Here is a 57,671-nt window from a genome sequence, read left to right on the forward strand (position 1 = left end):
CCCAACGCCATCATGGCTCTGATGATCGGCGCCATGACCATCCACGGCATCACGCCGGGGCCGCAGATCATGGCCAAGCAGCCGGAGCTGTTCTGGGGCATGATCGCCAGCATGCTGATCGGCAACGTGATCCTGGTGGTCCTGAACCTGCCGATGATCGGGTTGTGGGTGCGGCTGTTGCGGGTGCCCTACGGCTACCTGTTCCCGGCCATCCTGGTCTTCTGCTGCATCGGCACCTACACGCTGAACAACAGCGCCTTCAACGTCTTGCTGATGGCCCTGTTCGGCGTCCTGGGCTATGCGCTGCGCAAGCTGGATTGCGAGCCGGCGCCGCTGATGCTGGGTTTCGTGCTGGGCCCCCTGCTGGAGGAGAATTTGGGACGCGCCCTGCTGCTGTCGGGGGGCGATCCCACCGTCTTCGCCACCCGCCCGATCAGCGGCAGCCTGCTCGCCGTCGCCGGCCTCCTTCTGGTTCTGATGGTGATGCCAACGGTGCGGCGGCGGCGCGACGAAGCCTTCAAGGACGAGTGATTTCCCGGTTATTCTCTTTTTCGTCTGTATCAAGCCCAACTCGGAAAACCGGGGCGGGTGGCCTTCATGCCGTGAAAGGTCTTTGCGTGATGACCATCGTCAAAGAGTTTCCCCGCCCCGCTCCCGATCTGGTCGCGTCCTTCCGCGGCCAGTCTCCGGCCACGCTTCACGAGGCGATGGGCAAGAAGGGCGCGATGTCCTTTCCGATCAAGCCGCTGTATCAGGGCATGACGCTGTTCGGCCCCGCAGTGACCGTTGCCGGGGGCCCCACCGACAACCTGATGATCCACGCCGCCATGGCGCTGACCCGACCGGGCGACGTGCTGGTGGTCGATTTCAAGGGCATGACCGAGGCCGGTCCCTGGGGCGACGTCCTGACCGAGGCGGCGCTCCGGCGCGGCCTGGCCGGGCTGGTGATCGACGGCTGCGTGCGTGACGCCGCGGCCATCCGCGCCATGGGCTTTCCGGTCTTCTGCCGGGGCACCAGCATGAAGGGGACCACCAAGACCCAGCCGGCCGGTGACGTGAACACCCCGATCGTCTGCGGTGGCGTGATGGTCGCGCCGGGCGACATCGTGATCGGCGACGACGACGGGGTGGTCGTGGTGCCCCAGGCCGAGGCCCTCGCCACGCTCACCAAGGCGGCGGAGCGTGAACGGATGGAGGAGGGGCTGCGCGAACAGCTCCGCGCCGGGCGGACGACGGTCGAGGCTCTGAAGCTGGAACCCTATCTGGAGGCCGGCGGAATCACGCTGTGACGCGGGCCGTCATGGGCGGGTGGACGGAAAACCCGCCCGCCCCTTGCCTGGAGTGGTATTACCGCTGTCCAGGAAAGAACATCATCAGGCAAAAAAAATGCCGCGGCCGGACACAAGGTCGGCGCGGCAGACCAATGCTCTTGGAGCATCATGATTTTTTTGGTTTCCTCCCCAGACCTCAAGGCCTTTGTTTTGTGAGAGGCAATTTCCACAGTCCGCGCAGGGAAGTCAATCGCATTGAGCGAGGTATAACTTTAAGCCTAACTTTCTCCTTTGGCTCGTCGGAATGGCCGATGGGGTGCCGTGAAGAAAAATCGAAGCGGAGCCCGAACAGAGGGCTTGCTTTCCGCCGGGCGGGTGCGGTATCTCCCTGCCTCCTTCGTGGGAGCGGCGCGGGCGTAGCTCAGGGGTAGAGCACAACCTTGCCAAGGTTGGGGTCGAGGGTTCGAATCCCTTCGCCCGCTCCAACATCGCGAAGACTTCTTCCAAGACGAAGACTTCTCCCAAGACATTGTCGGACGCGAAGCGGTGAGGCCGTTCCCCGGTGGGACCGCCGCGCCAATCCCGCGCGCGCGGCGTCCGCGTATTCCTTGCCGGAATGTTAACCCACTGCTAGGGGTCTCGGGCTAAGGTCGGTCGAACGGCCCGATCTGGGCAAACCTGCTTAGACAAACCATGAAGCGCGGGCGCCCCTGACCATGCAGCAGCTTGACCGTCCGAACGATTCACCGCCCGAGACGCCGCACGCCGGCTTCGGCATGCTGAAGGGCCAATCGATCCTGGTGACGGGGGGAAGCGGCTCCTTCGGGCGGCGATTCGTGGAGACGGTGCTGCGCCACGCCAGCCCGCGGCGGGTCGTCGTCTTCTCCCGGGACGAGTTCAAGCAGTACGAGATGCAGCAGCAGCTCGGCCCCGAATGGGCGTCCACCCTGCGCTTCTTCATCGGTGACGTGCGCGACCGCGAGCGGCTGGAACTGGCCATGCGCGAGGTGGACGTATGCGTCCACGCCGCCGCACTGAAGCATGTGCCGGCGGCTGAATACAACCCCATGGAATGCATCCACACAAACGTCTACGGGGCGGAGAACGTGGTGCGGGCGGCGCTGAACACCGGCGTGAAGCGGGTGATCGCCCTGTCCACCGACAAGGCGGCCAACCCCGTCAACCTCTACGGCGCCAGCAAGCTGGCCTCCGACAAGATCTTCATCGCCGCCAACAACCTGGCGGGCTCGCTCGGCACGCGCTTCTCGGTGGTGCGCTACGGCAACGTCGTGGGATCCCGCGGGTCGGTGATCCCGCTGTTCCGCCGGATGATCGCGGAAGGGGCGGAGTCCCTGCCGGTCACCGACGAGCGCATGACCCGCTTCTGGATCACGCTGCAGCACGGGGTGGACTTCGTCGTCTCCTGCATCGCGATGATGCAGGGCGGCGAGATCTTCGTGCCCAAGATCCCCAGCATGCGCATCGCCGATCTGGCCCGCGCGATGGCCCCCCACCTGCCGCACAAGCTGGTCGGCATCCGTCCCGGCGAGAAGCTGCACGAGGTGATGATCACCGAGGACGATTCCCGCCAGACCTTCGAGCTGCCGGACCGCTTCGTCATCGAGCCGGCCTTCGCCTTCTGGACCCACGAACCCTACCAGCGGCTGGGCGCCCGTCCGGTCACCGACGGCTTCCGCTACGCCAGCGACACCAACGGCGACTGGCTGGACGGCGCGCGCCTGATGCGGCTGATCGCGGAAGCCCCGTGATGGGTGGCCCGGCTTCCCGGACGCCGCTCTCCGTCCTGCCCTACGGACGCCAGGACATCGACCAGGCCGACATCGACGCGGTGACCGCGGTCCTGCGCGGCGACTGGCTGACCCAAGGGCCGGCGGTGGAGGCCTTCGAGGGGGCTCTGCGCGAGCGCACCGGGGCGGCCCACGCGGTGTCCTGCGCCAACGGGACCGCCGCCCTGCATCTGGCCGCCCTCGCGCTGGGACTCGGCCCCGGCGACGCGGTGGTGGTGCCCGCCGTCACCTTCCTCGCCACCGCCAACGCCGCCCGCTACGTCGGGGCGGAGGTCGCCTTCGCCGACGTCGATCCCGCCACCGGTCTGATGGGGCCGGGGCAGGCGGAGGCGGCGATGGAGCGCGCCGCCCGCGCCGGCTGGCGGGTGCGCGCCCTGGCGCCCGTGCATTTTGCCGGACAGACCGCGGACATGGCCGGGCTCGGCGTGCTCGCCGACCGCCATGGACTGGCCGTCATCGAGGACGCCTGCCACGCCATCGGCAGCGTGGACGTGATGCCGGATGGGCGCGCCCTGCCGGTCGGCTCCAACGCCTTCGGCACGCTCACCGCCTTCTCCTTCCATCCCGTGAAGACCATCGCGGCGGGCGAAGGCGGGGCGGTGACCACCAACGACCTGCGTCTCGCCGCCCGCCTGCGCCGCATGCGCAACCACGGCATGGAGCGGGACCCGGCGGCCTTCGAGGACCGCGAGGCCGCGTTCGACGAAAGCGGTTCGGCCAACCCCTGGTATTACGAGATGGCGGAGCCGGGCTTCAATTACCGCCTGACCGACATCCACTCGGCGCTCGCCCTCAGCCAGCTCGGGCGGCTGGACGCCTTCGTGGAGCGTCGCCGCCGCCTCATGGAGCTGTACGCGGAGCGGCTGGCCCCCCTCGCCCCGCTGGTGCGGCCGGCGGACCACGTTCCCTGGTGCCGCCCCGCCTGGCACCTCTGCGCCGTCCGCATCGACTTCGCCGCCGCCGGGCGGACACGGGCGCGGGTGATGGCCGATCTGCGGGCGCGGGGAATCGGCAGCCAGGTCCACTACATCCCGGTCCACCGCCAGCCCTACTGGCGCGAGCGCTGCGGGGACCTCGCCCTGCCCGGCGCCGACGCCCATTACGCCCAGACCTTGTCCCTGCCGCTGTTTCCGGCCATGGCGGACGCCGACGTGGACCGGGTCGCGACCGTCCTGGCCGAAACGCTGGGCCTGCCCGCCAGAACCTGAGAAGCCAGCACCGCCACCCGCCGGCGTCACCGCTGGACAGTTTTCTCCCTTCCAAAAATGCGCTATGCCAAGCGTCATCTTGAACGCTTCGGAGCATGGTCATGGCCGAGGGTACTGTGGACTATTACGCGATGGTCGAAGAGGCCTGGCAGTTGAGCGACGCCGCGCGCGACTATGTGAAGAACGCCGGTCGCGACGTGGACAACGCGGAGCTGTGGGAGAAGGTGTTCGCCCCCTCGTCCCTGATCGACCTGGAGCGCACCCGCGCCGAAGGCGGACAGCCGCTGCAGAAGATCTTCTTCAAAAATCCCTACGGCCTTCAATACCGGGCCGACCACAAGGATTGGATCCCCTTCCGTCACGGTGCCCTGGACCCCGCTTATCTCCAAGCGATCTGAAGACACCGGGAATTTCCAGACGGTCTTGCGGAGGCCGGACGCGCCGGCACGACCCATTCTCCGGCACGCCCGGCACCGGTGGCCTGCATCGTTCGACAGAGGCTTACCCCCCACGCGGCAGCCTGCCGCAGGTGGTGTCCGCATCGCGGCTATCCTGATAAGAAGGCAACCATCGAAGGCGGTCACCGTTCTGCTTCATCCCGAAAGCGGAGCCGGATAACGGACGGTCTCAAGGGTGTTGACAACAAGGGCTCCCCATGCGCATCGCGATGATCGGTACGGGCTATGTCGGGCTGGTGTCCGGCGCCTGTTTTTCGGAATTCGGCGTCCACGTCACCTGCGTCGACAAGGACGCCGGGAAGATCGAACGGCTGAAGCGCGGCGAGATTCCGATTTATGAACCCGGCCTTGACGAGCTGGTCGCGCGCAATGTCGCCGCCGGCCGGCTGTCCTTCACGCTGGACCTGAAGGAGGCGATGGCCGGGGCGGATGCCGTCTTCATCGCCGTGGGCACGCCGTCGCGCCGCGGTGACGGACACGCCGACCTGTCCTTCGTCTATGCCGCCGCCGAGGAGATCGCCGCCAACCTCGACCACTACACGGTGGTGGTGAACAAGTCGACCGTGCCGGTCGGGACGGGGCGCGAGGTGGAGGCGATCATCCGCCGCACCAACCCGAGCGCTGATTTCGATGTGGCGAGCAACCCGGAATTCCTGCGCGAAGGCTCAGCCATCGGCGACTTCATGCGCCCCGACCGCGTCGTCATCGGAACCGGATCGGAACGCGCCGCCGACGTCATGCGCCGGCTCTACCGCCCGCTGTACCTGATCGAGACGCCGATCGTCCTGACGTCCCTGGAAACGGCGGAACTGACGAAATACGCCGCCAACACCTTCCTGGCCGCCAAGATCACCTTCATCAACGAGATCGCCGACCTGTGCGAGAAGGTGGGCGCCAACGTCCATGACGTGGCCCGTGGCATCGGGCTGGACGGCCGCATCGGCAAGAAGTTCCTGCACCCCGGACCGGGCTATGGCGGCTCCTGCTTCCCCAAGGACACCTTGGCCCTGGTGCGCACCGCCCAGCAGGTGGGCAGCCCCCTGCGCATCATCGAGACGGTGGTGGACATCAACGACAAGCGCAAGAAGGCGATGGCCGACCGCATCGTCGCCGCCTGCGGCGGATCGGTGGCGGGCAAGACCATCGGAGTGCTCGGCGTCACCTTCAAGCCGAACACCGACGACATGCGCGACGCCCCGTCGCTGGACATCGTCCCGGCGCTGCAGGCCGCCGGAGCCACGGTGCGCGCCTTCGACCCCGCGGGCATGCACGAGGCCGGAAGGCTGCTGCCCGGCGTGACCTGGACGGACGACGCCTATGCGGCGCTGCAGGGGGCCGACTGCCTGGCCATCCTGACGGAATGGAACGAGTTCCGGGCGCTTGATCTGAAGCGGGTCAAGGCGTTGCTGTCCCAGCCCGTCGTGGTCGACCTGCGCAACATCTACAATCCTGACGACATGGCTCGGGCAGGGTTCGTCTACATGTCCATCGGCCGCCCTTCGGTGCCGGTGGATGCGGTTTAAGACAGTCGCGGTCCAAGGAGGTCCGTTGAGATCATGAGCGAGGCCCATATCTTCCATCCGACCGTGCTGCGCGAATACGATATCCGCGGCATCGTCGGCACGACGCTGAATCCCGCCGACGCCCGTGCGGTTGGGCGCGCCTTCGGAACCGTGGTGGCCCGCAACGGCGGAAAGACCGTGTGCGTCGGCTACGATGGCCGCCTCTCCTCGCCGGAGCTGGAAGCCGCCATGGTGGAGGGGCTCGTCGCCTGCGGCCTGCACGTGCTGCGCATCGGGCTCGGCCCCACGCCGATGCTGTATTTCGCCACCCGCGACCGCGAGGCGGCGGCCGGCATCATGATAACCGGCTCCCACAACCCGCCGGAGTACAACGGCATCAAGATGATGCTGGGCAAGGGGCCGGTCTACGGCCAGCAGATCCAGGACATCGGGGCCATCGCCGCGAAGGCCGACTACGTGTCCGGCGAGGGCTCCTCGGAGCAGGTCGACGTCAAGGACGCCTATGTGGACCGCATGATGCGGGACTATGACGGCACCCGCGACCTGACCATTGCCTGGGACGCCGGCAACGGCGCCTCCGGCGAGATCCTGCGCCGCCTGACCGCGAAGCTGCCGGGCAAGCACATCCTGCTGTTCGACGAGATCGACGGCAATTTCCCCAACCATCATCCGGACCCGACGGTCGAGAAGAACCTCGTCGATCTGAAGAAGGCGGTGGCGGAGAACGGCTGCGACATCGGCATCGGCTTCGACGGCGACGGTGACCGCATCGGCGCCATCGACCATCTCGGCCGCGTGGTGTGGGGCGACCAGCTGGTCGCGATCTACGCCGCCGACGTGCTGAAGAGCCACCCCGGCGCCACGATCATCGCCGACGTGAAGGCCAGCCAGACGCTGTTCGACGAGATTGCGAAGCTGGGCGGCAACCCGTTGATGTGGAAGACAGGCCACTCGCTTCTGAAGGCGAAGATGGCCGAAACCGGCTCTCCGCTGGCCGGCGAGATGTCGGGCCACATCTTCTTTGCCGACAAGTGGTACGGCTTCGACGACGCGCTCTATTGCGCGGTGCGCCTGATCGGCCTGGTCAGCAAGCTGAACCAGCCGCTGTCGGCGTTGCGCGACCGTCTGCCGGATGTGGTGAACACCCCGGAAACCCGCTTCCAGGTGAGCGAGGAACGCAAGTTCCAGGTCGTCCAGGAGGTCAAGGCCCGGCTGACGGCGGAGGGCGCCGACGTCAACGACATCGATGGCGTGCGCGTCAAGACAGCGGACGGTTGGTGGCTGCTGCGCGCCTCCAACACCCAGGACGTGCTGGTCGCCCGAGCGGAGTCGGGCACGCCCGAAGGGCTGGAGCGGCTGAAGGGGATGGTCGTCGCCCAACTGGAGGCGTCCGGCCTGACGGCTCCCTCGTTCGAGGACGGCGGCTCCAGCCACTGAGCCCGCCTTCGGACGGTAGGCGGAGTCCGGTTCCGGGCCTTGCGGACGGCGTCTTCACGCGCCGTCCGCAAGAACCTTCAGCCCCGCCCGGAATTCTGTTCGTTCAGCAGATCCAGCAGGTACTTGCCGTAGCCGCTCTTGGCGAGCGGGAGGGCGATCCGCTGCAGCTGCTCGCTGCCGATGAAGCCCTTGCGCCAGGCGATCTCCTCGGGCGCTGCGATCTTCAGGCCCTGGCGGGCTTCGATGGTCTGCACGAACTCGCCGGCCTGCAACAGCGATTGGTGCGTGCCGGTGTCGAACCAGGCATAGCCACGGCCCAGCCGCTCGACGAACAGGTCGCCCCTGCGCAGGTAGACGTTGTTCACGTCGGTGATTTCCAGCTCCCCGCGGGCCGATGGCCGGATCGTGGCGGCGATGTCGAGGACGCTGTTGTCGTAGAAATAGAGGCCGGTCACCGCGTAGTTGGATTTCGGCTCCGCGGGCTTCTCTTCGATCGCCACGGGCCGTCCGGTGGCGTCGAAGTTCACCACCCCGTAACGTTTGGGGTCACGGACGTGATAGCCGAACACGGTGGCGCCTTCCGAGCGGTTTGCCGCCCGCAGCAAGGCCGTTTCGAGATCGTGCCCGAAGAAGATGTTGTCCCCGAGGATCAGGCAGACACGGTCGCTGCCGACGAAGGAGCGTCCGATGAGGAACGCCTGGGCAAGCCCCTCCGGCTTCTGCTGCACGGCGTAGGACAGGGAAATGCCCCACTGGGACCCATCCCCCAAGAGCCGGTGGAACTGCGACTGGTCTTCCGGCGTCGTGATGACCATGATGTCGCGAATTCCGGCCAACATCAGCGTTGACAAGGGATAATAGATCATCGGCTTGTCAAAAACCGGCAGAAGCTGCTTGCTGGTCACCTGCGTCAATGGATAAAGCCGCGTACCGGCTCCCCCGGCCAGGATGATGCCCTTCATACGCTTGCTCCTGCATTCTTGCTTGTTGTGCACCATTGGATGGCGGAATTCAGGGAATTTCGTTTCCGTTCGAGGTTGGAAGAACCACGATCATGGGACACCGGAAGATGGTTGCCTTCCCCCTTATGCCCGGTAACCGGTGTGTTGCAAGGGATTTGTGCCTCATCCCCGCCGGAGGGCGGGAACGGGGGGAGGACAAAGAAAAGGCCGCAGCCAGTCCGGCGCGGCCTTCAAGTCTAGGGAGGAAACGCCCAAAGGGCATCCGGGAGTCAATTTATGTTGCGGTGCAGCATAAGTCAAGCTCCCGTATCGTCGCGCGGCAAGATTCCAGATGCTTCGCCCTTGCCCCCGCTTCCGTCCGGAAGGTCTAGTCCGCCTTGAAAACGGGAAAAAGAAAAGGCCATGGCTTGATCACCATGGCCCAGTTCTGGGAGGGAGGAAACCAAGAGAACTTGGTGAGAGAATTTATGGGCCGATATCCTTAACATTGAATGAAAGACATTATCCTCCCAATGGAATACCTAATTTTCGTGACCAATGATTTCCAATACTTAAGCTCAAGCTTGAATCGATGGTCGATGCGTGTGCAAGGCACCGTGCGGTGTGGGCAGTGGCGGGAGCCTATGCGCCGGAAAGGCTTGGAGTGTTGTCGCGTGCCGGGGTTTGGAGTCTTGTCGCAGCGTTGGAGGGCCAGGAAAGCCGCCGGTTCTTGGAAAAATCCATCTCTTCGAAAAGACAGGGGATACGGCCCTAACAGGCCGAAGGCGTTTGATGGGGTGCATCAAACGCCTTCGGGTCAGCGGGCGATCTGCTGGATCTTTCGTTCCGGTATCGGCGGAGGCGAGGGATGGAGCAGCAGGCCCTGCTCCTCCACATCGACCCTGGCGTCGGGATACACGGCGAGCGCCAGTTGAAGCGCCTCAATGAAGCGTTTCCGGAAATCCCGCAGCCGGCTGTAGCCGGCGCCGAACTGTTCGAACACCGCCAGCCATGTGATCGGTGTCGGCCGGTTCAGGATATGCAGGCGGTAGGCCAGCCAGATGTAGATGTCGATGCTGGTGCTGTTGTTCTGGATGTGCCGCAGGGCGGGCTCCCAGATCGGCACCGGATGCGCTTTCAGTTCGCGGAAGAAGGCTTCCGAGAGCAGCACCCGGTCTTCCCACAGCATGCCCTGTTGCGAGTCCGGCGAGGCGGAAAAATGGATGCCGCCCTTCACGATGGAATCCTTTTCGAATCCCAGGCTGTTGGCGTCCTCCCAGGCGAAGGTCAGGTTGCAGGCGGCGATGCGCGATGCCTGCTCGCGGATGTCGCGGTAGGTCTGTCCTCCAACCGACAGCCCCATCCGGTCCAGCCACTCATGCATGCTGCGCCCGAGTTCGACTTCCCGGCTGTCGGTTTGCAGGGCACGGGTCTGCAGATAGAGCAGGATCATGCGGGCGCGGCTGCCATACGGCACACCGTAAAGTTTGAAACCACCACCACGAATGGGCAATCGCCCTGGCTCGATCAGCAAACGGATCTTATGTCCTCGCCGTTCCCATGGCTGCTCGTCCGGCAGGCGCCGGTGAGGCAGAGCGGTCAAGGCAAAGCCGGAATAGGTGATTCCAAGCTCCTGCCGTTCCTCTTCCAGGACCGCTGTAGCGATGTCGATCAGCGAGATCTGGTTGGGGTCGGTCTGGAGTGCTTTGGCTTGCTCGCGACCCACTTGGGTTATCAGCTTATGCAACTGGCCCATTGCGCGCCTGACTCGTGGATCGTTTCGGGTTCATTTGCTGAAATTCCCTATATCACGCAGGTTCTCACCCGGCAACTTGGAGTCTTGTCGCGCAATCTACTTGTAGGGTTAATTGAGTTATCTATTTGTTTGTGCGACAAGACTCCAGTAGAGAATCGCGATTCGCGCGACAAGAGTCCAGAATTTGCGCGACAACACTCCAGGGGATGATTCGCTCGTCCTGTGGAACCCTCTGCGAACGCGACAAGACTCCAGTTTTCCTTTCCCGAGTCGTTGCCGAGTCGTTGCCGAATCGGCATCCCCCTCGAATTCTCTGGAGTCGCATGGCTGCGCGTGGCAGTCGGGCACCCGTTCCCTGTGTCCGGGCCGGGGGTGGGGCGCGACAAGACTCCAATCCGGGGGGCGCCGGAGGGACGGGCATCGGCGGGCGATTCACGTTGACGGGCATCACCCCAGCGAAAATAATGCGCGCCTTGCGGGACATGCCAAGGCTCCTTAGCCGCCGTGCCATGATCTTTGCGCGGTTTCCGTACGCCCATGTTGACGGGATCGCGGGGATGGGTTTGGGTAGGATTGTGTGTGCGGTGCGGCAGAGGAAAGAGGAGGCTGGCGATCCGTTGAGGCTGGTGTTGAGGACAGGCTGCGCCTGATGGACGTCATGTGGGGTTCTGGCGCGCCGCGTTTTCCACGGGTGCTTCCGAAGCGGCGCATCGCCCGCGAGGCCTCTCCCTTCACTCGTTTCAGCCCGGCCCGGTCGAGACGCCGGTGCCCAGGACTTTCCCCTTTCATCGTTTGAGGAGTTGCTGCCTATGCGGCAGGATTTCTGGCTGACCTGGGAGCTGACGAAGCGCGAGGTCGCCCAACGCTATCGCGGCACTCTGTTGGGGGTTCTGTGGCCGGTTCTTTACGCCGTTCTGTTCCTTGCCATCTTCTCCTTCGTCTTCACCATCGTCCTGCGGGTCCGCTGGGGGCAGGAGGGCGCCGGCGTGGCGACCAGTTCCGTGATGATCTTCTGCGGAATGGTGCCCTATCTCTTCATCGCGGAAATCATGGGGCGCAGCCCGGCAACCATTCTGGGCGCGGCGAACCTCGTGAAGCGCGTGCGTTTTCCCGTCCATCTTCTGCCGGTGGTGACGGTGAACGCCGGGTTGCTGATCGCCGCGATCAACCTCGTGCTGCTGCTGGCCTTCGCCTTCGTGGCCGGCGAGGCGAATGCCGGCGCGCTCGTGTTCATGCCCCTGATCCTGATTCCGCTCTATGTCTTCGCGCTCGGGGTCGGCTGGCTCTTTTCGGCGGTGGCGGTGTTTTTCCGTGATCTCGGTCAGATTGCGCCCGTCCTGGTCCAGATGATGATGTTCCTGGCGCCGGTGTTCTATCCGTCCACCATCATTCCGCAGGATTTCCTGCCGATCTTCGACCTGAATCCGCTGACCTATTTTGTCGAAGCGCTTCGCGACGCCCTCGTGGGCCGTTTCGACGCGCTGCTCTGGCTGCGCATGATTGCGACGTACGGCATCTTCGCCGGCTTGGGCTGGTTCGTCTTCCACCGGCTCCGTTCCGCATTTGGAGATCTGCTGTGAGCACGCTTCCCTTGTTCGCTCCCGGCGGGTCGCTCGCTTCGGCCCTGGCTGACCGTTTCGGCCGCCTTCTCATCGTCGACATCGGTGCGGCGGAATATTCCGGCGGCCGGCACCCTCCCTATGCCCCCCTTCTGGAGGCGCCGCAGGCGGTCGTCCTCGGCTTCGAGCCGCACGCCGAGGCGCGCGCGGCAACCGAGGCCGATCAGCGGCGGATCATGCTGCCGCACGCGGTCGCCGATGGCCGGGAGCACCGTTTCCATCTGTGCGCAGCCCCCATGACCTCGTCCCTCCTCGAGCCGAACATGGCTTGGTTGGAGCGTTTCGAGGATCTGGCCAGCCTGTGCCGCGTCGTGGGAACCGAGCCGGTGTCGACGGTGCGTCTCGACGATGTGCCGGAGGCCGGCGCAGCGGACTTCATCAAGATCGACGTCCAGAGCGCCACCCTTTTGGTGCTTGGCGGGGCCGAGCGGGTGCTGTCGAACGCCCTTCTCATCCACACCGAAGTGGAGTTCGGTCCAATCTACCAGGACGCGCCCCGGTTCGGGGATGTCGACCGCTTCCTGTCGGCGCGCGGTTTCGAATTCCATCATTTCCTCGATTTCGGGACGCGCCGGGTCCTGTCGGGCGATTATGCCTTCGGTCGGACGGCGAGCCGGCAGTTGTGGGCCGATGCGGTCTTCGTTCCGTCCTTCGCGCGGCTCGATGCCCTCGACGCCGTGGCGCTTCTGAAGCTCGCCGCCATGGCGCACGATTGCTACGGCATCGAGGATCTGGCGCACGCCTGTCTGACTCGCGCCGACCGGTTGACGGGAAGCGATCTGGCCGCAGCGTATCGGACCGCCGTGCTCGCCGGAGACACCCTGTCATGAGCGGCCAAGGCCATCACGGGGACGGACCGCTTCTCAGCGTGGACAACGTCTCGAAGGACTACGAGCTGCACCGGTCGCCCGGGGCCCGCTTCCTGCGGCAACTCCTCGGCCCGCTGTCGCCGGTCCGGCCGCGGCTGTTTCCGGCGGTGCGGGACGTTTCTTTCGAACTCCATCCCGGGGAAGCCGTTGCCGTGCTCGGCCGCAACGGGGCGGGCAAGAGCACCCTCCTGCAGCTGATCACCGGCTTGCTGAAACCGTCGACTGGCCGGATCGTCCTGCCGCCGCGCGTCATCGGCCTGCTGGAACTGGGCAGCGGCTTCAACCCCGACTTCACCGGACGGGAGAACATCTGGATCAACGCGGCCATCCTTGGGCTGGGACGCGAGGAGATCCGGGAGAGGTTCGACGAGATCATCGCCTTCGCGGAGATCGGCGATTACATCGACCAGCCGGTGCGCACCTATTCCAGCGGCATGTTCCTGCGCCTCGCGTTCGGCGTGGCGACCGCCGCGTCGCCGGATCTGTTGCTCGTCGACGAGGTCCTGGCGGTCGGCGACATCTTCTTCCGGCAGAAATGCTACGAGCGCCTGAACCAGATGCGCAAGGGCGGCACCGGGATCGTGCTCGTCACCCATTCCCTGTCCGACGCGGCCGAGTTCTGCGACCGCGGTCTCGTCCTGTCCGAAGGCCGAACCGCTTTCTACGGCGGCGCCATCGACGCCGTGGAGTATTACATGCACCATGAGCGCGGCGCGCGCACCGGCAGCCGGGGGGCGCCGCGCGAGGAACTGCCCGCTTCCGACCCGCCGCCCGCCGCGGACGCCGGCGACGGACGCGCGGGTTGGATCGACGATCCGATGACCGTCGACCTGTCGGGTCTGCCCCAGCTCGGCGATCCGGGGGTGGCGGTCGTGGAGCGCTTCCTCGTGACCGACCTCGACGACCATCCGTCCCGGATCTTCCATCAAGGCGACTGGGTGCGTCTCCGCATGTCCTGCGTCGCGAAGTCCCCCGTCAAGCGCGCGGTGATGGGGGTCGCCGTCCGCAACGAGAAGAACATCCTGGTTCATGGCAAGAACGGCATCAATGTCCAGGAGGCGAGCTTCGTGGACGTCGCGCCGGGAACCCGGCTTGAAATGACGTATGATCTCAAGCTGGACCTGGACCTGGGCGAATATTCCTTCGACCTCGCTTTCGCCGAGGTGGATGACGGGGTTTACGCGCGGCGGGATGCGCTGTCCCCCGACGACATCGCGGCCGGGGTGCGGGTCCTCTGCTCCTTCACCAAGGCCGGCGCCATATCGCTCTTCATGCAGCGCCGTGGCGCCTGTGCGAGTTTCTCGCACTACGGGGTCGCGGATTTGCCCAACCGCATGACGACCCACGTCCATGCGCCATTCCAGCAACACAGGGTGGGAGCCGACCCGTGCTGACCTATGCCCAGAATTTCGAAGACGTCATGCTGGAACGCCTGTTCAAGGAGGTGGACCGCGGCTTTTACGTCGATGTCGGGGCGTGGGACCCGGTCAGCCATTCGGTCACCCGGCATTTCTATGACCGGGGCTGGAGCGGTGTGAACGTCGAGCCGATCGCTGGACGCTGCCGGCTCTTCAACGCCGAGCGCCCGCGGGATGTGAACCTCAACAAGGCGATCGGACCAGAACCGGGAAGCATGACCTTCTTCGAGTGCGAGGAGGAAAGCTACCTTTCCACCCTCTCGCCGGAGGTCGCCGCCGGTATGCGCGAGCGCGGCCTGACGGTCCACGAATACAGCGTGGAGGTCATCACCCTCGCCGACATTTTCGAGAAGCACTGCCCGGGCACGGTCGATTTCCTCAAGATCGACGTCGAGGGGTTCGAAGGCGAGCTTCTGAAGAGCTTCGACCTGAGGCGGTACCGTCCGCGCGCGCTCGTGATCGAGTCGACAATTCCCGCAACCACCCCCACCACCCTGAGCCGTCTGGACGAGATCGGAACATGGTCGGGATGGGAGCCCGCGGTCCTGTCGATGGGTTACCAGTTTGCCTATTTCGACGGGCTCAACCGCTTCTACGTCCGGGATGAGGACGAGGGGCTGATCGGACGGCTGGGCATCCCACCGGGGGTGTTCGATGTGATCGAATACCCGCTGGTCCAGGAACTCCAAGCCGACCGCGCGGAACGGCTCCGCATGATCGAGGAGCTGTCGGACACGCTCCGCACGGTCGAGGCCGACCGGGCGGCGCGTCTTGGGGTCATTGAGGAACTGTCGCAGGCGCTCCGCGCGGCCGAGGCCGACCGGGCGGCGCGTCTGGAGACCATCGAGGCGCTGTCGGACACGCTTCGCACGGTCGAGGCCGACCGGGCGGCGCGTCTGGAGGCCATCGAGGCGCTGTCGGACACGCTCCGCACGGTCGAGGCCGATCGGGCGGCTCGTCTGGAGGCCATCGAGGCGCTGTCGGACACGCTCCGCGCGGTCGAGGCCGACCGGGCGGCGCGTCTGGAGGTCATCGATATGCTCTCCGGGAAGGTCGCCGCCCTTGAAGAGGAAAAGGAACGGCGCTTCAGGCTTCTAAAGAAGGTCGCCGGTCTGGTAATCCAGAAGAAGAAATAGTCAGAAGAGAAATTCATTTTCTCGTTGAAGAGGCTTGATATGGTTGTTTCTGAGAATATGAAAACGTCCGACACGCGCATCAAGGTCGGCTTCGACCTGCGGTACATCACCCGTGGGGCATCGGGTGGGATCACGCCGCTGATCGCCGAAACCGTCAAGGCGCTGCATGACATCGCACCCGATTTCGTTTTTCATATTTTCGGAACGATGTTCAACCGCGATGTCATCGACATCGTCGGGGACAACGTGGTCCACCATACTCTGCCTTTGTATGGATATTATCCATCGCTTCAGAAAATCATGGATGATGAAGCGATCGATGTTCTGTTCCGTTCCTTTCCCAACGATGACGACCTGACGTTTCCGCTGTCCCGGCAGATCGTTCTCATCCCGGATCTCCAGCACGAGTTCTATCCGGAGTTCTTCACCCCCGTCGAGCTGGACAACCGGAAAAGGAATTTCCTGCGTCTGGCGAGCGGCTGCGGCCTGGTCGCGACGATTTCCCAGCACGCCGAGATGACGATCCGCGAGCGGCTGGTCTGCAACGGCGCCTTCGTCATGTCGCCCTCGTCGCAGATCCTCGATGCGCAGGGCGAAAGCGTCAGCGCCGAGTTCGCCGCCATGGTCGAGCGGATGAAGCCCTACTTCTACTTCCCGGCCAACATCTGGAAACACAAGAACCACCCCACCCTGCTCGCCGCCTTCGACCTCTTCCGCAAGGCGTCGCCCGGCCACGCGGACCATAAGCTCCTGCTGACGGGACACCAGCGGGGGTGGGACGAGCTGGCCCGGAACCAGCCGACGGCGGGGGTGCACCACATCGGCTTCGTGTCGCGGCCCGAGCTGGTTCATCTCTACCGGAACGCCGAAGCGCTCACCTTCGTCTCGCTGTTCGAGGGCTTCGGCATGCCGGTCCTGGAAGCCTTCGGGGTCGGATGCCCGGTCGTCTGCAGCAACACCACCAGCCTGCCGGAGGTCGCCGACGGCGCGGCTCTGCTGTGCGATCCCAACGACGCCCGCGACGTCGCGGACAAGATGGCCCGGATCGTCTCGGACGCCGGTCTGCGCGCCGCCCTGCTGGAGGGGGGGAAGCGCCGCTTCACGGATTATTCGTGGCGGGTGGCGGCCGAGCATCTCAGGCAGGCGATCCGGGACGTCGCCGACGGTACGGCGGCGAAGGCCCGCCTGACCCTTCCGGCGACGGGTGTGGCGCCGTCGGGATTGGCATCGTCCTTGGCGCCGGCCCCCACGGATGCCCTGATGGCCGCTTCCATGGCTGCACCGGAACCATTGCCGGCCGCGGCGTCCGCCGTGCACGGGCCGCTGGTGTCGATCGTCACCCCGTCCTTCAATCAGGGTGTGTTCCTGAAGCGGACCATCGAGAGCGTCCTCGGCCAGACCTATCCCAACATCGAATACATCGTGATGGACGGCGGCTCGACCGACGAGTCTCTGGACATCCTGCGATCCTACGGCGACCGCGTGCGTTGGATATCGGAGCGGGACAAGGGGCAGACGGACGCGATCAACAAGGGGCTGGCCCTCTGCTCGGGCCGCATCCTCGCCTATCTGAACTCCGACGACACGCTGGAACTGGACGCCATCGAGCGCGTCGTCCAGGCCTTCGGCGAGGACCCCGGAGTCGGCCTGATCTACGGCGACGCCAATTACATCGACGTGAACGACGCCGTGACCGGCCGCTACGCGACCAGCCCCTACTCCTTCGACCGGCTGGTCGAGGATTGCTGCGTCTGCCAGCCGGCGGCCTTCTGGCGGGCCGAGGTGACGGAGACGGTCGGGCCGTTCGACGAGAAGCTGAACTACGTCATGGATTACGAGTACTGGCTCCGCATCGCCAAGGCGGGCTTCGGCATCCGGCACCTTCCGGTCGTTCTGGCGAACTCCCGGCTGTATCCCGAAACCAAGACGATGTCGGCCCGCGGGAAGATCTACGAGGAGGTCTTCCAGGTTTCCAAGCTGCACGCCGGCCGGGTGAGCCGCAGCTATGTCCAGGGCTATTGGGATCACCGGCTGCATGAGAGGCGGGATTTCAAGGCGCGCCTGCTCGGCCGTCTGCCGCTCGTGGAGAAGGCCCTGGTCGAATTCGACGCGCACCGGCTGTCCGGAGACGGGCGCGGCGTGCCGTCGGCCCTGCGGCATGTGGCGGGCAAGACCTTCCGTTCCGTGGACGCGCGGGTCCGGCGCCGGATGAAGCGGTCCAGCGTTCTGGCGCCCCTGGTGTCGGGGGTGTCCGGGGTTTTCGCGGACAATTGGCTGAGCGCCGCCGTCGAGATGTCGCCCTCCGCCGCGCGCAACCGCAAGCTCGTTCTGCAGGGCTATCCCGTCACGGACATGCGGTTGACCATCGAAGCCGCCGGGCAGGTTCTGGAGACGCGGGATCTGGTGGCGGGCCGGGTCGACCGGATCGAGTTCCAGGGAACGGCCGGAACCATCCGGCTGGGCTTCAGCAACTCCGTCGTTGACGGGGCCGGGCGTCCATTGTCCTTTCACGTCCAGTACACGAACTGCTTCTCGGAAGACGAGATATGACGATGGTCAGAACCACGTGCAAACCGGACGTCCGGTCGTGAAGCGCGCGCTCATCACCGGTGCCTCCGGGCAGGACGGCTACTTCCTCTCCCGGCTTCTTCTGGAGAAGGGGTACGAGGTTCATCTGCAGTCGCGAAGCCTCCCGGCGTCCGACGCCGGCGGGGAGCGCGCGGTCTGGCACGCCGTCGATCTCACGGACCGCGCGGCGGTGGAGGCGCTGTGCCTCTCCATCATGCCCGACGAGATCTACAATCTGGCGGCCATCTCCCGGCCGCAGACGAGTTGGGACGCGCCTCTCGAGACGGGCCTGATCAACGCGACCCTGCCCCATTGCATCCTGGAGCTGATCCGCCTGAAGATGAAGGGGTGCAAGTTCTACCAAGCCTCCTCGTCGGAGATGTTCGGCAACGCGATCGCCTCCCCCCAGGACGAGCTCACGCCCTTCAACCCGGAAACGCCCTACGCCATCTCCAAGGTCTACGCCCACCAGATCGTGCACGCCTACCGCCTGCGCTACGACATGTTCGCCTGCGCCGGCATCCTGTTCAATCACGACAGCCCGCGGCGGCCCTTGTCCTTCGTGACCCAGAAGATCGCCCACGCGGCGGCGCTGATCTCGCTGGGCGTGCATGAATCCACGGATCGCGACGAGCGGGGGCAACCGATCCTGATCAACGGCCGCGTGTCCCTGGGCAATCTCGACATCTCGCGCGACTTCGGCTACGCGGGCGACTATGTCCAGGCCATGTGGCGGATCATGCAGCACAGCCATCCCGACGATTACGTGATCGGCACGGGCGTGACCCATTCCATCCGCGACATCTGCGAGATCGCCTTCTTCCACATCGGGAAGAACTGGCAGGACCATGTGACGGTGGACCAGAGCCTGGTGCGGCGGCTGGACACGCGCCGGACCATCGCCAACCCCGGCAAGGCGCGGCTGGTCCTGGGCTGGAGCCCGACGGTGCCGTTCGAGGAGATGATCCGCATGATGGTCGATGCGCGCATCGGGCTTCTGAAGGCCGGAACGGCCGGTGAACAGAGGGACCGCGAGCAGGACGCCGTCCATGGTTGAACCGCCCATGGCTGAAAAGGACACCGCCACCATGAAGCCCGTTGGAACGACGGATCCGGTCGGAATCACCGTCGTCGTGCCCTCCTACAACCAGGGCCGCTTCATCGACGAAACGCTCCGCAGCCTCCTGGACCAGGACTATCCCAACCTGGAGATCCTCGTCATGGACGGCGGGTCGACGGACGACACGGTGGAGCGGCTGCGCGCCTACGGCGACCGGATCCAGTGGGTGAGCGAGAAGGACGACGGCCAGACCGACGCCATCGCCAAAGGCTTCGCCCGCGCGACCAAGCCCTGGATCACCTGGCTGAACTCCGACGACGTGCAGTGTGACCGCGCCCTGTGGCGCGTGGCGGAAACGGTGGCGGCCGACCCGGCGGTCGAGGTCGTGGTCGGCGGCGCCCACTACATGGACGCGGATGGCAGCAACCCGCGCCCCTACCCGACCATCGATGTCGGTCCCGGAGCCGACGTGCGCCGGGAGGTGTTCGAGAAGGGCTACATGGCCCAGCCTTCGATCTTCTTCCGCCGTGATCTGTACGAGCGGGTCGGCGGGCTGGACCGGGCGCTGAACTTCTGCATGGACTACGATCTGTGGGCGCGCTTCGCCGCGTCGGGCGCGCGGTTCGGCAAGGTGGACGCCGACATCTCAGGCAACCGCTGGTACGAAACCACCAAGACCGCCGGCCAGACCCTCGACCTCTATGCCGAGATCCTGGCGACGCAGCACCGCATCTTCGGAGCGGTGTCCCCCTATTTCGTCCAGGCGGTCAGCGACCATCTTTACGGCCGCTTCCACTCGAAGTTCTACGGCGACCGCGGCCACCTGTTCTTCCGCTGGCTCTATTTCAAGGCTCTGTGGACGGTGATCAACGCACGGGCGCCCTGGTACTGCGTGAAAGGCCTGTTCTGCCAGACCATCGCGAAATCGGGTCCGATCGCCGGCGACCGGATGACCTTCAAGGATTGGCGCGACGGCTTCAAGGCCTTCCTCAGGCACGGGCGCGAGGTCCGTCCATGAGCCATCCTGTCGCCTCCCCGACGGTGCGGACCGCGCCGGCGGGGATCGCGCCAATGGGAATAGCGATCGTCACGCCGTCTCTGAACCGCCGCGACTTCCTGCGCCAGACGATGGATTGGACCCTGGCCGCCGATCCGGGCGGGCTGGAGTATGTGGTGGTGGACGGCGGATCGTCGGACGGCAGCCTGGAAATCATCCGGGAGCGCGCTCCGCAGCTTGCCGGCTATGTCAGCGAACCCGACGGCGGCCTGTACGACGCCATCAACAAGGGCTTCGCCCGGACCCGCGGCGAGATCATGGGATGGATCAACGCCGGCGACTTCCTGTTTCCGGATTCCCTCGCCGTGGTCCGCGAGATCTTCGAAACCCACCCGCAGATCGAATGGGTCACCAGCCGGGTCCTCAGCTTCCTCGACGAGAAGGGGCGGCTTGTCGAACAGGGCGTGCACCAGGGCATCGCCCGCGACAGCTTCCTGGCGGGGGAGCATCTGGAAGGCTTTTCAAAGGGGCGCTCCGCCAGTTTCATCCAGCAGGAATCCACCTTCTGGCGACGGTCCCTGTGGGAACGGGCCGGCGGCCGTCTCGACACCTCCCTGTCGCTCGCCGCCGATTTCGAACTGTGGCACCGTTTCTTCCAGCACGCGCTCCTGTGGTCCGTGTCGGCGCCCCTGGGCGCTTTCCGGCGCCATGCCGATCAGTTGAGCGCGGTGCAGCGCGGCGAGTATCTGGCCCAGGCCGAAAGCGTTCTGCGGCGCCACGGCGCCTGTCCGCGCGGTGCCGTGGCGCAAACCCTGTCCGTGGGGCTGCGCCGCAGCCTGCCGCGCCCGCTGCGCTCCAGCGCCACCCGGCTCGGCCTGTTCCAACCCGCCCCGCTCTGCAGCTTCGATGCGGGGTCGCAAAGCTGGCGATTGGAGTGGCTCTGACCCCGCGCGCTAGGGTTGGGCGAAGCCGGCGGCGCAGGGCTGCGGCGGCCGGGCCGGACGATCCTTGGAAAGGATCTGCAGGCGGCTGAGCCCGACCGCAAGGTCGCGCGGGTCGCCGACGCCGTTCCCCAGGCTGGAGGGCGCGCAGGCTCCCGGCGCCTCGATCCACAAGACCCGTGCCCCGTCCGGGTTGGTGAAGTCGATCTCGAAATGGGACGGGAGGTCCGTCAGGTCGAGCCGATGCGTTTCCTGGCCGATGCGCAGGAACACGCCCGCGCGGGTTCCCGGCTCGAAGAAGGTGCAGTCCAGGACGATCCGCCCCGCCGCCGGAAGGGGCTGGTCGAAGACGATGGCCGCGCGCGGGCCGGAGATCCAGGTGCCCCAGCCTTCGGTACCGCTGAATCCCGGCGTCCAGAGCCCGTCCCTCGCGCCGCCTTCGCTGTCGAAGCGCAGGTCCAGCGGATCGGCGGCACACGGCCGGGAGTCGGTGGATATGGGGGAGCGGGGATGGAGGGCGGCGATCCGCTCCGTCAGGTCGATCCCGTAGCGGTCCCGGAACAGGGTGATGAACTGCAGCAGGAATTCATCGAGGTTGATCGACCACCCGTCGTGCAGGCTGCCTTTGCTTGGAACGCTGGAGGCGTGCATGTGGTAGTCGAGATCGAAGGCCGACCCGAACAGGAAGTAATGCGGGGCTTCCAGGAAGCCGAACGGAAGCAGTTCAAGAACGGTGGTTCCCGGACGGCAGAAGCCCAGGTTCGTCAGGCCGGCTCCATGGACCCCCACCACCATCTCCGCGTGGTGGAAGGCGGCGATCTGCTGGTCGTAGGTGAGGCCGCTTCCCTCCAGGATCGTGAAGCCGCACCCGCGCAGGATAGCCACCAGACGCTCTTCGTCGAACAGGCGGCGCAGGCCGGCGTCGAGGCGGCTGACATAGAGCAGGCGCCCCCGGTCAGGGACCGGCGGCGGGAGCGGCAGATCGGCGGATTGCGTCCATTCGGGCGCCGGCGGCGGCGGGACCGGGCTTCCCGCCAGCAAGGCATGAAAGGTGGCGACCGTCCAATCGTCGGCGTAGACGCCCGGGCGGTAGGTGTTGGACAGCAGCAGGACCTGTCCGAAGCGGTGCGGCCGGTTGCCCAACTCGCAGATCCGCGCCGGATCGATGCCCAGCCTTTCCAGCGAGCGGCGCTGCCAGGACTTGAGCGTGGGGACCGCGATGTGGATGCGGTCGAGCGCGCCCAGCCTCTTCAGCAGGACGATGTTGGGCAGCGCGTCCTTGTGCCAGTGATAGTAGTTGTCGCAGCCGTGATGGGCGATGTGCAGGGCGGTGACGTCCAGCCGTTCGACCGGCTCGCCGAGTGCCCTGATCCTGTCCGACGCCACCAGGCCGGCGAAGGGCTCGGAGCGGCGGAAGGGCCAGAGGCTTTCCAGAAGAAGGTCGCCGCGCCCGGTCACCACGCACCCCTCGTCGCCGACGATGGTGGCGTCGGCGACGGCGACGACGTCGACCGGAACCGTCCGGCTTTCGTGTGTGCGCTCGAAGGGAAAGCGGTTCGTGCCGCCGCGGATGTCCAGGGTGTGGGCCGAATGGTCGCGGCATGCGCGCACCGCCTGCCCGCCCTGCCCCGCTTCGCCGGACAGGCGCAGGACGGCGTCCGTCGGGGGACCGGAAAGCAGGGCCAGAAGGTCGGCGGCGGTGGCGTCGCGGGCCGGGTTGCGATCATAAGCGGAATAGGACTGCAGGGAAAACATTCGGTCGATCCGTTCACGTCGTCTGTCGGCCACGTCGTCTGTCGGCGATACCCGCCGTCCGCCGAAACCCGTCCCGGCGGCTTGGCTGCGCGCGGCTCAGAAGGCTGCGGCACCCGTCAGGAACGCCTCCCAGTCGCGCCGGGTCCGGAAGCGCTGGGCGGTGTTCCGGGCGGCTTCATACTCGCCCTGGTACTTCACGAAGCCGCCCAGGGACGGGTCGAACTGCCCCATCGACCAGGTGCTGGTGTCGCTGTTGCCGCGGATGAGGAACATGCCGTAGGGAAAGCGGCGCAGGCGGTGGGCGACGCCCAGGCGCTCCAGCTCCATGCGCAGGCAGCGTTCGGGGTTCCAGTTCCAGTCGCACTCGTGAAGACGGCAGTTGTGTTCCAGGATGGCGCGCATGCGATCGTGCAGCCCCTGCGGATCGCGCAGGATCACCTCCAGGAAGTTCAGCGCCGCCTCCATGTCCTCCGGGCCGATCACCGCGTGCCGGTCCACCACGCCGCCCCAGTCCTCGCCGTCGGGAGTCCAGAAGAAGCGCGGGTCCAGACTCTCCACCGGGGGATGGGGGCAGAGGTAATAGTAATCGGAGCGGGTGATGACGAAGCGGTCGTAGCGCTCCAGAAGCCCTTCGTCGCGCAGGCGCTGGAACAGCATCCAGCGATAGAAATAGCCGATGGCCGACGATCCGGGGAACACGTTCGAGGCCTTGATCCCGCCCAGCCAGATGCCCGGGACCGGAAGAAGAATCCGCCAGTCCGCGGTCGTTCCGATCCGCTGCGCGACGTCGTCGAACAGATCGGCGTAATCGTCGGGTTCGGCCTGCGTCCAGCGGTAGCGGGCGTTGGCGTAAAAGGGATTGGTTTCGTCGTAGCCGGGGCGGATGCCGATGCACACCGCCAGGTCGGCGTCGAGTTCGTGCAGCACATGGCGTTCGAACGTGGGCCAGGTCAGCTCATGGCCGCGCGTCTGGTTGATGATGCAGACCAATGTCTTGCCAGGCATTCGACCGTCTTGCTCCCCGAACCGTCCGGCCGCGGGCCTTCAGGGGAGCCGCAAGGCGTCCGCTTCGATGTCCCTGCTCGGATAGGGAGATTCGATACGCAGAGCAGTGTTCCCTTGTCAACTCTCCGACCGGAAATCAGATGCTCTTGGCGGCCAGCTTCTTCACGGGCTTCTGGGTTTCCACCTTCTGGGCTTCGGCCCTTTGCGGTTCCGGCTTTCCGGTGCCGGCTCTGGACGGAAAGGCCAGCGGCAGGAGGATGGCGGCGAAGGCCGCCGCAGCCACCGTCATCTTCACCACTTCCCAAAGGAAGCCGCCGCGGGACACGCGCGGGGTGGAGACCGCCGAGGCGCCATGCGCCGACGGGCCGAGATCCTGATTGGCGGTTATCGTTTCGGTCGCGGTGAGGGACATGGGCTGAGCCTTGGGTTCGCAATATCCGGAGTGGCCGTGTGGGAAAGGCAAGGTCCATGCCAGGGCGCCGGGGTCGCGATGCGCTCAGGACTTGAGGGAAAATTGGGCAAAATTCGAAGGAAATTGGAATGGAAGCCGGGAAGATTTGTCCCGGTTCCCGGCGGATTTTGCAGCCCTCCCGGCAAAAAATGCCTGTCTTGGGTCGAGCTTCTTGGGTCGAGCTTCTTGGGTCGAGCCCCCTCCCGGATTGGCGTCCGCGGGTCCGGACGCTGCGGTCAGAGGCTGACGAAGGCGATGTAGGGGTTGCCGTCGACCACGCCGGCAGCCACGGTCATCATGCCCACGGCCTTGCCGGTGAAGGTGACGCTGGCGTCGATGGTGCCGTTGCCGTCGAGGTCGCAGCGGAATGTGGCGCCCTTGTAGCCCTCAGCGCCGCCCATCTCTTCCCATGTCAGGATCGAGACCCCCTCCTGGTAGCCCCAGAGAGTGCACCATTCGCCCTGTTCCAGATCGGTGATGGTGGACCAGGTGGTCTGGCCCCCCCGCCCGTCGACGAAGAAGGTGTCCTTGCCCGATCCGCCGATCAGCCAATTGGAGCCCGATCCACCGTCCAGCACGTCGTCGCCGGCCCCGCCCATTGCGGCGTCGTCGCCGCCTCCCAGGTTCATGAAGTCGTTGCCGTCCGACCCGCCCACGACCTCGTTCGCGTCGGAGCCGATGAAGCTCCATTGCAGGGACGCGACCGGCCCTTCGTAGGCGTAGGCCGGAACCATCTGCGCCACCCCGTTCTCAACTCGGCTGAACAGGACGAAGGACCGCTCAGGCGGGTCGTTCGCGACCGGTGCCGCAGGCTGGGGAGCCGGTTCGGGCACTTGCCCCTGGCCCTGCCCCTGCTCCGGCACCGGGAGTGGTGCCGGCACGGACGCCGGCGGTTCGTTGGTCTGGGGAATGGAGGGCGGCAAGGGCGTCATCCCTCCCCCGCCCTGCGGAGGCGTCGTGCCGCCGGAGGCAATGCCCATCAGAATCCAGGCGAGATCCTGGAGGCCGGCGGCGAGCGCCGGGGACGGCGGCAGCAGGCTGTAGTCGTGGTTGTAGGCGTCGGCGAACAGCGGGTCGCCAATGCGGTCGTTCGCCCCATAGGCGCCGATTTGGTGAAGGAAGTTGGCGTCGATCGCGTTCTGCCCCGCCGACAGGACCGTTACGTAGCCGCCGAGCGGCACCGCCCCCGACACCAGGTTGCCAGTGACCGTGTTGTTCGCCGGGATGCCCGCCGCGCCCGCCAGGGGAACCCATTCGATGCGGATGAAGCTTTCGCCGTTGGCGCCCAGCACGCCGATGTTGTTGGTGACGGTGTTGTCGTGGCCGCCATGGATCATGACGGCGGCCCAGGCGGTGTCGCGCAGGAAGTTGCCCCGCACCGTCACGCCGCTGGTCAGATCGTCCAGATAGATGCCGTAGCCCTTGTGGTCGCGCAGCCATTGCCCGGTGCCGGTGGTGGCGATGCCGCCGGTGTGCTCGACCCGGTTGCCTTCGATCCGCGTGCCGGTGTTCAGGTTGGACCGCCCGAGCAGCTCGATGCCGCCGGAATCCGCCGTCTCCAAGCCCGTGTTGCGAACGCGGTTGTAGAGGATGGCGTTGTTCAGGCTGATGGTCGCGCTGTCCCAGTTCTTGACCGAGATGCCGTAGCGCGAGCTGTGGTCGATGTCGTTGTGGGAGATCACCGTGTCGCTGATCCCCGACGCCATGATCCCGCCGGCGTATTTGCGCACCTCGCCGATGTGCTGGATGCGGTTGCCGGTCACCGTGTTGCCGATGGACTGGCCGGTCAGCGCGATGCCGTTGATGCCCAGATGGTCCAGATAATTGCCGCTGACCAGATTGCGGTCCGATCCCTGGGTCAGCCGGATGCCGGTGCCGACGTTCACGAAGCTGTTGCCGGCGATGGTGTTGACGTCGCCGTTCAGGATGTCGAGCGCGTTGCCGTCCGTCGTCGTGTTGGCGAAGGTCAATCCCTGGATCGTCACCCCGTTGGCACCGTTCAGCCGCAGCAGCGTGCCGAGCCGGGCAACCTCCACACCGGTTCCGGTGAAGTCCTCCCCCGCCTTGATGACCAGCCGCCCGTCCGAGGCGCGGTAGGCGAACTCCCCCACTTGGTCGACGTGGGCGGTGTTGCCCAGCAGCTTGAAGGTGGAGCCGTCGCGCATGGTGAAGGGGGCGTCGGCGGTGAAGGTCAGGGTGCGCGTCACCGTGTCGATGCCGGCGACGGTCAGGATCGCGTCCTGGAGCCGCTCGGTGTCGAAGACCTGGACCCGGCTGCCCGGCACCAGATCGGCGGTGGTGACGTCGCCCGCGCGGTAGCGCAGGGCGTTCTTGCTGGCGCCATAGGCGCTCGCGTCGGCGATGAACCAGCCGGTGGTCGGGTCCTGCGGGTCGTAGGCCGCCTTGGAGGCCAGTTGGAAGCGCACGCCGCCGACGGTGACATCCAGCCCCGGCGCCGCGGACAGGGGCGCCGACCACACGCCGTTGCCCTCGTAGGTGAAGCCGGTCACCCGCTCGCCGCCGCTGAGGACCGACTGCTCGCCCGGATAACCCAGGATGCGGACGCCGCTGTCCGGCGCGCCGAGGCTGAGCATGCCCGTCGGATTGTAGGAGCCCTCGCGGACGTAGGTGGTCTTGACGGCGCCGGCGCGCATGGCCGCCTGCGCCCGCTCCAGGCTGGCGAAGGGGCCGTCGGTGCCCTCGGCGTTCGGGGCGGCCAGCCGCCCGGACCAGGCGTCGTTGCCGTTCTTCGCGACGTAGAAGGCGTCGCCCTGCGGGGCCGGCGCGTCCGACGCGCTGCCCTGGAACACCGGGGCGGCGACCGCCAGGGTGACCGTGCCGTCCTGGGCGGGCGTGGGCGCGGCGAGGCTCCGGCCGTTCACCGCCACGGTTCCCAGCGACAGGCCGCCGGCCGGCGTCCCGCTGGCGGGCAGGACCTGCACCGTGTGGGCGATGGACGGGTCCAGGGTGACGCCGAAGGTGAAGCGTTCGGCGGTGCCGGACGTGGCTTCCGCCTCCCCGACCAGCGTGCCGTCCACCAGGACCTTGAAACGCACCGGCCCCGTGGCGGTGGCGCCGCGCGCCGCCTCGACCGTGATGGGGATGGGCCGGGTGATGACCTCCTCCGGCTTGGGCGGGGGACGGACCAGCGGTCCGCCGAACATCTCCTCGCCCAGCCCGAAGGACAGCAGTCCGCCCCAATAGAGCCCGACCTGACCGGGAACCACGTCCTTTCCGTCCACCGCGCCCTTGTCGTAGGTGGCCCGCGCGTCGGTGGATTTGACCTCCTGCCCGTCGACGGTGATGGAGCCGACAAACAGGTTGCGGTCCACCCCGTTCACCACCCCGTCGTTGTCGTACCAGATCGAAATCCGGTGGGCCTGGTCGGGATCGACCGTGGCGGTGAAGCGGTAGGGGGTGCTGGAGGTGGCGGCGACCCACGCCTCGCCGATCATGACGCCGTCGACCAGCAGCCGGAAATGAGGCGCTTGGCCGGCGGACACGCCCCAGGCGTTCACGACGATCGGAATGTCGATGGTCCGTTGCGGGGACGTGGACATGCGGAACCCTGAAGCCTGCGGGCGGGAGTCCGCCCGTCCCGAGGGTTGCGGAATGCTCCCTCGCGCTTCGAAACTGGCATACCACTATCGATAGGATGTGTGACATTGGTCCCAGAATGGCCACAGCCGGGCCATTGATCACAGCTCCGTGTCCGGCCCCGGGCGGCCGCCGCTTCCCTGCTCCCCTGCGGGCGGGGAGCGTGTATAAGACCCTGTGCCTCCCGACCCTTTCTTCAGGAACCCTTCGCCATCATGACCCATTCCCGCCGTATCTCGGTGATCGGACTCGGCTATGTCGGACTGCCGGTGGCTGTCGCGTTCGGGCGTACGGGTGTTCCCGTCGTCGCCTTCGACATCGACGCGCGCCGCATCCGGGCGCTCCGGAACGGGCGCGATCACACGGGCGAGGTCGCGGATGCGGATCTGGCGGCCGCCAACCTCCACCTGACCGACGATCCGGCCGAACTCGCGAAGGCGGACTTCCACATCGTCACTGTGCCGACCCCGATCGACGACGCCAAGCGCCCGGACCTGAGCCCGCTGCTGGCCGCGAGCCGCACCGTCGGGCGGCATCTGAAGCGCGGCGACGTCGTGGTCTACGAGTCCACCGTCTATCCCGGCGCCACGGAGATGGACTGTGTGCCGGTGCTGGAGGCGGAATCCGGCCTGACCTTCGGTTGGGACTTCACCGTCGGCTATTCGCCGGAGCGCATCAACCCCGGCGACAAGGAGCACCGGTTCGAGACGATCGCCAAGGTCGTCTCCGGTTCCGACCCGGAGACGCGGGCGCTCGTCGCCGCCGTCTACGGCAGCGTGGTGCGGGCCGGCGTGCACGAGGCCGCCTCCATCGCCGTGGCGGAGGCCGCCAAGGTGATCGAGAACACCCAGCGCGACGTCAACATCGCCCTGATGAACGAACTGGCCCTCATTTTCCACCGCATGGGCATCGACACCCGCGACGTGCTGGCCGCCGCCGGCACCAAGTGGAACTTCCTGAAGTTCCAACCCGGCCTGGTCGGCGGGCACTGCATCGGGGTCGACCCCTATTACCTGACCCACCGCGCGGAGCAGCTCGGCCACAACCCGGAGGTCATCCTGGCGGGCCGGCGGATCAACGACACCATGGGCCAGTATGTGGCCCAGGAGGCGGTGAAGCGGCTTCTGCGCCGGCGCGGCGGGCAATCCGGACCGCTGCGCGTCACGGTGCTGGGCCTGACCTTCAAGGAGGATGTGCCCGACATCCGCAACACCCGCGTCGTGGACATCGTGGCGGAGCTGGAGAGCTTCGGCGTGGTGGTTGCGATGCACGACCCGCTGGCCTCGGCGGAGGAGGTGGCCCACGAATATGGCCTGACCCTGACCGGGCGGGACGCCCTGCCGCCCGCCGACGCCGTGGTGCTGGCGGTCCCGCACGCCGTCTATGCCGCGGGAGGATGGGGCTTGGTGACCAGCCTGCTGCAGGAGGGGCGAGGCTTGGTCATGGACGTGAAGGGGATGCTGGACCGTGACGCCACGCCGTCCGGCGTGGAGCTGTGGCGCCTGTAGCCGCCGCCGCGCGCAGCCGTCGCCGCGCGCAAGGGGAGCGGATCAGAAGGCCCGCGAGGTGATCCGGGCCAGGAAGCGGGCGGTGCGGCGTGGTGACAGGCCGAAGGCGCGGGCGAAGTGCGCCGCCGCTCCGGAGTAGAGCTGCTCGTGCGCGGCGGCGACCGCCTGCTCGATGGCCAGGCTGGCGCGGAAGCGCCGCAAGCCGGCCGGCCCGGCGATACGCAGGATGCGGTCGGCATGCAAGGTTTCCAGGCGCTCCGTCGCCACGGCGACGGCCGCCGACCGCGCTGGTGTTCCGACATGGACGACCGCCCCCAGCACCGGTGCGCAGTCGAAGGAAAAGCGCTCGGTGTAACGCAGCAGCCAGTCCCAGTCCTCCAGCCGCGGCAGGGTTTCGTCGAGCGGGCCGACCGTCAGGAAGCGCTCGCGGTTCACCATCAGGGTGGAGCCGGGCGAGACGTAGCAGCCGTCCAGGATCGTCTCGAACCAGGACCCGTCCGCTTGCGGCCAGCGTTCGCTGCTCTGGCCCGTCCGCTCGCGGTGCAGGACGAATCCCGTGCACAGCGCGTCGGGAGCGCCGGCACGTTCGAGCGCGGCGATCTGGGAGGACAGCTTGCCGGGAAGCCACTCGTCGTCGGAGTCGAGAAAGGCCAGATAGCGTCCACGGGACGCCTGGACACCGCTGTTGCGGGCCGCGGCGGCGCCGCGGTTGGTGCTGTGCCGAAGCACCCGGATGCGCGGATCGCCATAGGCGGCGACCAGATCGCACCCCTGGTCGGTCGAACCGTCATCCACCAGGATCAGCTCCCAGCAGCCGGCATCCTGGGCGCGCACGCTGTCGACAGCACGACGCAGCGTGTGAGCCCGGTTGAACACCGGTATGACGATGCTGACCAGAGGCTCTTCCATGTCTAATCCCGTTCGCGGCCTGGCAAGCAGATCGGCACGTTTGGCACCTTAGAACAACGGGTTGCAGGACGGGAAGAGGCACAGGGAGAATCTTATCTTACAAAGATAAAATTGTTCATTCGTTAAAGGAACACCCGGCCGTTAAAGGAACACCCGGCCCGTCCTCCCGTGGACACGGCGGCGGGGCGCCGTCCCGGCCTTTTCCCGAACGGTTACCGGCGTTCGCTTCGGGTCCTCAGATGCCATTCAAGACGGCGCAGGAAGTGCAGCGGCCAGCCGGCGTCCGACGCGAAGGCCGCCCCCATCAGTTTTGCCGTCCGGCCGCATGCCTTAAGGCTGGGGTGGAACTGGATCAGCTCCCGCCCCGCTGCCCAGGCGTGCCATTGCCGGTAAAAGGCGCGGGCCTGGGGCGTGGTGGCCTCCTCCAGCCGCCGGCGGGTCATCGTCGTCGCTTCCTGCAGGGCTCTCGGGTCGATCCGGCCGGCAAAGGTGAGCGAACCGGAATGCGAGCCGTAGGCGTAGACCACGGGGTCGATCACCGCCGTCCGCATCCCGGCGAGCAGACATCGGGCCAGGAAATCACGATCCGCCAGGATCGGGAATTCGGCATCGAAAAGGCCGATCCGGTCGAACAGGCTGCGCCGGAAGAAGCGGCTGTTCAGAAGGATCAGCCCGGACATCACGTCGCCGGGACGAAGGCTTTTCATGACGGGGTCGTTGAGCACCAGGGTGGGCGGCTGGGTGAGAGACGAGCCCGCCGGGCGGATCTCGCAACCCCCGCACACGGAGTCGGCCGACGCGTTCCGGATGAAGCCGTCCCGCACGGCGGCCAGGGCACCCGGATGGAGCTGGTCGTCCGTGTTGAGCAGGCCGATCACGTCACCCGACGCCGCGCGGAGCCCCTTGTTGATCGCATCGTAGAGATTCCGGTCCTTCTCCACGATCAGCACGGAGTCCGGGTAGTCCGCGCGGATCATCTCGACCGTGCCGTCCGTCGATCCGCCATCCACGATGATGTGTTCGACACGGCCGACGTCCTGCCGGGCAAGGCTGTCCAAGGCAGCGCGAATGTATTGGCGTCGATTGAGCGATGGAGTGATTACAGAAATGAGCATTAGAACGACTTCTTCTCTGAAAAAGTTCTTTTCACTTTGTGGTGGAAGGGCTGGTTTATGACGAAAGGAAGGGTTTCGGAATGCCCACGTTCCATGAGGTGTTCCAGACATGAACCGAAAGACGCGGCTTGGCAAGGGATCGGTTGCCGTCGCCCGGGCGCCGATGGGCCGTGTTGATCTGGCGGAAGTGCGCGGTTACTCTCCCCGGCGCTTGTTTCCCGCCCCATGCCCTCCCGCCGGTTCGTCCCGCCAAGTCTCAAAGGCAACCTGAACGTGTCAAACGCCGCGATATATTTTCATCCCGATGGGTATGTGACCGCGCGCAAGGATTTGAAAGGACGCCATGTGGCGGGCGAGTCCTTTCTCGGCGGGTTCTTCCGCCATGCCGAAACCGGGGAATTCGTCTGCCACGCCGACAGCCCGGCTTTGGCGAAGCTGTTCGTGGAGATGGCCGGCCGCGCCGCGCCGGGCCGGCCGGTGCGGCTCGTTCCGACACGCGAGCCGCAGGCTTTGGGCGGGGTGGGCTGCCTGTTCGTGCCGGGTCCGGGGATCGGCCAGTTCGCGTGGCGGCGGCGGGGGGCGAACCAGCGCGCCTACAGCCTGTGCGGCGTCACCCACACCACGTCGGAGTCACCGGACAATTTCGGCGATCTGGTGACCGCCCCGATCCAGCCCTGGGATGCGGTCATCTGCACCTCCTGGGCCGCCCGTTCCTCGGTGGAAAGCGTTCTGCTTCCCTACGCGGACTATTTGCGCAGCCGGTTGGGGGCAAAGAGCCTGCCCTTGCCCCATCTGCCGGTCATCCCGCTGGGAATCGACACCGCCGCCTTCCGTTTCGGCGATGCGGAGCGGCAGGCCGAACGCCAGCGGCTCGGCATCGCGGATGAGGATGTGGCCGTGCTGTTCATGGGCCGTCTCAGCTTCCATGCGAAGGCCCATCCCTTTCCCATGTATGTTGCGCTGCAGCGGGCCGCCGAGCGGACGGGACGGCGGATACATCTGATCCAGGCCGGCTGGTTCGGCAACGACGCCATCGCCGGGGCCTTCATGCAGGGCGCGCGGCGCTATTGCCCCGACGTCAACGCCATCTTTCTCGATGGCCGCCTCCCCGAGGTTCGGAACCGGGTCTGGGCCGCCGCCGACCTGTTCACCTCGCTTGTCGACAACATCCAGGAAACCTTCGGGCTGACCCCGGTGGAGGCCATGGCCGCCGGCCTGCCCTGCGTGATCACCGACTGGAACGGCTACCGCGAGACGGTGCGCCACGAGATCGACGGTTTCCGGGTTCCCACCGTGATGGCGCCCCCCGGCAGCGGGATCGATCTCGCCGACCATTACGCCGCGGGAATCGACACCTACGATTATTATGTCGGGCGCGCGTCCCAGATCACCGCCGTGGACATCGATGCCGCCGCCGCCGCCTACGAACGGCTGGTGACCGACGCCGATCTGCGGCGGCGGATGGGCGAGGCGGCGCAGGCCCGCGCGGTGGAGGTGTTCGACTGGCGGAGCATCATCCCCCGTTATCAGGAACTTTGGCGGCAACTGGCCATCCTGCGCGGGGATTTCGAGGAAAGCGTGCCCTGGGACGGTGCGGGCTCCGGGCCCAACCCGCTGCGGCCGGACCCGATGACGATGTTCGCCGCCTATCCGACGGCGGCCCTGTCGGGCGCCATGCGTCTGGTCCGCACCCCGCAGGCATCGATGGCGGCCCTGGCCGAGCGGCTGTCGGACCCGATGAACTCGCCCGCCCATGGCTTGCTGTCCCCTCCCGCCGATCTCAGCCTCGCGCTCGACGCCTTCGCCCCGCCGCAGGGACGCAGCGTCGCCGAAGTGGCGGCCCTGGTTCCGGAGGAGCGGCGGCTCCTGCTGATGCGCAGCCTGTGCCACCTGATGAAGCTCGGGCTGCTGAGACTGCAGGGACCGCTTCAGCCCTGACCGGACCGCCCGGCGCAGAGCGGCCGCTCAGCCGATCCCGGTGAGCGTGCCCGCCTGATGGACCGGGCTCCAGCCGCCGGCCCCTGCCACCAGGGCCGTGGTGATCGTCACGCCGCCGTTGCCGCTCGCCGTCTTCCACAGGGCGATCGTGCCATCGGCGGCGTTGCGCCACAGCACGTCGCCGGTGCCGTTGCCGTCGAAATCGCCCGTCCCTTCGACCAGCCATTGGTTGTCGATGCTGTCGAGCAGCTGCACGCCGCCGACGGCGAAGCCGTCCATCCGCCAGATGCCCACCTGTCCGTTGGTGCGGTTGCGGAACAGGATGTCGGTCCGGTGGTCGGCGTCCATGTCGGCCAGGCCGGACAGCTGCCACTCCGCCCCCACCTGGCCGGACGTCAGGCCGGACTGGGCGACCCGGGCACCGTCCATCCGCCACAGGCCGAGCGCCGCGGTCCGGCTGTCGCGCCACAGGATATCGGCCTTGCCGTCCCCGTCGAAATCGCCCGTGCCGGCGGCATCCCACCCCAGGTCGATCTGGCCGAAAGCGGTGGCGCTGCGGATGCGGCCCTGATCCATCTGCCACATGCCCACCTCGGCGGTTTCGCTGTTGCGCCAGAGCAGATCGGTGCGGTCGTCCCCGTCGAAGTCGCCAGCGGCCAGGGGCACCCAGCGCGCATCGATCCCGGTCGCAACCAGGGCGGCGCTCTTCAGCGCGCTGCCGTTCATCAGCCAGATCCCGACATCGCCGGTGGTGGGGTTGCGGTAGGCGATGTCGGTGCAGCCGTCCCCGTCGAAGTCGCCGGTCGCCTGGACCTGCCAATCCGCGCCGGCCACGGCGGACACCGCGCCGCCGCCGGCCAAGCTGCCGCCGTCCAACTGCCACACCCCCAACTGGTTGGTGGCGGGGTTGCGCAGCAGGATATCGGCGTTGAGGTCGCCGTTGAAATCGTTGTCGAGGGTCGGTCGGCGCATGGCCTGGACGTCGATGGCGCGCGTGCCGCCGGACGCGAAGCGCAGCTGCTCGATGCCGGACAGGGTGTCCAGCCCGTCCGGCCCGCTCACCCGATAACGGCCGGAGGCCAGGCGGAGGACGCGCACCGCGGCGGCTTCGCCGGACAGAACCAGCGTGTCCGTGCCGGCGCCGCCGTCGATGGTGTCGTTCCCGGCCCCGCCGGTGATCTCGTCGTCTCCGGACCCGCCGGACAGGATGTTGGCGGCGTCGTTGCCGATGATGGTGTCGTTCCCGGCGCCGCCGACGGCGTTCTCGATGGTCACGCCCTGGGCGATGGCGAGGTTGTCGCGGCCGTCGTAGCTGTTGTCCGGCGCCGCCACGGCCCAGTCGGGAATGCCCAGACGGCGTTCCGCCTGGGTCAGGCGCAGGCCGATGGAGCTGAAATGGCCGGCCCGCAGGTCGACAATGTTGCCCAGCGTCTGATTGGACAGATCGATGGTGTCGGTTCCGCCGCCGTCCCAGATGGTTTCCAGAAAGGCTTCCCCGGCCTCCCAGCGGTAGGTGTCGTCGCCCGAGCGGGTCGCGGTGTTGGCCCCGTACAGATACTGGATGGCCGCGATGTCGTAGAGCATCGGCGTCCGCGGATAGACGGTTTCGATGCTGACTTGATACTGGGTGCTGTTCCCGGTCACCACGCTGATGCCCATGTTGGACGCCGGCGTGTAGGACATGATGGAGTAGCGGTGGCTTTCCTCCTGCGCCGGCAGCACCGTCGGTCCGCCGAAGCTGTGCTTGAGGCCGAGCGCATGCCCCAGCTCGTGCATCATGGTCAGATAGCCGTACCCGCCCGCCGTCTGGTCGCGGTTCACGTCGCCGGCGGCGAGCCAGATATCGCCGCCCCGCGGTTGAGGCAGGACGGACGTGATGAGCTGGGGGTTTCCGCCGTAGTAGTAGGAGAAGCTGGGATAATAGGCGTAGCCGCCCCGGCCCGGCATCTCGGCGCTGCCGAAGCGGATCAGGCCGGCGCCGTCGGTCGCCTCCGTGAAGGTCAGGCGGGCATAGCCGGCGAACAGCTCCAGGGCCTTCCGGGCGGCGGTGCGCTGCGCCTCCGTGAAGGTTTCGAAGCCGGAAATCTCTCCGTTGTCGTAGTCGCCGGGCACGGCGGAGGTAAAGCTGTAGGTCAGCGACACCGCACGGCCAAGTCCGCCCGGCGTGGCGAGCGGCGTTCCGACCGCTTCCGTGAAGTTCCAACGGTAGACATCGCTGCCGCCGACGATCGCCAGAAGCGCATCCAGAGAGGAACTGCCGCTGGTGACGAGGGCGGCGGCCTGCATCGCCGGGCTTGCACCGGTCGGCTGCCCTGCGGCGTTTTCAACGGCTATGGCCTGGCACAACGGGCAGCCGCAGACCGCAAGCATCGGCATGTTCATTTTCAGTTTCCACAAGGACCGCGTGTTGGCGCATCATACAAGGGAACGGATGGAAATGGAGAGTCCGCGATGGCCGGGCTCTTCCAAAGGCGATTTTTCTTAAGGCTTTTTCGTCCAGGGCGGGAGTTTTCCGCGGATGGCCATAGGCGATCGGGCGGGCGCTCATAGGCAGAACCGAAGGTTTCCATTGAAGGCGGTGGCGGTGGCTGGCAATGTCCCTGCGGTCCAGGGCTGGCCCGGTTCGTTCGGCGGATGCCTCCGTTCGGTTCACGCGGATTCCCGTTTGACGGCCCGTTCAACGGTTTTTGGCCCTGTCGCATGACCATGGGATGAAGCATGTTGATAGGCGTTGTGGGATGACCGCTGTTTTCGATTCCGGAGACCGGAGCGATGTCGCGCGGGCGCGTCAGGATCTGTCGGAAGGTCTGCGGCGCTGGTCTCTGTGGAGCAAGCTCGGTTGGCAGGACATCCGCAAACGTTATCGCCGCTCGGTCCTGGGGCCTTTCTGGTTGACGCTCAGCATGGCCATCCAGGTGGCTTGCCTCGGGCTCATCTACGGGACCCTGTTCAAGATCGATCTTGACGGTTATCTGCCTTTTCTCGCCATCGGCTTGGCGAGCTGGACCTTCATCGCCTCCATCCTCAACGAAGGCTGCGCGAGCTTCATCGAACTGGAAGCCCTGATCAAGAACGTCCGAATCCCGATGTCGGTGCACATCCTGCGGATTCTGTGGCGCAACCTGATCATCTACGCGCACAACGCCGTGATCTTCATCGCGGTGGCCGCCGTTTTCGGGATCTGGCCGGGGGCCACCGGCCTGCTGGCCATCGGGGGGCTGGTGCTTCTTCTGCTGAACGCCAGCTGGATCATGCTTCTGCTCAGCCTGATCTGCACGCGGTTCCGCGACGTGCCGCCCATCATCGCCAGCCTGACCCAACTCCTGTTCTTCGTGACGCCGGTCATGTGGAAGCCGGAACTGCTGGGCCAACGGCAGTTCCTGATGACGCTCAACCCGTTCCACCATCTTCTGGAAATCATCCGGGCGCCCTTGCTGGGGATCGCTCCCGGCTGGGAGAACTGGGCCGCCGCTGTTCTGTTCGCGCTCGCCGGCTGGGCCATCACCTTCACCTGCTTCGCGCGTTTCCGCAAACGCATCGCCTACTGGCTCTGATCCCTCATGGCTCTCATCCGGCTCGACGACGTCTCGGTCGATTTCGTTCTCTATCAGGGCAGCGGGCGCTCCCTGAAGAAGACGCTCCTGCACTCCTCCACCAGCGGCGCGCTGAAGCACGACGCCCAGCACCGGATCACCGTCAAGGCGCTGAGCGGTCTTTCCCTGACGTTGGAGCATGGGGACCGGCTTGGGCTGATCGGCGGCAACGGCGCGGGCAAGACGACCCTCCTGCGGGTGCTCGCCGGGGTCTATGAGCCGACCGGCGGGCGTATTCGTGTGGAGGGGCGCGTCACCCCGTTGTTCGACATCGGGCTGGGCCTCGATCCCGACGCGACGGGCTACGACAACATCCGCATGCGGGCCGCTTATTTCGGCATCGACAGCGACGCGATCGAGCGTCGTATGGAGGACATCGCCGCCTTCACCGAACTGGGCGACTATCTGTCCCTGCCGGTGCGCACCTATTCGGCGGGGATGACGCTGCGCCTGGCCTTCGCCGCGGCGACCGCCGTCGATCCGGAGATCCTGCTGATGGACGAATGGATCGCGGTCAGCGACGTGCAGTTCCTGGAAAAGGCCCAGCGACGGGCGGAGGGCTTCGTCAACCGCTCCAGCATCATGGTCGTGGCCTCCCATGTCGAGGACGTGCTTCGGCGGCTGTGCAACAAGCTGCTCTGGCTCGATCATGGCACGATCGTGAAGGTCGGTCCGGTCGACGAGGTTCTGGCCGCCTATCACGAAAGCCTCGGGAGAACGGGACAAGCCGCCGGCGGAGCCGCCAAGGACGTCCCCGCAGACCCGGTCCAGGCCTGACCGCCATCTTCCGACGGCCGCCGATCCGGGCCCGCAGCGTCGGAGTCAGCCGGCCGGCCGAAGCGCGTCCGCCACCGCGTCGGCGATGGCGAGGCAGGACGTCAGCCCCGGCGATTCGATGCCGAACAGGTTGACGAGGCCGGCGATGCCGTGGGTCTCCGGTCCTTGGATTAGGAAGTCGGCCTGGGGCTGGCCGGGGCCGCTCAGTTTCGGGCGGACGCCGGAGTAGGCCGGCACCAGCGCGCCGTCGGGCAGGCTGGGCCAATAGCGCCGCACCTCGCCGTAGAAGCTGTCGGCCCGCCTGGGATCGACGGCGTAGTCGATGCGGTCGTACCGATCGGCGGGAAGCCATTCCACGTCGGGGCCGAAGCGGGCCTGCCCGGCGAGGTCGAGCGTCAGGTGAACGCCCAACCCCCCTTCCACCGGAACCGGGTAGACCAGCCGGGAAAAGGGCGAAGCGCCTTGCGCGAGCGCGTAGTAATTGCCCTTGGCCAGCACCCGCGGCGGCACGCGGTCGGTGGGAAACCCGTCCAGCCCGCGGGCCACGGCCCAGGCGCCCAGCCCGGCGGCGTTGACCAGGGTGGTGCAGGCGATGCGCATCGGTTCGGTCCCGCCGACGTCCAGGACGAAGCCGTCGCTCGTGCAACGGGCCTGCTCCAGCGGGCTTCGCAGGGCCAGCATGGCTCCCGCCGCCTCCGCGTCGCCCTGAAGGGCCAGCATCAGCCCATGGCTGTCGATGATCCCGGTCGACGGGGACACCAGCGCCCCGACGCAGCGCAGGTTGGGCTCCCAGGCCATGGCCTCGGCGGCGGAGAGGGCGTGGAGATCGTTCACGCCGTTTGCCGCCGCCTGGGCGCGGATGGCCTCCAGCTTCGGCAGTTGGGCTTCGTCGGTGGCGACGATCAGCTTGCCGACGCGCCGATGATCCACCCCGTGCTCCGCGCAATAGGCGTAGAGCGCGTCGCGCCCCGCCACGCACAGCCGCGCCCGGACGCTGCCCGTGGGATAATAGATTCCGGCATGGATGACCTCGGAATTGCGTGAGCTGGTGCCCGTGCCGATCGCTTCCGCGGCTTCCAGAATGACCACCTCACGGCCGGCGCGGGCCAGCCGCCGGGCAATCGCCAACCCGACCACGCCGGCGCCGGCCACCACGCAATCCACCCGCTCCATCATGCCCCTCTGACCAAGGATCGTCGGTCATAGAAAGCGCAAAACAGGGGGGCGGCACAAGCCGCTCCCTTCCGTGGAGCGCGATCGCGCCGCGGATGCCGTGGCGCCCCGTTTCCCGCCGCCTTCCGTCCATCGCTTTTTGCCCGTTGCTTTTTGCGGGGGCCGACGATTAGCGTGCTGGCCGTCGGGACCGCCCGCCGACCGGCCCAGAGGGACAAACCCCCGCGCTGCGATCATTCCCGCCCATCCCTATCGTCCACGGAAGCCGAAACGCTTCCCAAAAAGTTGCTGCGGAACGTGCCATGACCGTCAAGACTGCTGGAACCGTACCCGCCACCACGGCCGAAGCCGATGGGGAGCACCGTTTGTCGCCGCGACAGGAAGGGGTGCGGGCCCTGTTCGACCGGCTGGCCATGGAGCGCGACCGCTGGGTTGAGCGCAACCGCGCCTTCCATGAATCGGATCGCGCCTATCTGCGCTTCCTCATTCCGGAGCGGGCGTCGGTGCTGGAGGTGGGGTGCGGCACGGGGGATACGCTGGCCTTTCTCCAGCCCTTGCGCGGGGTCGGCATCGACCTCAGCCCGGCGATGATCGCGCAGGCCCGTCAGCGCCATCCGGAGCTGGAGTTCCACACCGGCAACGCCGAAGACCCCGAGGTCCTGGCAGGGGTCGCCGGCACCTTCGACGTGATCCTGTTGTCAGACACCGTCGGCTTCCTGGACGACATCGAGGATACGCTGCGCCATCTCCAGCGCTTCGCCACGCCGCGGACGCGCATCATCGTCAGTTATCATTCGCGCCTGTGGGAGCCGGTTCTCGAGCTTGCGGAGCGGCTGGGCCTGAAGATGCCGCAAGGGCAGATGAACTGGTTGTCGAGCGCGGACATCGCCGGCTTGCTGACGCTGGCCGGCTGGCAGCCGGTGAAGCGGGAGTGGCGCCAACTCGTGCCGCGCCGCCTGCTCGGCCTGGGGACGCTGATCAACCGCAGCATCGCCCCGCTGCCCGGCGTCCGCAAGCTGTGCCTGCGCAACTACGTGGTGGCCCGCCCCGCCCCGCAGGCTTCGGCGCCGCCGCCCTCCTGCACCGTGCTGATCCCGTGCCGGAACGAGCGTGGCAACATCGAGAACGCCATCCGCCGCCTGCCGCGCTTCTGCCCGGACCTGGAGGTCATCTATGTCGAGGGCAACAGCAAGGACAACACCTACGAGGAATGCCTGCGCGTCCAGGCCGCCTACCCGGACTGGGACATCAAGGTCATGAAGCAGCCCGGCAAGGGCAAGGGCGATGCGGTGCGCGCCGGCTTCAACGTGGCCCGTGGCGACATCCTGATGATCCTCGACGCGGACCTGACCGTTCCGCCGGAGGCCCTCCCCAAATTCTACCGCGCCATCGCCAGCGGCCGGGGGGAGTTCATCAACGGCACGCGGCTGGTCTATCCGATGGCCGATCAGGCCATGCGCTTCCTCAATTGGATCGCCAACCGCGCCTTCGCCCGCATTTTCTCCTTCCTTCTGAACACCCGCTTCACCGACACGCTGTGCGGAACGAAGGTGCTGTGGAGGCGCGATTACGAACAGATCGTCGCCAACCGCCATTACTTCGGCGACTTCGATCCCTTCGGCGATTTCGACCTGATCTTCGGCGCGTCCAAGCTGAACCTGGAAATCGTCGAGGTGCCGATCCGCTATGCCGACCGCAGCTACGGCGAGACGCAGATCAGCCGCTTCACCCATGGGTGGCTGCTGTTGCGCATGGTTCTGTTCGCCTGGAAGAAGCTGAAGGCGTTCTGATGCACGTCCGGCACCGGTGAGAATTCTCACCGGTGCTTTTTGCGACGGCCAACGGTGCTTTGGCCGGTGAGAATTCTCACCGCGTCCTGTTCAGGATGTCCTCGATCGTGTCGCGCAGTTCCTGAAGAACCTCGCGGTCCAGGTCGCCCAGCCGCTTCGGCTTCTCCTGGAACGCCTGCAGGGCCTCCCGCGTGCGCAGGATGTTCCGGGAGACCCGCAGGCTGAAGGCGCTCAGCACCGCTTCGGGCTCCTCCCGGCGGGGCGGGGCGCTCGTGTTGCGGTCGTCCCCGTCCCCATCCGGGGTGGGCGCGGAGAGGGACGGCTCGGCGACCAGCGCGTTCCACGCCTGCAACTGCCCGGCCGGCTCCTCGATGGCGGCGATCTGGTAGAGCCTGTAGCGGGCCACCTTCTTCGGCGACGCTTCATAGCGCTCCCGCACCTCCGCCGACACCCTCGTCAGGCCGATGGTCCGGGTGATCTCCGCCTTGTCCCGACCCATGATCTGGCCAAGGTCGGCGTGGGAATAGCCGTGCTTCTCGACGAGCGCCACGAAGGCGTCGGCTTCCTCGAAGGGCGTCAGGTCGGCGCGCAGGACGTTTTCCACCACCGCCACCTCGGCGGTGTCGATTCCGTCCGGCACCAGGATGCAGGGCACCGTCTGCTGTCCGAGCGCGCGGACCGCGCGCAGGCGCCGCTCTCCGAAGACGAGTTGGAAACGGCTCGGCCCCAGTTCCCGCACACCGATCGGCTGCTGCAGGCCGTATTTGCGGATGGAGTCCGTCAGGGCGGCTAGGTCCGCCTCGTCAAAGCGGCGCCGCGGCTGGTCGGGGTTCGCCTCGATCCATTGCACATCCGGGTAGACAAGCCGCACCCCCTGCTCCGGTTCGGCGAAGACGGCGAGCGCGCCTCGGCTCATGGCGTTCAGCCGGGCGAGGTTCCCGGTTCCGAGTTTACGCGACATTGGCCACCTCCACGCGCTTGCGCCGCTCCGCGACGATGGCGTCGGCGAGAGCCCGGTAGGAGGATGCTCCCGGCGCGTCCGGAACCGCCTCCAGGGCGGCGCGTCCGGCAAGGGCGGCGTCCCCGTAGATCGTCGCCCGCGGCACCGGCGGGAAGATGCGCAGCGTGCTTCCCAGCGCGGTGTGAAGCTGCTCCAGCGTCAGCTGGTGCTGGTTCAAGCGGGCGTTGTGCATGGTCGGAAGAATCCCCAGAACGGTCAGGTTGGGGTGGCAACGCCGTTTCAGCTTGTTGATGGTCTTCAGCAGATGGTTGACGCCGATGGACGACAGATATTCGGTCTGGCAGGGGATGACGATGATGTCCGACGCCACCAGCCCGTTGGCCGTGCACTGGCCCAGGTTCGGCGGGCAGTCGACGAAGATGAAGTCGTAGGACGACCGCGCGTCCTGCAACCGCTCGCGCAGAGCCATCGGGCCGCTGGGATCGGCGGTCAGCTCCACCTCGACGGAGGCCAACTCGATGCTCGATGGGGCGATCTCAAGCCCGATGTCACCGATCGGGACCACGATGTCCTCGATGGCGACTTCCTCGCGCAGCACATGGGCGAGCGACTTGCGCCGGCCCTCCTCGTACTCGATCAGGTCGAGTCCGAGATGCGCCGTTGCGTTGGCCTGGGGGTCGGCGTCGACGATCAGGACGCGGTAGCCTTCGCGCGCCAGAATGCTGGCCGTGTTCACCGTGCAGGTGGTCTTGCCGACACCGCCCTTCTGGTTGGCCAGGCAAACCACCAGTGCCGGGCCATGACGGCCGTCGACCACAGCCGTTTCCTTCAGCAGGAAGCGGACCACCGCGTCGGGGATCTTCTCGCTGTTGCTTTCCCAACGGGAGATCTTGGACCGGTCGTAGCGCCGCTCCAGCCGCTCGTTCAGCCAAGCCGCGAAATCCGGCTGTGAAAGTTTGCGCTCCTCGCGCAGGAGCCTCATGTCTTCGCCACGCACGTCAACCTCCACAGCGAATGCGCTTGCCGTGTTCAACCGATACGATGGACGCTCGAATCGGTCAAGGTTGATGGTCGGGCCTATTGCATCAACACCCGGCATCAACATCCGGGAGCAATGGAAAAGGCCGGCCCGGGGCGAGGTTTCCCCGGGCCGGCGCTGTTCAGGTGGGGTCAGGTCACAGGGTGATGAAGGCGACGTAGTTCTGGTCGCCCACCGTGCCGGTGGTCACGCTCATCGCGCCCACGGTCTTGCCGGTGAAGGTCATGCTGGCGTCGATGGTGCCGTTGCCGTCGAGGTCGCAATGGACCGTGGCGCCCTTGTAGCCCTCGGCGCCGCCCATCTCCTCCCAGGAGAGTTTCGAAACGCCCTCCTTGTAGCCCCACAGGGTCGACCATTCGCCCTGCTCCAGGTCGGTGACGGTGGACCAGGTGGTCTGGCCGTTCCGGCCGTCGACGAAGAAGGTGTCCTTGCCGGACCCGCCGATCAGCCAGTTGGAGCCCGCGCCGCCATCCAGCACGTCGTCGCCGGCTCCGCCCCACGCCGCGTCGTCGCCGCCCAGCAGGTTCATGAAGTCGTTGCCGTCCGATCCGCCCAGCACCTCGCCGCGGTCGTCGCCCAGGAAGCTCCATTGCAGGTTGGAGACCGGGCCGTCGTAGGCGTAGGCCTTCACGTCCTCGGTCACGCCGTCCACCGTCCGCTGCATGGCGGCGAAGGGACGGTTGTCCACCGGCGGCTCCGTCGTCGGCGGCGTCGTGACCGGCGGTTCGGTGGTGGGCGGGGTCGTGACCGGCGGGGTAGTGACGGGCGGCTCCGTCGTCGGAGGCGTGGTGACCGGCGGCTCGGTGACCGGCGGTTCGGTGGTGGGGGGCGTCACCGGCGCGTCCACCAGGGTGATGGTGCCGCCGCTCATCTGGAACTGGCCGGCGGCGAAGCTGCCGGCGAAGCGCAGTGTGACGTCGGCGCCCGCCGTGGCGTCGGTGCCGATGTGCAGCAGGGTGACGCCGTCCACCGTCTCCGCCTGGATCTGCCCGGCGGTGAGCTGGCTGCCGTTGCCGGCGGTGGCCGTTCCGGTGACGTTCGTGTCGGTGATGGTGAAAGCGTCGCCCACCATCGCCCCGGTGATGCCGGCGGTGAAGCCGTTGGCCTGGGCCACGGTCATCGTCACCGTGTGGCGCAGGCTGCCGACCAGATCGAGGTTTTCCACGCTGGTCAGGGTCATGCCGGAGATGTCGATCTGCGGCGTCGCCGTGGTGATCTTGCCTTCCGGATCGGTCACATCGTCGGAGCTGACGCGCAGCGTGTCGGTGCCGTCGCCGCCGTCGTAGTTGACCGTGCCGGCGTCGCCCTGGGAGGCGATGATGAAGGTGTCGTTGCCGGCCCCGCCCTGGATGACGTCGGCCTCGTTCAGGGTGCCGTGTTCGCCGCTGTAGAAGGTGTCGTCGCCATCGCCGCCGATCATCGTGTCGGCGTCCCAGTCACCGATCAGCGTGTCGTTGCCGGCGCCGCCCATCAGGCTGTCCTTGCCGCCGCCGCCGACCAGCAGGTCGTCGCCGTCGTCGCCATACAGCATGTCGTCGTCGGCCCGCCCGTAGATCTGGTCGTTGCCGGCCCCGCCATGGACGGTGTCGTTGCCGTTGCCGCTCTCCAGTGTGTCGGCGCCGGCTCCCCCGGTCACCGAATCGGCGCCGTCATGGGCCCAGAACCACACGGGGTCGTTTCCGGCCACCATGGTGTCGTCGAAGTTGGAGCCAACCCAGCGCTCGATGTCGATGAAGGTGTCGCCCGCAGCGTCCCCCGTGCTGTTGCCCGGGGTGAGCAGATCCAGCACGATGCCCGAGGTGGCGGTCTCGTAGGAGGCCTCGTCGAAGCCGCCGCCGCCGTTCAGAACATCGGCCCCGGCCCCGCCGATCAGCGTGTCGTTGCCGTCGCCGCCGATCAGCGTGTCGTTCCCGGCTCCGCCTTCGATCACGTCGGGGGCGTCGTCGCTGGTCAGCAGGTCGGGACCCGCCGTCGTGGTGCCGGTCACGGCCAGCACATGGGTCCAGCCCTCAACCGCCGCGAAGGGGGAGGAGGCGCCGACCGGCGCGGTGCTCTGGTCGAGGGTCCAGGAGGCCCCCAGCGCGTCGGGACCGACCGGACCCGAAGAGGCGGCGACCGCGGCGCCCGTGGCGGCAGCCAGCCGGTCGAGAAGAAGACGGCCCGCCTCGCCCGCACCGGCATGACAGGCGTGGATGTGGATCTCGGTGCCGCGCGCGTCCGGCCAGGACCGGTCGAGCAGCGACCGCGCGTCCAGCGGCTGGGTGCCGATCAGGACCCGTCCCGGCTCGCCATGGGCGACCAGATGCAGGACGGACGGGCGCTCGGCGAGGGCCGCGGCCAGCACGGCATGACCATCGTCGGCGGCGGAGACGAGCGTGACCTGGACGTCGGAACGGCGGCGGCTGAGCAGCCCGTCGAGATCCTCAAGTCCAGCGTCCGCAATGATGACTTCGGTCAAGGGAGACTCTCCGTGGATTTTGTTGTGATCGCTGGGCGCCCGGTCGCATCGTTCACGGATACGGGGTAGCGCGACACCCATTCACATGCGCCTTCGGAGATGCATCCTGCAATTGCCCAAGAAGAAATAACACATCGTCATGATGTGATCTTGCTTGATGCGTTATCTTGCTTGATAACAGCAAAATCATTATTCATATGATCGGGGAGTGTTCTACGAAGTTCAGGTGGGTTGCTTATCCATCAAGAGAGGGCTGAGGAAAACACGGCGATTCCAATCGGCAATTTCGAGGGATCCCTTCCCGAAACGGACTGCTCCCGCCCGACGGACCGATCGGCCGAGCCTCCCAAAAAAAGAGCCGGCCCGGGGCGAGGTTTCCCCGGGCCGGCGCTGTTCAGACGGTGTCAGGTCACAGGGTGATGAAGGCGATGTAGTTCTGGTCGCCCACCGTCCCGGTGGTCACGCTCATCGCGCCCACGGTCTTGCCGGTGAAGGTCATGCTGGCGTCGATGGTGCCGTTGCCGTCGAGGTCGCAGCGGACCGTGGCGCCCTTGTAGCCCTCGGCGCCGCCCATCTCCTCCCAGGAGAGTTTCGAAACGCCCTCCTTGTAGCCCCACAGGGTCGACCATTCGCCCTGCTCCAGGTCGGTGACGGTGGACCAGGTGATCTGGCCGCCCCGGCCGTCGACGAAGAAGGTGTCCTTGCCCGACCCGCCGATCAGCCAGTTGGAGCCCGCGCCGCCATCCAGCACGTCGTCGCCGGCCCCGCCCCACGCCGCGTCGTCGCCGCCCAGCAGGTTCATGAAGTCGTTGCCGTCCGATCCGCCCAGCACCTCGCCGCGGGCGTCGCCCAGGAAGCTCCATTGCAGGTTGGAGACCGGGCCGTCGTAGGCGTAGGCCTTCACGTCCTCGGTCACGCCGTCCACCGTCCGCTGCATGGCGGCGAAGGGACGGTTGTCCACCGGCGGCTCCGTCGTCGGCGGCGTCGTGGTCGGCGGTTCGGTGGTGGGCGGGGTCGTGACCGGCGGGGTGGTGACGGGCGGCTCCGTCGTCGGCGGGGTCGAGGGCGTTCCGCTCAGGGTGATCCCGCTGCCGCTGACCTGGAACTGGTCCGCCGTGAAGCCCCCGGCGAAGCGCAGTGTGACGTCGGCGCCCGCCGTGGCGTCGGTGCCGATGTGCAGCAGGGTGACGCCGTTCACCGTTTCCGCTTGGACCTGCCCGGCGGTGAGCTGGCTGCCGTTGCCGGCGGTGACCGCGCCGGCCATCGCCGTGCCGGTGATGGTGAAGACGTCGCCGCCGGTGGCCCCGGTGATGCCGGCGGTGAAGCCGTTGGCCTGGGCCACGGTCATCGTCACCGTGTGGCGCAGGCTGCCGGTCAGTTCCAGCCTTTCCACGCTGGTCAGGGTCATGCCGGAGATGTCGATCTGCGGCGTCGCCGTGGTGATCTTGTTTTCCGGATCGGCGATGTTGTCGGAACTGACGCGCAGCGTGTCGGTGCCGTCGCCGCCGTCGTAGTTGACCGTGCCGGCATCGCTCTGCGCGGCGATGATGAAGGTGTCGTTGCCGGCCCCGCCCTGGATGACGTCGGCCTCCGGCAGGGGATCATGCGCGCCGCTGTAGAAGACGTCGTCGCCGTCGCCGCCGATCATCGTGTCGACGCCCCAGTCGCCGATCAGCGTGTCATTGCCGGTGCCGCCGTCGAGCATGTCGTTGCCGCCGCCGCCGGCCAGCAGATCGTTGCCGTCCTCGCCGTACAGCATGTCGTCGTCGGCCCGCCCGAAGGCCCGGTCGTCGCCGCCGCCACCATAGATCGTGTCGTTGCCGATGCCGCTTTCCATCGTGTCGTTGCCGGCGCCGCCGATCTCGACGTCGTTGCCGCCGTGGCCCCAGAACCAGACGCCGTTGTCGTTGCCGACCAGCCGGTCGTCGAATTCGCTGCCGATCCAGCGCTCGATGTTGGTGAAGGTGTCGCCCGCGGCGTCGCCCGTGCTGTTCGCCGGGTTGCGCAGATCCAGAACGATGCCCGCGGTGGCGTTCGCGTAGGTCACCTCGTCGAAGCCGTCGCCGCCGTCGAACACGTCGGCCCCGGCGCCGCCCTCCATGGTGTCGTGGCCGATGCCGCCGATCAGCGTGTCGTTGCCGTCGCCGCCGTACATCAGGTCGTTGCCCTGGCCGCCGTCCATGCTGTCGTCGCCGGCGCCCCCGTACATGGTGTCGGTATCCCCTTCACCGAACAGGGTGTCGTTGCCGGCGCCGCCGTCGAGCATGTCGTTGCCCCAGCCGCCGTAGATCAGGTCGTTGCCGTCCTCGCCATAGAGCACGTCGTTGTCGGCGCGGCTGTAGATCCGGTCATCCCCGGCCCCGCCGTAGACGGTGTCGTTGCCGTCGCCGCTCTCCATCGTGTCGTTGCCGGCGCCGCCGATCTCCACGTCGTCGCCCGCATGGCCCCAGAACCACACCGGGTCGTTGCCGGCCACCATGGTGTCGGCGAAGTTGGAGCCGATCCAGCGCTCGATTCCGGTGAAGGTGTCGCCCGCGGCGTCGCCCGTGCTGTTCGCCGGATTGCCGATGTCGATGACCATGCCGGAGGTGGCGTTCTCGTAGGTGACGATGTCGAAGCCATCGCCGCCGTCGAACACGTCGGCTCCGGCCCCACCGTCCATGGTGTCGTGCCCCAGGCCGCCGATCAGCGTGTCATTGCCGCCGTTGCCGATCAGAACGTCGTTGCCGATGCCGCCGTCCAGGAGATCGGCGGCATCGTCGCTGCTCAGCGTGTCGTTTCCATCGGTCGCGGTGCCGGTCACCGCCAGGACATGCTGCCAGCTCTCGGCCCCGGCGAACGGAGAGGTTGCCGTCACCGGCGCGGTCCGCACGTCAAGCTCCCAGGAAGCGCCTTGCGCCGCGGGACCCACCGGACCCGAGGAGGCGGCGACCGTGGCGCCGGTCGCCGCGGCCAACCGGTCGATGAACCGGCGGCCGGCCTCGCCGGCGGCGGCATGACAGGCGTGGAGATGAATTTCGGTGCCCTGCGCATCGGGCCAGGAACGGTCGGCCAGGGACCGCGCGTCCAGAGGATGGGCGCCGAGCAGCAGGCTTCCCGGCTTTCCGTGAGCGACCAGATGCACGGCGGATGGCCGCTGTGCGAGAACCCCGGCCAGGACCGTATGGGCGTCGTCGGTGGCGGAAACGAGCGTGACCTGAACGTCGGGACGGCAACGGGTGAGCAGCCCGGCGAGATCGTCGATCCCGGCGTCCGCGATGATGACTTCGTTCAAGGGAACTCTCCGTGGATTTCGTTGTGATCGTTGGGGCGTCCTGTCACTTCCTTCACAGGAAAATCGTAGGGCGGCCCCTATCACATGATTTCACACAGCATATTCCTGCAATGCCCTAATAAGAAATAACTCATGCTAAGCTGTAGGACTGACAGATATATGGATATGATTTCAATAGTAGCAATTTGTTCAGTCAGATGACGGTTATTAATTTAATCCGACAAGAGGAAGAGTGATCCCGGAAGAGGCTGACGCGATCGATAGGATTAACCTGTCCTCGCGAAGGGCATCCGGTGGATGCTCCGTCCGGCCCGGTCATGATGGAAAAACGACAGGCCCCGAGGGCCGGCGCGGCTCATTCCCGCGCCGGCCCTCGGGGCCTTGGTCTGCGGCCGGTCGGAGACGCCGCTCAGGCCGCCTGGGCGCCCGTTCGGATGATGGTGCCGACATGCCCGCCGCGCAGCGCGGCGGTCAGGCGGCCCGGAACCAGCCCGTTCACGACTTGCACGCGCTCCAGGTGACGGGCGTTCGCCATCACCTCCAGCAGCGCGCCGTCCAGCGGCAGCGTGCCGCCCCGCTTCGCCAACTCGGCGGCGGTGGTCTCGTGCAGCAACTCCGCCGCGCCGCCCTCGGGGCCATTCGGGTCGGCGGTGTAAATGCCGTCCACATCCTCCACGATGGTCAGCCCGGCGGCGCCCAGCGCGTCGGCCAGCAGGAAGGCCCCGGTGTCGGCCCGGTGCTGCGGAATGCGCGAGCCGGGGAACTCGTGGTGGTGGTAGGGCGGGAAGGCGCTCCCCACCACCGCGCGGGCGGCCGACAGATGGACCGCGAGCTGGTTCGCGATGGTCCCGTGCTCGACGTAGGACACGCCGTCGGGCGAGAGCAGCGAGGCCAGGATGTGGCCGTTCTGCCCGGCCTCGGTCGCGGCGAGCGGGGCGAGCGAGCCGACCGGCAGGCCGAGATCCAGCCCGACGCTGTAGAGATGGCGGGCGCGGATGCCGGCGCCGGTCAGGATCAGCAGTCGGTGTTCGGGAAGAACGCTCCGAATCTCCTCGACGATCGGCAGGATCGCCTCGTGGCCGCGGTCCATGATCGACCGCCCGCCGATCTTCACGACTTGGAGCCAGGGCAGCAGGCGGATCGGGCGGACGCCGGCGACCGGGGTGGTCAGGCTGCCGTCGAGAAGGGTCTGGCGCGCGAGCGGCGAGGCCACATGCTTGATGCTGTTGGCATGCTTCTTGTGCTGGGTGTCGGGCATGGCGTGTGGTCCTTCAGCACGCGGTGATGATGGTGCCGACATGCTCGCCGGCGAGCGCGCGGGTCAGGTTGCCGGGGACGAGGCCGTTGATGACCTGCACCTCGCGTACGTGGCGGGCGTTCTTCAGCAGGTCGAGCACCGGGAATTCCAGGATCGAGTCCTGGAGCCCCTTCGCCTTCATCTCGTCCACCGAGATTTTGGGGATGAAGGTGGTGTTCTTGGACGTCTTCGGGTTTCCGGTGTAGAGCCCGTTCTCGTCCTTCACGTAGATCATCGCCTTGCAGCCGAACTGTTCGGCCACCAGGAAACAGCCGGCGTCGGTGCGGTAGGGCGGAATGACGCCCTCGGCGGCGGGGCGCATCCACAGCTTGTAGGGCGGCATGCCGCTGAAGACGACGGCGTTCACTTCGGCCAGGAATAACGGTACCGATGACAAGCCGGCGCCGTCCACCGCGGAGATGCCGTGCTTGGCGAGGAGTTGGCCGAGCATCGCGGCGTTCTGGTCGGCGACCGAGCCGCCGAGCTGGGAGAGCAAGCCGGCCGGCAGGTTGAGCCCCGCCGCGATCGAGTAGAGGTGGCGGGCGCGGGTGCCCGCGCCGGTCCCGATCAGCAGCTTGTGTTCCTTACGGGCGGCGACGATCTCGTCGACCAGCGGGTAGACGGCCGCGCGGCCGCGGTCGATGACGCTCTGCCCACCGATCTTGAGCACCGTCGCGTTCGGTAGGATGCGGAAGTCCGCCGCGGCGTCCGCCGCCTCCAGAAGCTGCGCGTCGGTCAGCGACCGCTGCATGAGGAGCGTTTCAAGCTCCGCTGTCGTGTTGGACATGAAAGTCCCTTTCATTGATGAACGGCATTCGATGGCTTGTGAATTGATCTAGAAAACCGCAAAATACTTACAATATTTCAAATACTCTCTTAAGAAAAAGGCGAATGTTTGCAATCGCAAAATATCTTCATTTATGCACCACCATCATGAAGCAAATAATCAATTTATATTGTTCATAAAAATTTTTGTCAATCCTGCGTGTATAGTAAATATCTCGGGTTGCGTTGTAAAGCTATGCTTTATAACGTGATTTTCAGGATGTCTTTGCTGAATCTGCCTTTGGAAATGGCGTTGTGCCCATAAAGCCGTCAGATAGACTGTGGAAAATCGAGGCGACGTGAAACGCATGCCGCCTGTTTCGGGGAACGACCCGACCAAACACGACGGCATCCACGTGCCGTTACCCCGGGATGATGGAGGGACCGTCCCCTATCCGGTGATCGGTGGCCGTTGAGCCGGAGGGACGATCGCTTTGGCCGTTCGCCGGCGAGGCTGTGTGAGAATGGGTTTCCTCTCGGGAAACCGCGCATCCTTCAGCCGTCTGCGGGAATTCGGACACGGCGGCTGTGCCCACCGGCACAACGCCATCGCCTTCGCCGCCCAGGACAACAGCGATCCGCGCACCAGCCGGCAGCGCCGCACGCTGGAACACTGACGCCCCGATGGGACGGGGGGACGGTCAGGAGAGGCGGTCGGAGCGGAAGCTTGCGCCGTCGTACCACCAGCAGCGCAACGCCTGGCCATCCTCCCGCCTGTTCTTCCGCAACGCGGCGAGAATAGCCTGACCGTAGCCGACACTGGCCACGACGATGTCGCGGCAATCCTGCCCGGCGGCTTCCACCAGACTCAACTCCATACCATCGCCGACCCCATCGTCCGTCACCAGAAGGTCGGCGTATCCGACGCATTCGATCCCGGCCTCGCGGGCAACGTCGAGAAAGGCCGGCCCCATGCCTCCCTTTCCACCGGCGGCGCAGAGAATGAACCGGTCGATGCCGGCGCTTCGGACGAGATGAACGAGTTGGCGGCAGATGGTCCTGTGCCCGAACCCGCCCTGTGCGCCGTCGATCATCTCCTCGACATGCCCGGCCCGGGCCAAGGCCAGTGTCCCTTGCGGCCATGGCACGTCGGACGGCCGCGTCTGCAGCGCCAAACTCAGCCACAGCGCGGGAGGGGCGGCGGCGCAGACCGACTCAAGCGCCTGATGGGCCGCATCGTCGCACAGCGGCCTGATGATCGGCGATCCATTGTTGACGTCGAAGGTGAGCCGCCCGATCCGCCGCGCCTCCTCTTCGGTCGGCAGATGCACCGCCCTGTACAGGATGCCGAGGAGGGAGTCGGGGGCGACCTCGGCATCCCAGGCGCTGCCCGCGCCGGCAAGCCGCGCCCACTGCTCACGGTAGTCGAAGATTCCGCTTCGGCAGGCGCGCAAGGCCCTCCGCTGGGCATCGCTGAGTTGGGCCGGCGAAACGACCGGGACGACCCGGCCGTCCGCGTTCCGGTGATAGCCGGCTGTCGTCTCGGCCTCGCCGTTCAGGAGCAGTTCCAGGAACTGCGGACTGCGATAGACGACCGTTGCCCGTTCGAGCGCCCTCGCGGTCAAAGGCATGTGTGTTCGCAGGCTGATGCCCTGCGCCATCCGGTGGAGCGCTTCCGGAGTGGCGTAGAAGATGTATCCGTGGAAATCGTATCGGGCTTTCAGCTCCGGTATCCGGGCCAACCGCTCGAACATCGACCCCCGCGCGCCGATGTCCACCAGAGCCACCGGGCCGGCATCGGCGAGCTGCTCCTCCAGGTAGGCGATGAGATCGCCGCGCGCCTGGCGCGCCCTGGCGAGGATGCGGTCCTGTGTCGTTTCCCCCAGCAGGAACAAGCGGAGCGCCCGATACCCCTCCGCGTTTTCTCCGAACTCGGCACCCAGCAGGTCCACCAGGGGAACGTCGCCATGGATCCGAAGCGCTTCCGGCAGCGGGCCGAGATCGAGCATGGCCGCCGCGTCCCGCACCGTCAGATAGATTTCGGCCCCCAACTGGCGGAATTCCGCCTCGCCGAACGCGGTCAGGGATGGCAGGTAAAGCGCTGCGCGCGACACCGCCAAGGGCGTGACTTCCACATCGATGCCGAGCCTTCCGGCTTCCATCACCATCAGCTGGCCCAGCAACTCCCCTTCGCGCATCAACGGCGCGATGCGGCGGATTCCGCGGGCCGCCGCATCGCGCACGACCCAATTCGCGTAATGAACGGCAATCGGCCCGATGACGGTCGCACCGTAGCCGTGCCAGAAACGGTCCTCGGGCTCCGTCTCCACCGCGCCGCGTGCGGCAAGGCCACGCGACGCCGCCAGCGGCCCGCATGACCGATAGCCAAGCAACGTCTCGCGCCGCAGCATCTCGACCAGCCGCTCCGAAGGCGCGTAATGCAGCGGCTGGATGCCTGCGGCCGTGGCTCCCGCCTTGTCCGTGACCGGGTTGTCCCCGATGTGAAGGACGCGCGCGGGGGGCAGGCCGGGGCGGTCGGCCAGCATCATCCGGAACAGGGCGCCGCCAGCTTTCGACGCGCCGTGTTCGCAGGAGACATACAGACGCTCGTAGTCCCGGCCCGCCGCAATGCCGGCCGAGTCGAGCAGATTCCGGATGTCCCGTGCTTCCAGATACATGTCGGAGACGAGAACGACGGGCATTCCCCGCCGGCGCAGGTCCCGCAGGAAGTCGGCCAGGATGGGATTGGCGACCACCGTTTCCCGTTCGGCTTCCCGCTCCAGCCGTTCCAGGGCCGCGCGGTCGACGCCGGGCATGCCGAGTTGCTGGTAGATGTCGGTCAGGCGGATCTCGCCTCGGGCCGCGCCCCTGGCTTGTTGGCGGGCCTGTGCTTCGGCCCGCCGGCGCAGGATGACGAAGGCGTCGTCCGTGATCGACGGATCCAGCAGGGCTGCGGCCCGCGCGGCTTGCGCCACCCGTTCGAAGACCGCCTCCGGCGGCCCGCATCGACGCAGCAGGAGCGTGTCGAAAACGTCGAGGGAGATCAGGTCGAACGCCGACGGATCGAGATGGGTCAGGGCGGCATCCTGGCGCCACAGGCTGTATCCGTTCATCGGCATGGACCCCAGCCCTTTGGAACGTTGTAGGGATCGAGCAGGCGGGACCTGGAAACACCGGCTGCGGCGATATCCGCCGCCAAGCGGGCCCGTGCCCAGGGATCGACCGGCGCCAGCAGGATCGTTCCGGTTCCGTGCACCGCTTCATCCAACGTGACCCGGGGACCCGGCAGGGCCGCCGTCGGCAGGTCCGCCACCTGGACGATGCGGCCGGCCGCCGCCAGCGGCCGCAGGCCCGGCTCGATGGCCGCGGCGATGTCGAGCGCGGGCGCCCCTCCGGCCACCAGCACCGGTGCGGACGCCGCATTGCCCAGCAGCGCGCCGGCCAGCCGGCTGTGGTCGTTGCTTCCCGGCCCTGCCGCGCGCCGGCTGTGCTTCCACTGGCGATGGGCGACGAACAACTCGCCCATGAAGCGCGGCACGTAGCCGGCGATGCTGTAGTCGCGCTTCCATCGCAACCATCCGTTCAGGGCGATCTGCCGCTGTTCGTCCTTGTTCCTCAGATAATAGTCGATGATGTCCGGCAGATCGGCGGATGAATCGCACACGACGATTTCCTTGCCGGCTTCGAAGAGGCGCGATGCGAACGGCGCGTTGTCGCAAATCTGCATGACCCCGTTGGCGGGCAGCTGGAACAGGCGGATGTTGCAGGGGCCGATGGACCGGTGGAGATTGATGCCGATCTGCGTGTTCCGGTAGAGCGGCAGAAGCTGACCGTCGGGCAGCCGACCGTTTGGCCAGTGGCTGCCGAAAAAGGCACCGCTCGGGAAGCGGGACGCGAGGGCCAGCAGCCGGTCGCGCCGCTCCGGCCAAAGCGTGCCGACGAAGGTGACGCCTTGCCGGCGGTCGCCCGTCAGCACGTCGGCTTCGGTCAGCGTGTCGTCGTACGCGTCGGAGGGAGGAACCAGCGGTATCCAGCGCACATCCGTCCGCCCCCAGGAGCGGTACAGGTCCAGGCATGCCAGATTGCTGGTGTAGACCAGATCATAGCCGTCGACCAGGAAGCGGGAGGCCTCGTCCGTGTCTTCCGGATCATCGCCGAACACCAGAACCGTCATGCAGTCCAGTGAGCGCAGGAACTCCGGGTGAAGAAGCCAGCCGCCCGTGTTGTAGACGCAGTCGTACTCCGATGCGACCTTGGCGAAGCGCTCGTATATCTCCAGAAGCTCGCGTTTTCCGGAACGCCAAGCCGCATCCAACTCGGAGAAGGGGCGGTCCGGTATCTGCCCGAACCGCAGCGGTTCAAGGTGATAGCCGATCTCTATCCTGCCGAACAACGGATGATCCAAAGCCCGCGGCCAGTGCGGCTTGATCTCGGTCGCTTGATCGGGAATGAAGGATGCCAGGAGTATTCGCATTTTTTCTTCTGGGTAAAGACGCACCGCGTCCTTCGTCATCCCTGGAACTGGGCATTGAAGCGGCTACCGTAGGGATCGACCAGACGTTTGCGGGATATTCCCTGGTCGACCATGGCATAGCTGATCTGGGCCCGCAATGCCGTGGCCGATGGCGTCAACACGATCGGGAAGTCCTCGTCGGAGAGCCGGGCCGGCGGGTGGATCAGCGCGCCGCCCTCGACCTCACCGCACCGATAGGAATCGTACAGGCGGATGCGGCCTTTGGCCACCAGCGTGCGCAGCAGGGGCTCCATCGTCGCGGCCCGCCGCCAATCGGACCCGACCCCGAACATCGCCACCGTTCCGGCGACGGCGTGATTCATCAGGCAGCGGATCAGATCCGCGGTCCCGACGTCCAGGCGCCGGTCGCCGGGCAGGGCTCCGCCGCCGCCACGCCGCATCACGCAAATCCGTTCCATCAGGCGGCGCATGCCCGGTTCGAAGGAATAATCCCGGTGCCAACGGTCCCATCCGCCGGCCGCTATGGACCGCCGTTCCTCGTCATGCGCCAGGTAGTAAGCGATGAGATCGCCGATGTCGTCGGTGGAATCGACGGCCACGACCTCTTTCCCCGGCTCGAAAATCTCGGCAAGGAGCGGCGCGTTGTCGCAGATCTGCATGACGCCGTTGCCTGGGAGCTGAAAGGTGCGCAGGTTGACCGGGCCGATCGAGCGATGCAGGTTGACGCCGATCTTGGTGCGCCGGTAAAGCGGCAGCAACTCGTCCGTCGGCAGCATGCCCGTCGGCCAGTCCTGCCCATGGAACCGCCCTTGCGGAAAGCGCTTGGACAAGGCCAGCAGCGGAGAGCGGCCGGTGTTCCAGAGAGACCCGATGAAGGAAAGGTCGACGTCGCGCGGCCCCTCCAACACGTCGCGGCCGCCCCCCCAGCGGCGCGACGTGGCGCCAGGCCATCCGAGGATCGGCGCCCATTGGGCGTCGGGACGCCCCCAGGACCGGTACAAATCCAGGCAGCCGCGGTTGTTGGTGAAGACGGCATCGTACCCGGATACCAGATGTTGGGTTCCCACAATGTCGGAATCGTCGGGATCGTCGGCGAAGATCGACACGGTGAAGCAGGGCAGGAAGCGGGTGAACTCCGGGTGGAGGCCCCAGCCCGCCCAATTGATGAGGACGTCGTGCTCGCCGGCTGCCATGGCGATCCGCTCGTACAGCCGCATCAGGGCGGGATCGCCACGCCTCCAGTTCTGGTCAAGCCTCTCCCATGATGGATAGGGACAGGTGTCCGGCTCCTGATTGATCGCAAGGGGGGAAAACTCCCACCGACCGAAGATTTCGTGCTCGATCGGATCGGGAACCTCCTCGATCGTCGCATCGGTCGGCCTCGGCTGTAGGCAGAGCATGAGAATGCGCATGGGAAATGCCAGTCGTTAGTAATAATTTTACGGCAAGAAAAGCAGTTTTGTTTTGGGCAATTAGAACGATCGTCCGTAGTTGTAGAGAGACGAGCGCCAAGCCGAAGTCATGATATTGATGTACTCGACTTCCTCAGCCTCCTTAGGCCAACCCGACCTCTCCGCCTCCAGGTGAATGGTGGCTATCTTGCTGTCCGGTACGCCGAGCCGATGCAGCTCGGAGAGGAACGTGGCTTCATTCTGATGCGATATGAGGATGTAATCCACATCGGACAACGCATCGGATGCACCCTGCTCGGGGGCGAGCAGCGTGTGACCGTTGAACCGCGATCCCGGTTTTGCCTTCTGGTCCAGGATCGCTGCGATCTGGATGTCGTTCCGGCTTTCCAGAACATCCAGAATCGCCTTCGTCTGGTCGCCGAGCGGATAAACACAGATACGTCCCGGCTTGAGCCGGTTCGCCGCGGCGCGGCGGGCGACCATGATCTTGCGCGCGAAATCCTGGGCCGAGTAGGGGTAGGGCACCCTGGCGAAGAAATCGCGGTCGCGATCGGTCAGCGTCAGGCATCGCTGCGGCGGCGTGAACACGCCGATATAGGACAGGAAATCGATTTCGGGCGAAAGCTTCCGGTCTCCCGGTTCGCCGAGCGCAAGAATGTCGAGGGCATCGAAGGAGGCCGGTCCTTCGCCGAACAGCGGGATGTCGTTGGAGAGGTCGTTGAAGGCGGGTGGCACCTCGTTCTCTTCCAGCAGAAAAGCAGAGAACAGGCGGTTGGCCACCGGCTTGAAGCCCGCCTCAATGAAGGCGCGCTTCACGTCGGCATGGTTCGTTTCCTGCTCCCAGCCAATCGCGCCGTACAGGACCATCCCGATCGGCGAACCGCTCAACATGTCGCGGGCGGCCCGCGCCGTGTAGCGAAGGGCATCGCTTGTCATCTCGCACAACACGGCGTTCGAGACGACGACATCGGCCTTCAGGCGCCGCGTCTTGCGCAGGGCCAGATACTCCCACCAGGGGATATGGTTGACCTGAAACCGGCCGGGATCCTCCGGGGGACCGTTCTCCGCCCACTCATGAAGGCGGTCGCCGGCCAGCCCCCTCAGAAAACGGTTCTGCCAGAGATAGAAGCCTTGCGTGATGTCCGTGGACGCGTATCGCTGGCCGGCGGCCACCAGAAGAGCGCCCAGATAGCCGCTTCCAGGACCGATTTCGAAGACGGACACGCCCGGCTGCCCGAAGGCGCCGGTGGCGGCCATGATGATCCGGAACAGGCCGATCTGAGCCAGAAGGCCATTGATGGGGCGTCGCTCCTGGCCTATCCGCGACCGCACCAGTTCCGCCGCCTGATCCGAAACACGCCGGATCAGAT

Annotated in this window: 42 protein-coding genes and 1 tRNA gene (2 of these 43 running past the window's edge); 22 read left to right on the top strand and 21 right to left on the bottom strand. The window is 66.6% G+C overall.

Annotated elements, in window-relative coordinates; genetic code table 11:
* The 8 genes from ABVN73_RS27540 to pgmG form a co-directional block, all read left to right on the top strand.
* Window positions 1-531: the 3' portion of a tripartite tricarboxylate transporter permease gene (locus ABVN73_RS27540; protein ID WP_353861942.1), read on the top strand. It extends 975 nt beyond the left edge of the window; only the last 531 of its 1,506 coding nucleotides appear in the window; its start codon lies beyond the left edge, outside the window; the stop codon is at window positions 529-531.
* Window positions 532-620: 89 nt separating this feature from the next.
* Window positions 621-1,289, top strand: a complete 669-nt coding sequence (locus ABVN73_RS27545; protein WP_353861943.1) for a 4-carboxy-4-hydroxy-2-oxoadipate aldolase/oxaloacetate decarboxylase — start codon at window positions 621-623, stop codon at window positions 1,287-1,289.
* 392 nt (window positions 1,290-1,681) lie between these two features.
* A tRNA-Gly gene (locus ABVN73_RS27550) sits at window positions 1,682-1,756 on the top strand.
* A gap of 291 nt (window positions 1,757-2,047) precedes the next feature.
* Entirely contained in the window at window positions 2,048-3,040 is a 993-nt protein-coding gene (gene pseB / locus ABVN73_RS27555) for a UDP-N-acetylglucosamine 4,6-dehydratase (inverting) (RefSeq protein ID WP_353862049.1), read from the top strand.
* The gene (pseC, locus tag ABVN73_RS27560) at window positions 3,040-4,287 is read left to right on the top strand and encodes a UDP-4-amino-4,6-dideoxy-N-acetyl-beta-L-altrosamine transaminase (protein ID WP_353861944.1); all 1,248 of its coding nucleotides are present in this window, start codon (window positions 3,040-3,042) and stop codon (window positions 4,285-4,287) included. The genes pseB and pseC overlap by 1 nt, the downstream gene beginning before the upstream one ends.
* Before the next feature lie 101 nt (window positions 4,288-4,388).
* Window positions 4,389-4,685 (top strand): hypothetical protein, encoded by a 297-nt coding sequence (locus tag ABVN73_RS27565; RefSeq protein WP_145629697.1) that lies wholly within the window; start codon window positions 4,389-4,391, stop codon window positions 4,683-4,685.
* 257 nt (window positions 4,686-4,942) lie between these two features.
* A complete protein-coding gene (locus ABVN73_RS27570; RefSeq protein ID WP_353861945.1) occupies window positions 4,943-6,268 on the top strand; it encodes a UDP-glucose/GDP-mannose dehydrogenase family protein in 1,326 nt (441 codons plus the stop codon).
* 33 nt (window positions 6,269-6,301) lie between these two features.
* The gene (gene pgmG / locus ABVN73_RS27575) at window positions 6,302-7,705 is read left to right on the top strand and encodes a phosphoglucomutase/phosphomannomutase PgmG (protein WP_353861946.1); all 1,404 of its coding nucleotides are present in this window, start codon (window positions 6,302-6,304) and stop codon (window positions 7,703-7,705) included.
* Between the two features lie 77 nt (window positions 7,706-7,782).
* On the opposite strand, the gene rfbA is transcribed toward pgmG, so the two are convergent.
* A complete protein-coding gene (gene rfbA / locus ABVN73_RS27580) occupies window positions 7,783-8,667 on the bottom strand; it encodes a glucose-1-phosphate thymidylyltransferase RfbA (protein WP_353861947.1) in 885 nt (294 codons plus the stop codon).
* Window positions 8,668-9,463: 796 nt separating this feature from the next.
* Window positions 9,464-10,402, bottom strand: coding sequence for a replication protein RepA (locus ABVN73_RS27585; protein ID WP_353861948.1), 939 nt, complete (start codon window positions 10,400-10,402; stop codon window positions 9,464-9,466).
* An 809-nt stretch (window positions 10,403-11,211) separates the two neighbouring features.
* On the opposite strand from ABVN73_RS27585, the gene ABVN73_RS27590 reads away from it, so the two are divergent.
* Genes ABVN73_RS27590 through ABVN73_RS27605 form a run of 4 tightly spaced genes read left to right on the top strand, consistent with a single transcriptional unit; the run spans window position 11,212 to window position 15,444 of the window.
* Window positions 11,212-11,982 (top strand): ABC transporter permease, encoded by a 771-nt coding sequence (locus ABVN73_RS27590; RefSeq protein WP_353861949.1) that lies wholly within the window; start codon window positions 11,212-11,214, stop codon window positions 11,980-11,982.
* Window positions 11,979-12,851 (top strand): FkbM family methyltransferase, encoded by an 873-nt coding sequence (locus ABVN73_RS27595; protein ID WP_353861950.1) that lies wholly within the window; start codon window positions 11,979-11,981, stop codon window positions 12,849-12,851. Before ABVN73_RS27590 ends, ABVN73_RS27595 begins: the two co-directional genes overlap by 4 nt.
* The gene (locus ABVN73_RS27600) at window positions 12,848-14,284 is read left to right on the top strand and encodes an ABC transporter ATP-binding protein (RefSeq protein ID WP_353861951.1); all 1,437 of its coding nucleotides are present in this window, start codon (window positions 12,848-12,850) and stop codon (window positions 14,282-14,284) included. The genes ABVN73_RS27595 and ABVN73_RS27600 overlap by 4 nt, the downstream gene beginning before the upstream one ends.
* Window positions 14,278-15,444: an FkbM family methyltransferase gene (locus ABVN73_RS27605; protein ID WP_353861952.1), complete on the top strand. Its 1,167-nt coding sequence runs from the start codon at window positions 14,278-14,280 to the stop codon at window positions 15,442-15,444. Before ABVN73_RS27600 ends, ABVN73_RS27605 begins: the two co-directional genes overlap by 7 nt.
* Here the strand turns inward: ABVN73_RS27605 and ABVN73_RS27610 are convergent, their stop codons facing one another.
* Complete coding sequence (locus ABVN73_RS27610; RefSeq protein ID WP_353861953.1) at window positions 15,445-15,702, bottom strand: hypothetical protein; 258 nt, start codon at window positions 15,700-15,702, stop codon at window positions 15,445-15,447.
* Between the two features lie 42 nt (window positions 15,703-15,744).
* Between ABVN73_RS27610 and ABVN73_RS27615 the strand changes: the two genes are divergently transcribed.
* From ABVN73_RS27615 to ABVN73_RS27630, 4 genes are read left to right on the top strand one after another with little or no spacing between them, the layout of a single operon-like run.
* Window positions 15,745-17,994 (top strand): glycosyltransferase, encoded by a 2,250-nt coding sequence (locus ABVN73_RS27615; RefSeq protein WP_353861954.1) that lies wholly within the window; start codon window positions 15,745-15,747, stop codon window positions 17,992-17,994.
* 37 nt (window positions 17,995-18,031) lie between these two features.
* Window positions 18,032-19,069: a GDP-mannose 4,6-dehydratase gene (locus ABVN73_RS27620; RefSeq protein ID WP_353861955.1), complete on the top strand. Its 1,038-nt coding sequence runs from the start codon at window positions 18,032-18,034 to the stop codon at window positions 19,067-19,069.
* Complete coding sequence (locus tag ABVN73_RS27625) at window positions 19,062-20,090, top strand: glycosyltransferase family 2 protein (protein WP_353861956.1); 1,029 nt, start codon at window positions 19,062-19,064, stop codon at window positions 20,088-20,090. Before ABVN73_RS27620 ends, ABVN73_RS27625 begins: the two co-directional genes overlap by 8 nt.
* Entirely contained in the window at window positions 20,087-21,013 is a 927-nt protein-coding gene (locus ABVN73_RS27630) for a glycosyltransferase family 2 protein (protein WP_353861957.1), read from the top strand. The genes ABVN73_RS27625 and ABVN73_RS27630 overlap by 4 nt, the downstream gene beginning before the upstream one ends.
* Window positions 21,014-21,022: 9 nt before the next feature.
* On the opposite strand, the gene ABVN73_RS27635 is transcribed toward ABVN73_RS27630, so the two are convergent.
* The 4 genes from ABVN73_RS27635 to ABVN73_RS27650 all read right to left on the bottom strand — a co-directional run bounded on the left by ABVN73_RS27635 (window position 21,023) and on the right by ABVN73_RS27650 (window position 27,781).
* Entirely contained in the window at window positions 21,023-22,765 is a 1,743-nt protein-coding gene (locus ABVN73_RS27635) for a glycosyltransferase 61 family protein (protein ID WP_353861958.1), read from the bottom strand.
* Window positions 22,766-22,861: 96 nt separating this feature from the next.
* Complete coding sequence (locus tag ABVN73_RS27640; protein WP_353861959.1) at window positions 22,862-23,770, bottom strand: hypothetical protein; 909 nt, start codon at window positions 23,768-23,770, stop codon at window positions 22,862-22,864.
* A gap of 136 nt (window positions 23,771-23,906) precedes the next feature.
* The gene (locus ABVN73_RS27645; protein WP_353861960.1) at window positions 23,907-24,182 is read right to left on the bottom strand and encodes a hypothetical protein; all 276 of its coding nucleotides are present in this window, start codon (window positions 24,180-24,182) and stop codon (window positions 23,907-23,909) included.
* Between the two features lie 275 nt (window positions 24,183-24,457).
* Entirely contained in the window at window positions 24,458-27,781 is a 3,324-nt protein-coding gene (locus tag ABVN73_RS27650; protein ID WP_353861961.1) for a carbohydrate-binding domain-containing protein, read from the bottom strand.
* Between the two features lie 252 nt (window positions 27,782-28,033).
* Here ABVN73_RS27650 and ABVN73_RS27655 point away from each other — a divergent pair, with 252 nt between their 5' ends.
* Complete coding sequence (locus ABVN73_RS27655; protein ID WP_353861962.1) at window positions 28,034-29,326, top strand: nucleotide sugar dehydrogenase; 1,293 nt, start codon at window positions 28,034-28,036, stop codon at window positions 29,324-29,326.
* Window positions 29,327-29,368: 42 nt separating this feature from the next.
* On the opposite strand, the gene ABVN73_RS27660 is transcribed toward ABVN73_RS27655, so the two are convergent.
* Together ABVN73_RS27660 and ABVN73_RS27665 are read right to left on the bottom strand one after the other, a co-directional pair.
* Window positions 29,369-30,235, bottom strand: coding sequence for a glycosyltransferase family 2 protein (locus ABVN73_RS27660; protein ID WP_353861963.1), 867 nt, complete (start codon window positions 30,233-30,235; stop codon window positions 29,369-29,371).
* Between the two features lie 212 nt (window positions 30,236-30,447).
* Window positions 30,448-31,350, bottom strand: coding sequence for a glycosyltransferase family 2 protein (locus tag ABVN73_RS27665; RefSeq protein WP_353861964.1), 903 nt, complete (start codon window positions 31,348-31,350; stop codon window positions 30,448-30,450).
* A 312-nt stretch (window positions 31,351-31,662) separates the two neighbouring features.
* Between ABVN73_RS27665 and ABVN73_RS27670 the strand changes: the two genes are divergently transcribed.
* Entirely contained in the window at window positions 31,663-33,288 is a 1,626-nt protein-coding gene (locus ABVN73_RS27670) for a glycosyltransferase family 4 protein (protein WP_353861965.1), read from the top strand.
* A 27-nt stretch (window positions 33,289-33,315) separates the two neighbouring features.
* On the opposite strand, the gene ABVN73_RS27675 is transcribed toward ABVN73_RS27670, so the two are convergent.
* Complete coding sequence (locus tag ABVN73_RS27675) at window positions 33,316-35,664, bottom strand: FG-GAP-like repeat-containing protein (protein WP_353861966.1); 2,349 nt, start codon at window positions 35,662-35,664, stop codon at window positions 33,316-33,318.
* A 362-nt stretch (window positions 35,665-36,026) separates the two neighbouring features.
* On the opposite strand from ABVN73_RS27675, the gene ABVN73_RS27680 reads away from it, so the two are divergent.
* Entirely contained in the window at window positions 36,027-36,842 is an 816-nt protein-coding gene (locus ABVN73_RS27680; RefSeq protein WP_353861967.1) for an ABC transporter permease, read from the top strand.
* A gap of 6 nt (window positions 36,843-36,848) precedes the next feature.
* Window positions 36,849-37,658, top strand: coding sequence for an ABC transporter ATP-binding protein (locus ABVN73_RS27685; RefSeq protein ID WP_353861968.1), 810 nt, complete (start codon window positions 36,849-36,851; stop codon window positions 37,656-37,658).
* A gap of 45 nt (window positions 37,659-37,703) precedes the next feature.
* On the opposite strand, the gene ABVN73_RS27690 is transcribed toward ABVN73_RS27685, so the two are convergent.
* Entirely contained in the window at window positions 37,704-38,831 is a 1,128-nt protein-coding gene (locus tag ABVN73_RS27690; RefSeq protein ID WP_353862050.1) for an NAD(P)/FAD-dependent oxidoreductase, read from the bottom strand.
* Between the two features lie 413 nt (window positions 38,832-39,244).
* On the opposite strand from ABVN73_RS27690, the gene ABVN73_RS27695 reads away from it, so the two are divergent.
* Window positions 39,245-40,621, top strand: coding sequence for a bifunctional class I SAM-dependent methyltransferase/glycosyltransferase family 2 protein (locus tag ABVN73_RS27695; protein WP_353862051.1), 1,377 nt, complete (start codon window positions 39,245-39,247; stop codon window positions 40,619-40,621).
* Between the two features lie 76 nt (window positions 40,622-40,697).
* Here the strand turns inward: ABVN73_RS27695 and ABVN73_RS27700 are convergent, their stop codons facing one another.
* From ABVN73_RS27700 to ABVN73_RS27725, 6 genes are all read right to left on the bottom strand, one after another.
* Window positions 40,698-41,582 carry a ParB/RepB/Spo0J family partition protein gene (locus tag ABVN73_RS27700; RefSeq protein ID WP_353861969.1) on the bottom strand — a complete coding sequence of 295 codons (885 nt, stop codon included), beginning with the start codon at window positions 41,580-41,582 and terminating at the stop codon, window positions 40,698-40,700.
* Complete coding sequence (locus tag ABVN73_RS27705) at window positions 41,572-42,579, bottom strand: AAA family ATPase (RefSeq protein WP_353861970.1); 1,008 nt, start codon at window positions 42,577-42,579, stop codon at window positions 41,572-41,574. Before ABVN73_RS27705 ends, ABVN73_RS27700 begins: the two co-directional genes overlap by 11 nt.
* A gap of 178 nt (window positions 42,580-42,757) precedes the next feature.
* Window positions 42,758-45,079, bottom strand: a complete 2,322-nt coding sequence (locus ABVN73_RS27710; protein ID WP_353861971.1) for a DUF4347 domain-containing protein — start codon at window positions 45,077-45,079, stop codon at window positions 42,758-42,760.
* A 409-nt stretch (window positions 45,080-45,488) separates the two neighbouring features.
* Window positions 45,489-48,353: a DUF4347 domain-containing protein gene (locus ABVN73_RS27715; RefSeq protein ID WP_353861972.1), complete on the bottom strand. Its 2,865-nt coding sequence runs from the start codon at window positions 48,351-48,353 to the stop codon at window positions 45,489-45,491.
* Window positions 48,354-48,762: 409 nt separating this feature from the next.
* Complete coding sequence (locus tag ABVN73_RS27720; protein WP_353861973.1) at window positions 48,763-49,611, bottom strand: molybdenum storage protein subunit alpha; 849 nt, start codon at window positions 49,609-49,611, stop codon at window positions 48,763-48,765.
* 13 nt (window positions 49,612-49,624) lie between these two features.
* A complete protein-coding gene (locus ABVN73_RS27725) occupies window positions 49,625-50,437 on the bottom strand; it encodes a uridine kinase (RefSeq protein WP_353861974.1) in 813 nt (270 codons plus the stop codon).
* Window positions 50,438-50,939: 502 nt separating this feature from the next.
* Between ABVN73_RS27725 and ABVN73_RS27730 the strand changes: the two genes are divergently transcribed.
* Window positions 50,940-51,092, top strand: a complete 153-nt coding sequence (locus ABVN73_RS27730; RefSeq protein WP_353861975.1) for a hypothetical protein — start codon at window positions 50,940-50,942, stop codon at window positions 51,090-51,092.
* Window positions 51,093-51,116: 24 nt separating this feature from the next.
* Here the strand turns inward: ABVN73_RS27730 and ABVN73_RS27735 are convergent, their stop codons facing one another.
* The 4 genes in view from ABVN73_RS27735 to ABVN73_RS27750 are tightly spaced (at most 60 nt apart) and all read right to left on the bottom strand, a layout consistent with a single transcriptional unit that may run on beyond the window.
* Window positions 51,117-53,534, bottom strand: a complete 2,418-nt coding sequence (locus ABVN73_RS27735) for an HAD family hydrolase (protein WP_353861976.1) — start codon at window positions 53,532-53,534, stop codon at window positions 51,117-51,119.
* Window positions 53,525-54,928, bottom strand: a complete 1,404-nt coding sequence (locus ABVN73_RS27740; protein ID WP_353861977.1) for a glycosyltransferase — start codon at window positions 54,926-54,928, stop codon at window positions 53,525-53,527. Before ABVN73_RS27740 ends, ABVN73_RS27735 begins: the two co-directional genes overlap by 10 nt.
* The gene (locus ABVN73_RS27745; RefSeq protein ID WP_353861978.1) at window positions 54,925-56,301 is read right to left on the bottom strand and encodes a glycosyltransferase; all 1,377 of its coding nucleotides are present in this window, start codon (window positions 56,299-56,301) and stop codon (window positions 54,925-54,927) included. Before ABVN73_RS27745 ends, ABVN73_RS27740 begins: the two co-directional genes overlap by 4 nt.
* A gap of 60 nt (window positions 56,302-56,361) precedes the next feature.
* Window positions 56,362-57,671, bottom strand: partial view of a hypothetical protein gene (locus tag ABVN73_RS27750; RefSeq protein ID WP_353861979.1) — the 3' portion only. It continues 253 nt past the right edge of the window; only the last 1,310 of its 1,563 coding nucleotides appear in the window; its start codon lies beyond the right edge, outside the window; its stop codon occupies window positions 56,362-56,364.

The sequence above is a fragment of the Azospirillum formosense genome (assembly GCF_040500525.1).
Taxonomy (GTDB): Bacteria; Pseudomonadota; Alphaproteobacteria; order Azospirillales; family Azospirillaceae; genus Azospirillum; species Azospirillum formosense_A.

Coding starts and splice junctions, on each gene's coding strand:
- ABVN73_RS27745 (WP_353861978.1), bottom strand. CDS start 56,301: ATGCGCATTCTCATGCTCTGCCTACAGCCGAGGCCGACCGATGCGACG.
- ABVN73_RS27685 (WP_353861968.1), top strand. CDS start 36,849: ATGGCTCTCATCCGGCTCGACGACGTCTCGGTCGATTTCGTTCTCTAT.
- ABVN73_RS27700 (WP_353861969.1), bottom strand. CDS start 41,582: ATGTCGCGTAAACTCGGAACCGGGAACCTCGCCCGGCTGAACGCCATG.
- ABVN73_RS27615 (WP_353861954.1), top strand. CDS start 15,745: ATGGATGATGAAGCGATCGATGTTCTGTTCCGTTCCTTTCCCAACGAT.
- ABVN73_RS27725 (WP_353861974.1), bottom strand. CDS start 50,437: ATGTCCAACACGACAGCGGAGCTTGAAACGCTCCTCATGCAGCGGTCG.
- pseB (WP_353862049.1), top strand. CDS start 2,048: ATGCTGAAGGGCCAATCGATCCTGGTGACGGGGGGAAGCGGCTCCTTC.
- ABVN73_RS27585 (WP_353861948.1), bottom strand. CDS start 10,402: ATGGGCCAGTTGCATAAGCTGATAACCCAAGTGGGTCGCGAGCAAGCC.
- ABVN73_RS27565 (WP_145629697.1), top strand. CDS start 4,389: ATGGCCGAGGGTACTGTGGACTATTACGCGATGGTCGAAGAGGCCTGG.
- ABVN73_RS27610 (WP_353861953.1), bottom strand. CDS start 15,702: ATGGTGGACCACGTTGTCCCCGACGATGTCGATGACATCGCGGTTGAA.
- ABVN73_RS27660 (WP_353861963.1), bottom strand. CDS start 30,235: ATGGAAGAGCCTCTGGTCAGCATCGTCATACCGGTGTTCAACCGGGCT.
- ABVN73_RS27640 (WP_353861959.1), bottom strand. CDS start 23,770: ATGCCTGGCAAGACATTGGTCTGCATCATCAACCAGACGCGCGGCCAT.
- ABVN73_RS27740 (WP_353861977.1), bottom strand. CDS start 54,928: ATGACGAAGGACGCGGTGCGTCTTTACCCAGAAGAAAAAATGCGAATA.
- rfbA (WP_353861947.1), bottom strand. CDS start 8,667: ATGAAGGGCATCATCCTGGCCGGGGGAGCCGGTACGCGGCTTTATCCA.
- ABVN73_RS27570 (WP_353861945.1), top strand. CDS start 4,943: ATGCGCATCGCGATGATCGGTACGGGCTATGTCGGGCTGGTGTCCGGC.
- ABVN73_RS27735 (WP_353861976.1), bottom strand. CDS start 53,534: ATGCCGATGAACGGATACAGCCTGTGGCGCCAGGATGCCGCCCTGACC.
- ABVN73_RS27675 (WP_353861966.1), bottom strand. CDS start 35,664: ATGCCGATGCTTGCGGTCTGCGGCTGCCCGTTGTGCCAGGCCATAGCC.
- ABVN73_RS27655 (WP_353861962.1), top strand. CDS start 28,034: ATGACCCATTCCCGCCGTATCTCGGTGATCGGACTCGGCTATGTCGGA.
- ABVN73_RS27630 (WP_353861957.1), top strand. CDS start 20,087: ATGAGCCATCCTGTCGCCTCCCCGACGGTGCGGACCGCGCCGGCGGGG.
- pseC (WP_353861944.1), top strand. CDS start 3,040: ATGGGTGGCCCGGCTTCCCGGACGCCGCTCTCCGTCCTGCCCTACGGA.
- ABVN73_RS27730 (WP_353861975.1), top strand. CDS start 50,940: ATGGGTTTCCTCTCGGGAAACCGCGCATCCTTCAGCCGTCTGCGGGAA.
- ABVN73_RS27600 (WP_353861951.1), top strand. CDS start 12,848: ATGAGCGGCCAAGGCCATCACGGGGACGGACCGCTTCTCAGCGTGGAC.
- ABVN73_RS27690 (WP_353862050.1), bottom strand. CDS start 38,831: ATGGAGCGGGTGGATTGCGTGGTGGCCGGCGCCGGCGTGGTCGGGTTG.
- ABVN73_RS27650 (WP_353861961.1), bottom strand. CDS start 27,781: ATGTCCACGTCCCCGCAACGGACCATCGACATTCCGATCGTCGTGAAC.
- ABVN73_RS27625 (WP_353861956.1), top strand. CDS start 19,062: ATGGTTGAACCGCCCATGGCTGAAAAGGACACCGCCACCATGAAGCCC.
- ABVN73_RS27635 (WP_353861958.1), bottom strand. CDS start 22,765: ATGTTTTCCCTGCAGTCCTATTCCGCTTATGATCGCAACCCGGCCCGC.
- ABVN73_RS27545 (WP_353861943.1), top strand. CDS start 621: ATGACCATCGTCAAAGAGTTTCCCCGCCCCGCTCCCGATCTGGTCGCG.
- ABVN73_RS27590 (WP_353861949.1), top strand. CDS start 11,212: ATGCGGCAGGATTTCTGGCTGACCTGGGAGCTGACGAAGCGCGAGGTC.
- ABVN73_RS27665 (WP_353861964.1), bottom strand. CDS start 31,350: ATGCTCATTTCTGTAATCACTCCATCGCTCAATCGACGCCAATACATT.
- ABVN73_RS27720 (WP_353861973.1), bottom strand. CDS start 49,611: ATGCCCGACACCCAGCACAAGAAGCATGCCAACAGCATCAAGCATGTG.
- ABVN73_RS27645 (WP_353861960.1), bottom strand. CDS start 24,182: ATGTCCCTCACCGCGACCGAAACGATAACCGCCAATCAGGATCTCGGC.
- ABVN73_RS27695 (WP_353862051.1), top strand. CDS start 39,245: ATGGAGCGCGACCGCTGGGTTGAGCGCAACCGCGCCTTCCATGAATCG.
- ABVN73_RS27680 (WP_353861967.1), top strand. CDS start 36,027: ATGACCGCTGTTTTCGATTCCGGAGACCGGAGCGATGTCGCGCGGGCG.
- pgmG (WP_353861946.1), top strand. CDS start 6,302: ATGAGCGAGGCCCATATCTTCCATCCGACCGTGCTGCGCGAATACGAT.